The organism is Thiomicrorhabdus aquaedulcis, assembly GCF_004001325.1.
In the GTDB taxonomy this organism is placed as follows: Bacteria; Pseudomonadota; Gammaproteobacteria; order Thiomicrospirales; family Thiomicrospiraceae; genus Thiomicrorhabdus; species Thiomicrorhabdus aquaedulcis.
The window spans coordinates 403,700-461,370 of the sequence record NZ_AP018722.1; the positions used below are offsets into that span (position 1 = coordinate 403,700).

The following is a 57,671-nucleotide window of genomic DNA, read 5'->3' on the forward strand; positions in this document are numbered from 1 at the left end:
TTAAAAATTTGCCACTGCAAAGGTTAAAAATTGACATGTCTTTTGTTAAAGGCGTTATCGACCATCATCAAGACGCGAGCGTGTGTCACGCCATTATTGCCATGGCAAAAGCACTCAAGCTTAATACGGTGGTAGAAGGCGTGGAGACACTTGAGCAGGCCAACTTTTTTAAACAAGCGGGTGCAAACACGGCACAAGGTTATTGGTTTGCCAAGCCTATGCACATTCAAGCGCTAAAAAATTGGTTACAAGCGCGTAATCAGTAGTAAGCGTTTGCGCGTTTGTTGTATTGCTCTTAACAAGGCGGGTGGTTAAATATAGTGCTTTTAAAATTGTCGTAAACCTTTATAATACGGCATTCTTACTATGCGCTTGTAGCTCAGCTGGATAGAGCGTCCCCCTCCGGAGGGGAAGGCCGGGGGTTCAAATCCTCTCAAGCGCACCATCTTTGTACCTTCTTTGTTTTTCTTATTTTAATCGTTTTTTATTCGTCCATTCACTCGCGCTCATGCAAAGGTCTCATCATTGCGGTGCTGTCCGTTTTTATGTTTGATGACGATTCTTAGAGTTTGAACCACTTGTTATCGTTTGTTGTGGTTTATTGTGGCTTGCTGTGACTTGTTTGGACTGGGCTAGAATTAACCACAGTTTGTGAATAAAGGCCTTTTTACAAAGGCCTTATTCGTTATAGGCTACGCTGTTTAAAAAGGACAACCCATGGCTTGGGCGTTTTGCTTAACGGTGTCGCGTTCTGCTTGATCTTGTGCGGCGTTAAAGCCGTCACGCTCGTACCAGCCGTGGGTGTGTTGCAGAATAAGTTCGGCCAGCGCATCGGCGTGATCAGGGCGGTCGTTTAGGCATTTAATGTAGCTAAATTTTTCGCCGCCCGATTCCATAAAATACTCGTGGTTTTCTTCGCCAATTTCTTCAATGGTTTCTAAACAGTCGGCCGAAAACCCAGGGCAAATAACCTGAATATCTTTAATGCCCAGGCCTGGTAAGGCTTTCATGGTGGCATCGGTGTAGGGTTTAATCCACTCTTCGCGGCCAAAAATAGACTGAAATGTCACTTTGTATTGTTCTTTGCTCAAGCCCAATTCTTGCGCTAATAAGCGCGAGGTAACGTGGCAATCGCAATGATATGGGTCGCCGTTGTCCAAATAACGCTGTGGCACGCCATGATACGACATCACCAATAATTGCGGTTGACCATGAATGGCTTGGTGCTCACGAATGCTGGCGGCCAAGGCTTTGATGTAGCTGGGTGCGCGGTGGTATTGGTTGATAAAACGCATTTCGGGAATCCAGCGCCATTTTTGCAACTCGGTCGTGACCGCATCAAAGGTCGATGCCGTGGTAGCACCAGCGTATTGCGGATACAGTGGCAGCACAATAATACGCTCACAGCCTTTGGCTTGCAGGGCTTGCAACGCGCTGGCAATGGATGGATTGCCATAACGCATGCCCAGTTCAAATTCTACCGGGCCTTTAAAGTGAGGGCGTACGCGCTGGGCAATTGCCTCAACTTGGCGCTTGGCAATGTTTAATAATGGCGCACCTTCGCCTTCACTGTCCCATACAGAGGCATAGGCCTCAGCTGATTTAGCGGGGCGGGTGTTTAAAATAATCCCGTTTAAAATTAATTTCCATAACCAGCGTGCTGGCGGCGGCTCAACCACGCGCGTGTCGGATAAAAACTCTTTTAAATAGCGTTTTAACGCCGCTTTGGTGGGGGCGTCTGGCGTGCCTAAGTTGGTGATAAGCACGCCGGTTGCACTGGCCGAACCATGTTGGTAGTTGGTGTAAGATTGATAGAGCAAAACGACTCTCCCGAGTTTGAGTGTTAATGAGGCTTAAAAGGTAAACCGAAGATAAACCGAATATAAACCAAACGTTTGATTGGGTTGTGTGCAAGCCGCACGAAAATTTAAAAATTTATTTTACAGACTCTATCGGTTTAAAACAGAGTTTTTAACTGGGTTTTTGGTTAAAATGACGTCTCTTAAATTTACACTAAAGGAACCACGTCATGGGAAGCTCGTCGCATAAAATTCAAGTTGGCATTGTGGGTGGCACCGGATACACCGGGGTTGAGTTATTGCGTTTATTGGCCAATCATCCTTATGCCGAGGTGATGGCCATTACCTCGCGCAGCGAAGTGGGATTAAAGGTCGCTGATCTGTTTCCTAATTTACGTGGTTTTTACGATTTGGCATTCTCCGAGCCAAGTTTAGCGGTGTTAACCCAATGTGACGTGGTGTTTTTTGCCACACCACACGGAGTGGCCATGAGCATGACGCCCGATTTATTAGCCGCCGGCGTACGCGTAATTGACTTGGCTGCCGACTTTAGAATTGACGATTTAAACGTTTGGGAAACCTGGTACGGCATGGCGCATACCTGCCCCGAAGTGATGAGCGAGGTGGTGTATGGCTTGCCCGAGATAAATCGTGACAAAATCGAAACGGCACGAGTTGTAGCCAACCCGGGTTGTTATCCTACCGCCGTGCAGTTGGGCTTTATGCCATTGTTAAAAGCCGGTTTAATTGACATTGACCATCTGGTGGCCGATGCTAAGTCGGGCATCAGCGGAGCAGGGCGCGGAGCCAAAGTGGACTCGTTAGCGGCCGAAACCAGCGAAGGTTTTAAAGCCTATGGCATTAACGGTCATCGTCATCTGCCCGAAATTAGACAAGGTTTAAACTTAATGGTGGATGCCAATGTTAACATCACTTTTGTGCCGCACTTAATTCCGACCATTCGCGGCATCGAGGCGACTTTGTACGGCAAGTTAACGCGCAATGTTTCACAGCAAGATTTACAAACTTTGTTTGAAGACGCTTACGCGCAAGAGCCGTTTGTGGATGTGATGCCAGCCAATAGTTTTCCCGATACGCGGATGGTAAAAGGCTCTAATATGTGCCGCATGGCGGTGTATCGTCCACAGGGTGGCGATGTGGTGGTGGTAACCTCGGTTATTGATAACCTGGTAAAAGGTGCGTCAGGTCAAGCCATTCAAAACATGAACATTATGTTTGGGTTAGATGAAACCGCTGGGTTGCACGTGGTGGCGTTGTTGCCGTAACGTGCAAAGGTCTCATCATTGCAATAAGGTTTTTTGATATACTACCAGGCCTGGTCAATGTCTATTAGTTGTGTAAGGGGCTATTAAGCCTCTTGCATCAAATGACCAATAACCACCGAGTTTTTCCCCTTAGTTAATACAAAGGATGCAGAAAATGTCAGATATTCCAACGCCGTTAACCTTTACCAATGCCGCGGCCTCTAAGGTCAGTGGGTTAATTGAAGACGAACAAAACCCCAATTTAAAATTGCGTGTGTACATTACCGGTGGCGGTTGCTCGGGCTTTTCATACGGCTTTACGTTTGATGAAACTCAAAACGACGACGATACCATTGTGCAAAAAGAGGGGGTGACGTTATTGGTCGATTCCATGAGTTTTCAATATTTAGTCGGTGCCAAAATTGACTATTTAGAAGATTTGCAAGGGGCTCGTTTTGTGATTGAAAACCCCAACGCCTCCACTACCTGTGGTTGCGGCTCGTCGTTTAGCGTTTAAGTTTAGTGAGTTTGTCTATGCAGTATATTCCAGGGTTAGCCGGCGTTCCGGCCACAGAATCGCAAATTTCGTTTATTGACGGCGAAAAAGGTCTGTTGACCTATCGTGGCTACGATATTCAGGCATTAGCCGAGCATTCGTCGTTTGAAGAAACTACGCTATTATTGCTGTTTGGACACTTGCCCACCGCTGAAGAGTTGGCCAATTTTGATCATAAATTGCGTCAAAATCGTCGGGTAAAATACAATATTCGTGAAATTATGAAAAACCTGCCGCCCACAACGCACCCTATGCACATGCTGCAAGTGGTGGTGGCCAGTTTAGCCAGTTTTTACCCTAGTACCGAATACATGAAAGGCGCGACCGAAAACCAAGATTACATTAACGATGTAACGGTTAAAATCATCGCCCACATGGGTACTTTGGTGGCCATGTGGGAACACATTCGCAACGGTTACGACCCTATTGAACCGCGTAAAGATTTAACCTACGCCGAAAACTTTTTATACATGGTGAACGGTCAAGAACCCGACAAAGATTGGGCTCGGTTGTTAGACGCCATTTTAATTTTGCACGCCGAACACACCATTAACGCCTCAACCTTTACCACGATGGTAACGGGTTCAACATTGGCTAATCCGTGTTCGGTTATTTCGTCGGCAATCGCTTCGTTGTCGGGACCATTGCACGGTGGCGCTAATCAAAAAGTCATTGAAATGCTGGATAAAATAGGCACGCCTGAAAACGTTCGACCTTACATTGAAGAGCGTTTGGCTAAAAAGTTAGTGATTTGGGGTATGGGACATCGCGAATACAAAACCAAAGACCCGCGCGCAACCATTTTGCAAAAGTTGTCTAGCGAGTTGCTCAAAGATCGTTCGGCCAAACTAAGCGTGGCGTTTGAAACAGCGCTCGAAGTAGAGCGTGTTTGTGAAGAGTTATTGGGGCACAAAGGTGTTTATCCCAATGTCGATTTTTATTCGGGTATTTTGTACAAAGAGATGGGGTTTGACCCTGGATTGTTTACGCCTATTTTTGCCGTAGCGCGTTCAGCCGGCTGGATGGCTCACTGGCGCGAGCAGTTGCAAAACAATAAGATTTTTAGACCCACGCAAATTTACACGGGTTGTGAGCAGGCGCAATATGTGCCAGTAGAGCAACGTGGTAGCGACCACGAACGTGAGAAAATGCCACAAGTTTAGAGCTGTTTTTATAATATGAGTTTGCAAAGCCTCGCACCAATCTTTTGATGCGGGGCTTTTTTGTTTTTAAGGTATTTGCTTAGGCCATCCACACTCCGCCCAAAATTACATCGCGTGTGGCTCCGGTTACGGCTGATAACGCCACGGGTTTATGTTCGATTCGTTGTTTGGCTAGCCAAGCGCACATCATAGCTTCGATCGCGTGTGGGTTTATGTGGCAAGTCTGCGAGCTGCTTACGCTAAAAAAGGGCAGATGGTGCTGCAATCGCTGCATTAAATGACCATTAAACGCACCGCCACCGCACACCCAAACCAGGCAAGGGTTTAATTTGGATAAAGTCGCCGCTGGCGCGAGAGTATGCTGCTCATAGGTTTTTAAAATACTTTGGGCGATGCTTTGTGCGGTAAGTTCACACAATGTACATAAAACAGTGTGTGCATTTAGGTCTTCTAAAGCGTGTTGTTTTAGTGTTTGATTTAACCAGGCCTGGTTAAATACGTCTCGTCCTGTGCTTTTGGGGGCGGGTTGGCTAAAGTAAGAATGGTTAAGCAGCGCGCTTAACAGCGTGGCGTTTATCGTGCCTTGTGCGGCCAATTGTCCATTGCTGTCATAGGGTTGGTTAAAATGATGTTGGCATATTTCATCCATTAACGCGTTGCCAGGGCCAGTGTCAAACCCCAGCACTAAGCCGTTAGCCGGTAAAAAACTGATGTTGGCAATGCCGCCAATATTAACCACAAAATAATCGTCTTGGATTGAGCCAGACGCCTCTTTTTGCAGGCCTTTAGCCGCAAACAGCGGTTGGTGAAACGCCGGCGCAAACGGTGCGCCTTGACCCCCTACCGCCATGTCGTCCATTCTAAAATCGGCTACGGTGGTAATGCCTAAGGTTTTGGCAATGAGTGCGGGGTGGCCAATTTGCAAACTCATGGGCATGTCTGGAGCGTGAAAAATGGTTTGCCCATGACTGCCTAAAGCGCAAATTTGCTGAGCTTTAAAGCCGCTGTGAGTTAATAATGCGTGGGCACTGGCAATAAAGGCCTGAGCTACTGCAACCGATAGCTGGCTTAACTGAGCAAGCGCAATGTTGGGATGGTTGTTTAAATCAATTAAAGTTTGCTTAAGGTCACTTGGCAGTGGTTGACTGTGAAAGTCGATGAGTTCAATGGTGTTGCCTTCAAATTTAACCAGTGCTGCGTCAACCGCGTCGGCACTGGTACCCGACATAAGTCCAATGTAGTATTGGGCTTTATGTGCGGTGTTGCATGGGGTTAAAGACGCAGAGTGACGAGGCATTTATTCGAAATTTTGTACAAGATGGGTTTTGGCATCGGTGCGGTCTAATTGCGACAACAAAAACTTTGCTTGCTTGGTAAAGCTGGCGTGATATTTTTTGTCTAAAGGAACGTCACCAGGAAATTTCATGTTAAGTGGGTCAACGTGCACATCGTTAATTCTAAATTCGTAATGCAAATGCGGCCCTGTGGCCAGGCCTGTTTGGCCTAAATATCCCAAAATATCGCCCTGTTTAATGGTGGAGCCTTGTTTAAAATTACCAAATTTAGACAGGTGACCGTACAGGGTTAAATATTTACCCGCGTGCTGAATTTTAACGTGATTGCCATAGCCTTTGCCCCAGCCAGCAAACACCACTTTACCATTGCCGGTGGCGCGAATAGGCGTACCAATGGGGCCGCCGTAATCGACACCGCGATGCGCACGCCACTCTTTAAGCACTGGATGAAAGCGTTTTGGATTAAATTTTGAGGTGATGCGAACGTAGTCAACAGGGCTGCGTAAAAACGCCTTTTTAAGGTTTTTACCCTCTTCATTGTAATAGCCAATCAGTTGGTTTTTGGCGTCACGCTGAATAAAGGCGTTGTGGCGGGTTTGGCGGTTGTTGGTGGTGATTTGTGCCGCCAAAATATCGCCATCGCCAATGTATTGGTTTTTAAGGTAGCGTGTTTCGTAAATGACTTTAAACGTGTCGCCTTCACGCAACTCGCGCGAAAAGTCGATGTCCCAACCAAATAAATCCGACAAGCTCATAATGCTTTTGGCGCTTAAACCGGCGTTTTGCGCGTCTACGTAAAACGAATTATTAATGGTGCCGTAAGCGGTTTGAGTGCGAATTTCAACGTTGGATTTTTTCTCATCAATGCTGTAACCGGTGTCGGTTTTAATTAATTCATAGCTCAGTAGCTGAGTTTTGGGGTAAAGAATTTTTTGTAAGGTGTCGTTTTGATCAACCCACACCACTAGCTCATCCCCTACATTTAAGTTGGTAAGCAGATGACCGTCTTTTAAGGTGCTAATGTTATGAGTGGTGTTGGCCGAAATTTTTAGGCTATTAAGAGCGGTTCCCAAGGATTCATTTTTGCCAATTTTAATGTGATGTTTAACCCAACCTGCTGGTCGGTTGGAGGGCGCTGGTTTGGTTTGCTTCTGGATTGGTGCGTCGTTGTTAACGTTGGGCAAAGGCAACTCTTGACGTTCTGGCAAGTTGGCCACAGAAACAGTGGGCAGGGTTGCGGCAATAAGCAGAGCGCTAACCACCATTGTTAACCCAGCAAATTTTACGAATTTAATCATTTTGGTTGGGGCTATTGAGCTTTTCATAATAAAACCAGGGTTTCTAAATTTGGTGCATTATACAGAAAATACGCGCACTGTTGAGTGACAACGTCCAATTAATGCGCGCCAAAGTCGTTTGGCTTGTTGCGCTAATGCTCTATTTTATAGGGTACTTTAGTGTGTTATTCATAGGTTTGCGCTTAAGCTTCAATAAGTATTCGCACCCCAAAATCGGTCGATTCGGCGCTTACAATTGTTCGTTTGTTTACCCGGCACCAAGCGGTAATGTCGCTAAGTGCGCCTGAGTCAGTGCATTCAATACAAACCACTTCACCAGGCCTGGTTAAACGAATTTGTTGTTGTAGTTTAATGACCGGCATCGGACATTTTAAGCCCCTCGCATTGACTAAATGTTGAAACATCTTTAAGACTCCTAATTAACACACTCACAAAATACGCTATAATTGCTGCCATTTTATTTTAGAGGATAAGCACGTGTCGGCAACAGCAGCAACGGATATTCGCACCTTTCAGGGCATGATTCAATCCCTACAAGCCTTTTGGGCGGCGCAAGGGTGTGTGGTGATGCAACCTTACGACAATGAAATGGGGGCGGGCACGTTTCACCCGTCCACCTTCTTGCGCTCAATTGGCCCTGAGCCATGGCGTGCCGCGTACGTGCAGCCTTGCCGCCGACCCACCGACGGTCGTTACGGCGAAAACCCCAACCGTTTACAGCATTATTATCAATTTCAAGTCATGCTTAAACCGTCGCCCGACAACATTCAAGAACTGTATTTACAGTCGTTAGAAATGTTGGGCATTGACCCACTCGAACACGACATTCGTTTTGTAGAAGACAACTGGGAATCGCCGACGTTGGGCGCGTGGGGCTTGGGTTGGGAGGTCTGGCTTAACGGCATGGAAGTCACCCAATTTACCTATTTTCAGCAGGTGGGCGGCCTAGAATGTCGTCCCATTACGGGCGAGATTACCTACGGTTTAGAGCGCATTGCCATGTATTTGCAAGGGGTCAACAGCGTATACGATTTAACCTGGGTAAACGGGCCAGACGGTAAAGTCACCTACGGCGATGTGTTTCACCAAAACGAAGTGGAGATGTCCACCTACAACTTTGAAAAAGCCGATACCGCCATTTTGTTTAGAACCTTTGATGAATGCGAACAGATTTTTGCCCAGTTGGTTGAAGCCAAATTGCCGTTGCCCGCTTACGAGCAAGTGCTTAAGGCCTCGCACGCTTTTAATATGTTAGACGCACGTCATGCCATCAGTGTGACCGAACGTGCACGCTTTATTGGACGCGTGCGCACCATGGCCAGACAAATTGCTCAATCGTATTATGAAGGCCGCGAAGCCTTAGGCTTTCCGCTGGTAAAAAGCGCACAGGAGGCTCAATAATGACCGCACAAACCGATGTTTTTTTAGTTGAAATTGGTACCGAAGAACTGCCCCCCAAAGCCCTTAAAACCCTGGCGCAAGCCTTTAGTGACGGCATTGTAGCCGGCCTGCGTGATGCGCAACTATCGTTTGGCGCGGTTAAATGGTATGGCGCACCACGTCGTTTGGCGGTGCAAATTGAAGGGTTACAAACTCAGCAAGCCAATACGGTAGTAGAACGTAAAGGCCCGGCCAAAAAAGCGGCATTTGATGCCAGTGGCCAACCCAGCAAAGCGCTGGAAGGTTTTGCGCGTGGCTTGGGTATTGGTGTGAATGAGTTAATTGAAATTGATACCGATAAAGGCATTTGGATGGCCTACAACGTGCAACAAATCGGCCAGTCGGCTGTGGCGTTGTTGCCCGATATTGTTAACCAGTCGTTGGCCAAATTGCCCATTCCAAAGCGCATGCGCTGGGGCAGTTCGGACGTTGAATTTGTGCGTCCAGTGCATTGGGTCTTGATGTTATTGGGCAATCATATTATTCCGGCCACCGTATTGGGCCATGCCGCCAGCAACACCACGCGGGGGCATCGTTTTCATGCGCCCAGCGCGTTGGTAATCGCGCACCCGCACGACTACGCCAGCACCTTGCGTACGCAAGGTTTTGTCGAGGCCGATTTTGAATTACGCGCCGCTAAAATTCGCCAACAAGTTGAGCAAGTCGCCCAGCAAGCTGGTGGTGAAGCGGTGATTGAAGACGCTTTGTTGGACGAAGTTACCGCGTTAAACGAATGGCCAGTGGCGTTGGTGGGCGATTTTGACGAGCAGTTTTTAAGCGTGCCAGCCGAAGCGTTAATCTCGGCGATGGCGGGACATCAAAAATATTTTCACATGCTGGACACAAACGGCAAACTGATGGCCAAGTTTATTACCGTGAGTAATATTCAAAGCACCAACCCGCACGCGGTGCGTTCGGGCAATGAACGGGTGATTCGTCCACGTTTAGCGGATGCTAAATTCTTTTGGGATCAAGATCGTAAACACCCGCTCGACGACTTGTTGCCACGGTTAAAAACCGTGGTGTTTCAGCAAAAGTTGGGTACTTTGTACGACAAAGTAGAGCGTTTGGCCTGCTTAGCGGTCAAAATTGGTCGGCCTTTAGGGGTAGACGCCGCCTTATGTGAACGCGCGGCGCGGTTGTCAAAGTGCGATTTAATGAGTGAAATGGTGGGTGAATTTCCAGAGCTGCAAGGGGTGATGGGACGCTATTACGCCACCGCACAAAACGAACACCCCAGCGTGGCCGAGGCGATTGATGCGCAATATCAACCGCGTTTTGCCGGCGACGCACTGCCGCAATCGGCGGTGGCGCAAGCCTTGGCTATTGCCGATAAAATAGACACCATTACCGGTATTTATGGCGTAGGCCAGTTGCCCACGGGCGACAAAGACCCGTTTGCATTGCGTCGTGCGGCCTTGGGTTGTTTGCGCATTATGATTGAAAACAACCTCGATTTAGATTTACGCCTGTTGATTCAATACGGTCTTGAATCGCACCCTCAGGTTGAAAGCAGCGATATTTTAATTAATGATATTTACGATTTTATGGTGGGGCGTTTACGCGCCTATTACGCCGATCAAGGCATCAGTGCCGAGCAGTTTGAAGCGGTACGCGTGTGTCGACCCGCGCACCCCATTGATTTTGCCAAACGCATTGAGGCCATTAAAGCGTTTAGTCAAATGGACGGCGCGGCCAGTTTAAGTGCGGCCAATAAGCGCATTAGCAATCTGCTTAAAAAGGTCGAAGGCACTGTGCCGCACACCATTGACGAACACTTGTTTAGCGAACCGGCCGAAACCGCACTGTGGCATGCGCTTGACGCGTTGCGCGAAACCGTTAGCAATCAAATTGCTGGACGCGATTATCAAGCGGCGATGGCGTCTTTATCGACGATTCGCGGTGAAGTCGATGCGTTTTTTGACGACGTCATGGTCATGAGCGACGACTTAGCGGTACGCAACAACCGTTTGGCGTTGCTCAATCAAATTTACCAACTGTTTTTACAAGTCGCCGACATCTCTCGCTTGTAATCGGGCGCTTGTAATGGGCGGCCGTTGGGTTGAAGTTGAGTTAAAGTTGGTTAAGTCTGGCTAAAGTTAGTAACACACATTCCCGTTTAGCGGGAATTTGTGTTTTAAAACCATTAAACTTTATTCAATCATGCAAAGCTATCAAGGTGTTCAGCGTGCAAAAAATCATTGTGTTAGACCGCGACGGCGTCATTAACTACGATGCCGACGAGTTTATTAAAAGTGCCGATGAATGGCGGCCTTTGCCCGGCAGTTTAGAGGCAATTGCGCGCTTAAAGTCGCATGGCTGGTGGGTCGCGGTGGCCACCAATCAATCGGGTATAAAGCGTGGCTATTATTCACGTCACACCTTAAGCGCCATGCATCAAAAAATGCAAGCAGGCCTGGTAAGTTTGGGCGTTAAAGGGGGTCAGGGTGTGGATTGGGTGAGTTATTCACCCTATTTAACCCACGACCATTCGCCCTCGCGCAAACCAGGCCTGGGCATGTTGCAGGCCATTGAACAACGTTTTGGTTTGAGTTTGGCGGGTGCGCCCATGGTGGGCGACACTTTGGCCGATGTGCAAGCGGCCTTGGGCAAAGCCATGCAGCCTGTTTTGGTTAAAACCGGCAAAGGTCAGCGCACCTTGCAAACCCAGCACCCACTTTTACAGCAAGTAACGGTGTTTGATGACTTATACACGGCGGTAGAGGATATTTTAAAATGAAAATAATTTGGTTTATGCGTTCGGTGTTATTTGCCTTAGGGCAGGGCGTTAGTTTGGTGTTGTTTTCGGTGTTAGGCCAGCTTACCCGGCCGTTTTCGTTTGCGACGCGGTATCAATTTATGCACTATTGGGCCAAGTTTTGCCTGTTTTGGTTGCGCATAACATGCGGGGTGCGCTACGAGGTGCATGGGGCAGAACACATTCAAACTGAGCAAGCTGGCTTAATCCTTGCTAGACATGAATCGGCTTGGGAAACCTTGGCGTTTCAGGCGATTTTTCCGCGTCACGCTTACGTGCTTAAAAAGAGCTGCTTAAGATTCCTTTTTTTGGCTGGGGTATGGCATTGCTTAATCCCATTGCCATTGACCGTGGAGCGGGTCGTCAAGCGTTAAACCAGCTTATTAATGAAGGCAAACAACGTCTTAATGCAGGCGATTGGGTAGTGGTGTTTCCCGAAGGCACGCGCATGCCGCCAGGTGAGCTGGGTAAGGTGAATATTGGTGGCGCTATGTTGGCCAGCAAAGCCCACGCGCCGGTGTATTTGGTGGCGCACAATGCCGGACGCTTTTGGCCTAAAAATCGGTTTATAAAACGCCCTGGCACCATTACGGTGGTGATCAGTCCGCCGCTGGACGTAAGCACTATGTCGGTTGCAAACATTAATCAACACGTTGAACAGTGGTTAGAAGAACATCTTAACCTGAGTGCAAACCGCACCAAGACAGGAGGTTTTTAACCGGGTTTAACGTATAAACCCAACAAAATAACCCAACAGAAGAGTGCTATGAGCAAACTTGCCACCGTGTTAGGGGTGATGATTGGTCTGATTATTTTAATCTTGAGCATGATTGACTACCAGCAAGGCCAATTTATTTACGCCTTTTTTAACTGGCAAGGCCTGGCTTTGGTGTTGGGCGGTACACTGGCGGCTATTTTTATAAACTACCCCATGCGCCAAGTGGGGTGTGTGTTTAGCGGTTTTATTAAGGTGTTTGCCAGCGAACCGGCACGCAGTGATGACGTCATTGAAGAAATTGTGCACTTAAGCCACATTAGCAAACAAAAAGGCCTGTTGGCCATCGAACATCAAATTGATTCTATCCAAGACCGTTTTTTACGGTTTTCGCTCACCGAAATGCTCATTTACAACGACGCCGAAATGCTCAAGCAGAGTTTAGAAAATCGCCTAATAAACATGCGCTTACGTCATTTGGGTTGCCAAGAAGTGTATGGCAATATGGCCAGTTACGCCCCTGCATTTGGCATGATGGGTACGGTCATGGGGCTTATTATTATGATGACCACGCAGGTGGGTGGCGGTGACGCTTCGCCCTACGGTACGGCGCAAAGTAACGACATGCTGGGCAGTTTATTAAACGGCATGGGGTTAGCGTTGGTGACCACGTTTTATGGCGTGTTGTTTTCAAATCTGGTTTTTTTGCCCATTGCCGGCAAACTCAAAGTGTTGTCTGACGCCGAAGTGTTGCGTAACGAGATTATTATTCACGGGGTGATGGGGCTTAAAAAGACCGAATCACCGTTGCTGATTAAAGAGCAATTATTGGCCTTTGTAAACGAAAAAACCAAGCTCCGATTGGAATCGCTAAGATAGTTAATCTTGGATAGTTTAATTTTGAATAGTTTAAAAGAGGAGTTTGTTATGTCACTGCTCTTACTGGCGCGGCTAACGCAAAAAAAGACCGCGGTAAACTCACCAGGCCTGGTCAATAATCCAACCGACAACGCCGCCGAGCTGCAACGCATTAAACGTGAACGTCTGTGGCTGTTTACCTACATTGCGCTGTTTACCTCGTTGCTGGCGTTTTTTATTTTGATTATTTCCCTGATTGAGCTTGAAGGCTCTACCCCCAAACGCAACTACCAAAAATTGGTCAATATTTTGCATCAAGAATCGCTCCGCTATCAACAACAAGAGGGTCTGGGTTGGTTAAACATCGAAAACACCTTAACCAGCGGAATTCGTTATACCTTGCCCGCCAATCTCATTGTCAATACGCTGTTATTTGACTCGGCCAGCGCCCAAATTAATCCCAGGTATACTCCCTACATTCGCAGTTTAAGCGACTTGTTGAGCGCCATGCAATTAGAGCAGTTTTCAACGCAGCATCAAAAACTCATTAAAGGCATTGAAGCGGCTGGCTACCAATTTAAAATTTTTATTCGCATCGAAGGGCACACCGACTCCAATCCCTTAGCGCCCACGGCACGCTTTAAAATAACGTCGAGCTAAGCACCTTTAGAGCCTACGCCATGATGGATTTACTGGCTACTTACACCGGGTTGCCCAAAACCTACTTTGCCATTGCCGGCTACGGCAGTTTTAGGCCCATTATGGCCGACCCCACCGACGGCTTAAACCGTCGGGTAGAAGTGTATTTATTGCCGCAATTGGTGTTAAAAGACCCCATGCCCGCTCCCGGTCAAGTGTTGCGTGAACCGGACACCGCACAGAGTTTTTTGCCATGAGGGTTGCACGATGAAGGTTTTGCCATGAGTTTAACAATGGAACGCGCAAAATCGTCGTGGTTGCTGTCGTTTGGCGATGTGGTGACCTTGCTGATTACCTTTTTTATTATGATGATTGCGCTTAATAAAGGCGAAATCTCAAAGTTACAGCGCTGGGTAGACGACCAAGTCACCGCATCGTATGAGCACGTGCAAGCCCAAATGGCGCAAACGCCATTGCAAATGGTGCAGGTGTACCGCAATGCGCGGGGGATTGTGCTGGTGATTAATCAGCCCGATGCCTTTATTTCCGGCGGGTTTGAACCATCGGCCGCCCTGCAAAGTGAACTCATGGCACTGGGGCAAGTATTGCCCACCATTCCGCTGTTTGCGCTTAACAGCCAAGCGCAAAGCCGCGAGGTGATTGAGCACGCAAAAAGCGATGGTTTGGTGATGCGTATTGAGGTCAATGTCGAAGGTCACACCGACAACGACGCGATTGATCCACGTTCGAGCCTTAGAAATAACTGGTTTTTAAGCACCCTGCGGGCGCAAAGCGTTATGCAAACGCTGCACAGCGCCAGCGGCTTGCCGTCGCAACTGTTTTCGGTGGCCGGGTATGGCGAACATCAACCCATCGACAGCAATCAAACCGTGCAAGGCAAAGCCAATAATAGACGAGTAGAAGTGTTAATTACCGCCAGTTTTCAAAAACAAGATGCGCCTTAGAGCGTTGCTTGGTGTTTAGGGGGGGCTGTCTAAGGTAAGCGCCAATCAATCGGTGTTTGCCCATGCGCCAGTAAAGCAGCGTTAACAGCCGAAAAAGGTTTGCTCCCAAAAAAACCACGATACGCCGACAGGGGCGAAGGGTGAGGGCTCATAATCATCGTGTGTTTGGCTTCGTCAATTAACGCCGCCTTTTTTTGTGCGTAGGCACCCCACAACACAAACACGCAATGTGGGCTGTGCTGGTTTACCGCGCTCATCACCGCATCGGTAAACGCTTCCCAACCTTGATTTTGATGCGAGTTGGTTCGTCCCGCCTCAACGGTTAAGACGGCATTAATCAATAATACCCCTTGTTGCGCCCAAGGTTGCAAACAGCCGTTATGACGATTATCAACGCCTAAATCACCCAACAATTCTTTATTAATATTAACCAGCGACTTTGGCAAAGGTTTAACCCTTGGCTGTACCGAAAAACACAAACCGTGCGCGTGGCCGGGCGTGGGGTAAGGGTCTTGCCCCAAAATAACCACCTTGACTTGGTTAAGCGGTGTGGTGTTTAGGGCATTAAACCAGTGTTCAGCGGGGGGCAGAATGGTCTTGCCTGATTGCTGTTGAGCGTGTAAAAACGCCACTAATTGTGTCCAATAAGCTTGGTTAAATTCGGCTGACAGTGCGTTTAACCAACTGGCCTCTAACGGCGGTGTTTTACGCCATAACTTAGGTTGCAGAGTTGGCGCTGCTTGTGTTGGCTGGACATTGTTTTCAAACTCTAAAGTTTGTTGTGGGTGTAAGGTCATTTTGGGTAATTCGGTTCTAAAAACATCGTTGGAGTGCACTTTAATGGTTTATGGTGGCTTTTACCAGGCCTGGTCAAGGCGCGCATTCGAGCGTTCAATGTGCTATGATTTTGCGTCATTACAATCGCCACATTTTATCACTAGGAGTCTTCACGGTGAGTGAAAACTACAATGCCCAAGAAATAGAAGTGTTAACGGGATTAGACCCCGTTCGTAAGCGCCCTGGTATGTACACCGACACCACGCGCCCTAATCATTTGGCGCAAGAAGTCATCGACAACAGCGTAGACGAAGCCATAGCCGGTCACGCCAACGAAATTACCGTTACCCATTACGCCGATGGATCGATGAGTGTGCTGGACAATGGCCGCGGTATGCCGGTAGACATTCACCCCGAAGAAGGCGTGTCGGGGGTTGAGGTAATTATGACGCGCCTGCACGCCGGTGGTAAGTTTTCTAATAAAGCCTATCAGTTTTCGGGTGGGCTGCACGGCGTGGGTATTTCGGTGGTTAATGCCCTGTCCAAACGGGTTGAAGTGCAAATTAAACGCCAAGGGCAAGTGCATTGCATCGCGTTTGCAAATGGCGAGGTGGTTGAGCCCTTAACCATAACCGGTAAAGTAGGCAAAAAAAATACCGGCACGTTTGTGCGCTTTTGGCCTGACGCGGCATTTTTTGATACTCCCAAATACGCGCTGGGCAAACTTAAGCATTTATTACGCGCCAAAGCAGTGTTAAGCCCAGGTTTAAGCGTCACGTTTATTGACGAGGTTAGTCAAGAAACCACGCAATGGTTTTACGAAAACGGCTTGCAAGACTATTTAAACGATGCCCTTAACGGGTTAGAACGTGTTCCTGCAGACGGCTTTATGGGTGAAAGTCATGCACCCAATGAAGGCGTGGCCTGGGCGATTACTTGGTTGGTTGAACCCAGTGAAACCTTAATGGAAAGTTACGTTAATTTAATACCTACGCCACAAGGCGGCACGCACGTCAATGGCTTGCGCGCCGGGGCGACCGACGCGATTAGAGAGTTTTGCGAGTTTAGAAATTTGATTCCGCGCGGGGTAAAAATCACCCCCGAAGACGCCTGGCAAAACGTCGCTTTTGTGCTGTCGGCCAAAGTGCGCGAGCCGCAATTTGTGGGGCAAACCAAAGAGCGTTTGTCGTCGCGTGAATGTGTGCCGTTTATTTCGGGCGTGGTTAAAGACGCGCTGAGTTTGTGGTTAAACCAACACACCGACGTGGCCGAAAAAATTGCCGATTTGGTGATTCAAAACGCCACCAATCGTTCGCGTAAATCTAAAAAAGTCACGCGTAAAAAAATCACCTCGGGTCCAGCGTTGCCCGGTAAATTAGCCGACTGCACCGAAAACGATTTAACCCGCACCGAGCTGTTTTTGGTTGAGGGCGATTCGGCGGGTGGGTCGGCCAAACAAGCGCGCGATAAAAATTTTCAGGCCATTATGCCGTTGCGCGGCAAAATTTTAAACACCTGGGAGGTCGAATCCATTGACGTTTTGGCCTCGCAAGAAATTCACGATATTAGCGTGGCGATTGGGGTTGATCCGGGGTCGGACGATTTAAGCGGTTTGCGCTACGGTAAAATTTGTATTTTGGCCGACGCCGATTCGGACGGTTTGCACATTGCCACGTTAATTTGCGCGCTGTTTGTAAAACACTTTTCTAAATTGGTCGAGATGGGGCACATTTGTGTGGCCATGCCGCCGTTGTATCGAATTGACGTGGGCAAACGGGTGTTTTACGCGCTGGACGAAGCTGAACGCCAAGGCATTTTGGACCGCATTATGGCCGAAAAAATGCCCGGTAAAGTTGGGGTAACGCGGTTTAAAGGTTTGGGTGAAATGAATCCAAGTCAACTGCGTGAAACCACCATGTTACCCGAAACCCGCCGTTTGGTGCGCTTGCAACTGGGCTTGCACGAAAATGAAATTATGGACATGCTCTTGGCCAAAAAACGCGCCCCAGACCGAAAAATTTGGCTTGAAGACAAGGGAGATTTAGCCGATGTTTAAGTTTAAAAAAATGGCGAGCGTCTGGGCAGTCACACTCTGTACAACTGCGCCGGCTCTTTGGGCGGCGCAAACCCAAAGTATGCAAGATTACCATTTAAGCGTTTACCACGGGGCGCAAGAACAAGTAAGTGACATAGAGTTGTTTACCAAAATGCCCAATAAAGAGGTGTTTTTTGGCGTGAGCTGCAGCGAAATGTCGCCATTTGTAATGGTGCAAATGGTGTTGCTAAACGATGCGGTGCTGTTAGAGTCGCCACGGCTATTAAGCGTAAGCTATAAAATTGACGGGGTGGTGCAAGCCATTGCCTTGCAAGGCATTGTGACGGTGGTGGATACGGCCGAAGAGTACTCTAACAAAGTGCGTTTTGAGTTAGCAACCGGCAACGCCAAGCTAAAACTGGCCAATTTGCAACAGATGCAAGCGCACTACAACCAATTGCTCGATGCATTGCAGAACGGCCAGCAAATCGATATTCGCCTTGAACATAAATCAATTGGCGTGCGCGATTATGTGTTTTCGTTAAACGGCTTAAAACCACTGTTAGCGCCGTATACAGAGGTGTGTAAGTAAGCGAAATACACCCATTAAGCCAGTCGCCGTGCAAAAAAAAAGCCCTATCACTTGATGGGGCTTTTTTTTGGGTTGACCAGGCCTGGTTACTTTGTTTTATACGACATGCCGTGCCACAATTTCCGTCATGCCGTGCTACGACACGGCATCTGCGCGTATTGTTTGCAGTAAATTTAAACCTACCAGGCCTAATAGGTTTAAAACTGTTTAAAACTGTTTAAAACGCGTTAAAACTCACTCCATTCATTGGCGTTGGCATTATTTTTTACGGATGGTTGTACGCTGATTGCACTCTTTGTTTGAGCACGTGGCATGCTAACCGCTGGCTTTACGCTTACTGGGGGTGTTGCATGTGCGGTTTTGGCTTTGGCAGGCACAGATTTTGCCGGCATTGATTTATGAGCCGATTGTGCCGATGCCGATGCTTTAGACGGTGTTGCCGCACTTTGAGCGTGTGCGCCCAATTTAAAATGCGCTACTAAATTAGATTGCTCTTGGGTTAGCGTGTTCATGTTTGCAGTAGTGGCCGATAATTGTTCAACCAACGCCGCATTTTGCTGTGTCATTTCATCAAGTTGGTTAACCGCAATGTTAATTTGCGAAATACCTTTTGACTGTTCGGTGGTGCTGGTAGACACATCTTCCATTAAGGTTTCTACTTGTTTTATTTTTTCGACCATGCCTTCAAACACCGTATTGGTTTTTTGTACCAAGTCGGTTCCTTGATTGATTTGGTTGGTGGTGGCTGAGATTAAGATTGAAATGTCTTTTGCTGCGTCGGCCGATTTTTGAGCTAAACTGCGAACTTCTGATGCTACGACCGCAAAACCACGGCCATGCTCACCCGCGCGTGCGGCTTCTACCGCGGCGTTAAGCGCCAGTAGGTTGGTTTGAAAGGCGATGCTGTTAATAACGCTGGTGATTTCACCAATTTTTTGACTCGACTGACTAATGTCTGTCATGGCGTTTAAAGTTTGATTCATCACCGCAATACCTTCTTCGGCTTCAACCGCGGCGGTGTGCGCCAAACGGTTGGCTTTGTCGGTGTGCTCGTTTGAGTGTTGTACCGTCGCGGTTATTTCTTCCATGCTGGCGGCGGTTTCTTCTAGTGAAGCCGCTTGTTGTTGAGTACGTTGGGCTAAGTCATCGGTTGCAAAAGCAATTTCGCTCGACATGGTGTTAACTGTTTGTGCGCTGTGTTTAATGTGTCCCAATGTTTCTTCTATGTTGCTCATGGCAGTATTAGCCGACGATTGCATGGCCAGTAATTGGCCTTGGTATTGACCTTCTAGTCGTTGAGTCAAATCACCTTGGCTCATGAGCAACAACATTTGACTGAGTTTATGATTGGTCTGTTCTGTGTTGCTTAACAACTGGTTGATGGAGTTGGATAATGTTTCTTCAAAGCCGTGCAATTGCTCAGTGTTAATGCGCCCAGTCAGCACGCCTAACGAGGCTTGCGCCACAATGTCCTCAATATTGGCTTCAACGGCCAACTGCGCGGTCATGTCTTTCCACTCTATAACCGTACCAATGCGCGTACCGTCGTTGGCCATAATGGGGTCAATAATTAAATCTAAGGTAGCTTGGCCAAATTGCATGCGGGTTTTATGGGTGCTGCTTAAGTTGTCTAAAAATCAAACGCTTGATTAGGCAGGTTAAATAATTCTATGTTTTGGCGTACGATCGACTCGGGATTAAAGCTGGGTACCGCACTTTGTAGCTGGGGAGTTATGCGAGTAAATAAGGTTTGTAATGAGTGGTTAACAAAAATAATACTGCGAAATCGGTCAATCACCATAACGCTCGACGAAGCGGCATCGAGTGCACTTTGGATGCGTTTAGCGTTGTTAAGTGCAGCCGTTACATCGTCTAAGTCGGCGCCTAGTTTAATTTGCATGCATTTTAAACGACCCATAATTTTGGCGGTTAAGGTGTTGCCTACGGCGTTAATATTGTTGTTAAACTTGCCTTCCGAAATGTTGGTTATATGGCTCGACAGCAATGATAAATGTTGGTTATGTTTATAAAGACTTACTAAAATAAGTGTCACCAATCCCACGTCAATGGCGTCTATCACCAAGGAGGGGATTATGTTGAACACGCTGGGAAATAGTGAGGGAAGCACTGCACTGGCCAATATTAATAGGGCGCTGATAGAGATGATTATGTTTAAGTCAACGTTGTTAAAAAGATTGAATCGATTGGTTGCTTGGGCAATTTCACCATTTTTAAGGCTTAATTTGCCTTGGCTAATGGCCACATAGACTTTTTCGGCTTGGGCAATTTGTTGCGCGGTGGCCGCGACGCGAGTCGACATGAAACCAGCCATGGCGCCATTTTCAAAAATGGGTGTGGCGTTGGCGACTACCCAGTAATGGTCACCATTTTTGCGGCGGTTTTTAACCACTTGCGACCACGGTTTGCCGCTTTCTAAGGTTTGCCAAAAATCTTTAAACACCGCTTCGGGTACGTCGGGATGGCGCAAAATATTATGTGGTTGGCCTACCAGTTCGCGCCATTCGTAGCCACTGGCTTCAATAAACGATTCGTTGGCGGCCACAATACTGCCGCGCAAATCGGTGCGCGACACAATGGTCGAACCTGGCGGAATAATATAAGCTTTTTGAGTGACGTGTCCGTTATCGCGCATAGTAAATTCCTTTAATTAAAACTGGGCTTAATCACACGCAAACATGTCTTTAAGAGCTTTTTAGTGTACTTTGAGGGTGTTTGTGAACTTTAAGCTGTATTAATAACCGCATAATTTGTACAGTATTTTTGTATAGTTTTTTATTTTAAATCATCTTAACAGCCAATTTTAATACGTCAAGTTGCCTGGCTTACTTAAATGTAAAAGAGTCTAACAGGTTGAAATTGCATTAATTTTGCACTGTTTTTGTATACGATTTGTATATTTAATGTCTGTTAATGTTTTAAGGTGCGCTAAAAACGCATTTAAAAAATAGCGTGTTTATTGGCCAGCCAACCGTTTTTTTGTGATGTTAAAAAATCGTAAATGCCCCTGCATTAGGCTAAAACATGCTTTAAACAACAGATTGCGTTAAGCAAAGTCAACATTAAGCATGGGCGGTGTTGTGAGCGGAGGCTTGCAAAGATATCCAGTCATTACGTATTGGATATTAGCAGAAGCGGAAATGGTTTTTTCTGACGCTTTCTGACGTTTAAGAAAATTTAATTAAGTGAGACCTCTGCGGGCGTGAATTATTGGCTTTAATCCGACAGGCTATACGGGCCAGCAGAGGCCTCTAAAAAGCGTTGTTTTAGGTAGGCCAAGAAACGGGGATGTTAAGTTTTATTAACGTGCCGTCTTTTTGGGGTTCTATTTTAAGAGAGCCGTCAGCACCGTCAATTAAATCTTTAGCTACCGTTAAGCCCAGACCCAGGCCTTGTAAGTGCATCACATTTTGACCCCGTTCAAAGGGTTTTGGTGACAACAATGCGGGATCAAATCCGATGCCCCAATCACGCACTTCAATGACGGCGGTATTTTGAAAACACTCTAAAGTAATATGGCATTCGCACGCCGAATACTTTAGTGCATTTTGCACAATAAGTTGTACCGCCATAATCAAAGGCTCAATAGGGCCTTTAATCGTGGCGTTGGTGTAATTGGGGTTTGCGAAAGTGGTTGTTTGATGGGTGATGGAACTGGTGCTGGCTATGTCGGTAGTGCGATTGTGCCAATTTACACGCTGTGCATCACCTTGCTCATTAAACTGTGATTGCACCATACGCCAAAAATCAACCACCAAAAACGTGGTTTGATTTTGATGCGTTGCACAGTGTTCTTTAGAAAGACACACGTCCACGATTTGCCGCATGCGTTGGATGGCTTTACTTTGTTTTTGCAGTTGCGATTGCTGCTGGGTATGACTGGCAGGCAAGTCTTCCTGCATGTTGCGTACTGTTACATCCATTATGGCCAGTGGATTCATTAACTCATGCGACAAAAGATTCATGAATGTAGTGCGTTTTTTAACTTCTTCTTGCAACTGTCGTGCCTGAATTTCAAAACACCGACGCAGTTGTTTTTCTTGAAACGTTTGTACCATCAATCCCATCAAAAACAACAGAACGGGTAAAATTAACGCAAAAATTACGCTGTTTTCTGTCCAAAAATTAACCGGAAGTAGGCCGTGTAACATGCTTAACCGTGTCATTAACGCCATTATCGTGAGCACAAAGGCCACGATATACACGTTAGCCATTGGTTCACGTTTTCTTATCCACACAGCGGTTATGACCAAACTTAGCATAATCATTGAACCCAAAAAATGCGAAATGGGTATTGACCAGCGGTATTGCTCTAAAGAAACGGCGATGACCGACCATATTGCGGCCAAAATGGCCAGTGTAATTTGGGTGTAGTACACGTATTTAATATGCTGGCGTATTTTTAATAATGCATTACTGACCAACACAAAAAACACCATTGTCCAGCCTTGTGCTAGGGTTATAAAGGCATCGCTTAAATGCATTGGCCACAACACATTGGACCAGCCATGCACAATGGTCATGACCACCGTGATGGTGGTGGTAAATCCTGCGTAATACAAGAACGACCATTCTTTAAAAATTACAGCATTGATTAACGCCATGCACAAGGCTATAAATATGAGTGCGGCTATTAAAGAAGATGCCAGCAATATGGTGAGCTCATGGCGCTCAAACTCGTCTTTAGCAATTAAATCCATTGAGGCGTTTAAGGTATTTTGTGAGGTTAAACGCACGTAAACGGTGCGAGCTTTTTGAGGGTTAAGTGGGATGGCAATGGTGGGCAAACGTTGACTAACGGATTGAGAGTGATGCGCAGATTGATCGCCACCTTGCCAATGGGTTAGCTGTCCATCATCTTCTTGCCAATACGCATCAATGGTGTCGTGATACGGTGCATTAAAGCGTAATAACCAGGCCTGGTCAGGACTTACACAGGCTTGCGGCGGTTGCAATTGTAGCTTAATCCAAATAGCGGCTTGGCTCATTCCAAACGAAAAATCACCGTTTGCTGGTTTAAAAACCTGCCTGGTTGCCTCACTAAAAGAAGTGTGTTTATTCGCATCAATCCAAACCTCCATATTGTGAGCCAAGTTTATTTTTTGCAGGCAATGGGCTTGACTTGCTAAAGCCGACGGTACTAACATCCATAAAAAATTCCACACTATAAACTGGATGACAACATTTTTGATTTTTAGCATGGGCTAACCTTAAATATGAATATTTTATTTCTTGAAGATGAGCCCGATTTAGCTGAGCAAATTCAGTATTTTCTGCAAAAACGGGGTTATTGCATTACCTGGGTGCAAACCCTTGCACAAACCCACGAATATCTTAAAAACCAGACGTTTGGGGTATTGTTATTAGATCGCCTTGTATCCGATGGCGACAGTGTACAACACCTAAAAGTTTACGTGCTTTACACGCAGGTTCCATTATAGTGCTTAGCGCCTTGGGGCAAACCCCTAACCGAATTGAAGGCTATGAAGCTGGGGTAAATCACTATTTTGCCAAACCCGTAAACTTGGATGAACTGGTGGTGGTTTTAAAAAACCATTTACAACAGCATTTACAACAACAAAATCCTGTCAATATGCCAGTTTATGGCGCTCAATCAGAAGGTTGGCGACTTGATTTTAAACAACTCTATTGCCCAAACCAACGCTCTATTATGCTGTCGAGCCGAGAAAAACGTATTTTAGGCATTTTGATGAGCCAGCCAGGAAAAATCGTCAACAAAAAAGAGTTATTAGAAGCACTAGAAATTGAAGATGACACGTATGACTACCGACGCATGGATTCGATGCTTTATCGCTTACGTAAAAAAGCCGGGCAGGTGTGCCCTGACAAGTTTCCGTTAGAAACGGTGCATTCTCTTGGGTATTCTTGGGTGGATTGAAGCGCTAAAATCCTTGCAACGCAGCGCACCCATTATGCGGGTGTGTTGGCTAAAACCGTTTGCCCATTTCGCTTAAACGCGTTTTGTAGTCTATAAAGTCTTCAATACTTTTTTGCACTTGAACGCTGGGGCTGTCAAACTCAATGGTAAGGTACACGCCTTGTTCGGTATTGTGGCGATGCGTGACCACGCCCAATAAATTGAGCGTAGTAAAGTATTGAAATGCAGGAATTTCAAATTCGAGTTCTAACTCGGTGCCTATTTGCGCACTTCGTGGACTGTTAACCCCTACGGCGTGTTTAGACAAACTAACCAGAGTTGCCATGGCGGTGCCATTTTTACCGATGAGTTTAATTTGGCGCTGAGTTTTAACGTGAGTAATTTTAGCCATATTAAGTCTTTGTGTGAGACCTTTAAAGGTCTCTGTGTACGAGATTAACCATTTTTGGCCTTAGAGCCATTCGTGCAAAGGCGACATTATGCGCCAAGCCGATGGTGATAGCCCATAAAACCCCTAATGATTAGGGCTTGATGCGCGGTCATTTCATTAAACACAATGCCCATTAAATATAGGTTTTGAGTTTTGGTGGTGTGAACCACTTCGCCCTGTAAGCATAATGGGTGTTCTTGTTCGTAGTCGGGCAGCGAAAATGAAACGCTAAGCGATTGACCGGCTGGCAAAGCACTGGGGCACAACACACCCATACCGCAAGACGAAAGATCGAGCATTTTGGCGCTGAGCGGTTGCGCTGCAGCTTGCATTTGCACAGGACGATTGATGGATACGCGGTTTTCGCATCGTTGATTGACTGTCGTATTAAACGTGTTGGTCATGGTGAGCTCATTATGCGACGTTAAATAAAAGGTCTCATACAGACCTCAAAATAAAATAATAAAACAAAAGTTAAAACAAAAATTAAAACAAAAGTTAAAAATGCTACGACGAACAGCTTAATGCCAAACCTTTTTGGCCTTTTTGTGACGGTGGTGCGCTGTAAGCTTTAAGGGCGTCGCACACGCTAAACGGCTCGCGCAGTGCATGCACCCATTGCGTCAGTGGGGCATAATCTTTACGTTGCGCGGCCTCAATGATTTCTTGGGCAATGTAATTGCGTAACACCAGTTGCGGGGTGTTGGTGTTTATAAGCGCCACTCGTTGTGTTTCAAATTGAGTAGGGTTTAGCGCAGTGTGTAACAAATTATTCTGCGCAGCTTCTTGGTTTGCATGCTCTAACGCCAGGCGCGCTTGGTAACGCGTTGCCCATTGTTGCCAGGCCTGGCTGTCGCCGACAAACTCGGTAAATGGGTTTGATTGGCAGTGCCTTTGTTCTACGTTAAAGTACACTAATTTATTAAAAAATACATGAAAATCTAACGACGATTGTTCTAATAAGATTAACGTGTCGGCTACAAAATGTTTGTCTTGGGGCAATGAGTTGGCCAGGCCAAGTTTGGCGCATAGCCCACTTAAATAGGCTTGATTATAAGTGTTAATGTACAGTTCGGCGGCGTGCTGGGCATCGGCTTCGCTAATAACATGCGCAAACGCGCTAATAAGCACTTGGCAGTTCCACAGCCCCATACTGGGTTGCTGGCTGTAAGCGTAGCGTCCTTGGGTATCTGAGTGATTGCACACATAATGCAGTTGGCAGTCGTCTAAAAATGCGTAGGGGCCAAAGTCAAAGGTTTCACCCGCCACAGACATGTTGTCGGTGTTCATAACACCATGGCAAAACCCCACCTTTTGCCATAAGGCAATCATTTGGGCGGTGCGACTAACAATGGTGTTAAGCAACTGCGCATAGCGTTCAGGCTCGGGTAAGGTGGCTAGGTCTGGGTAAACGGTTTGAATGACGTAATTGGCCAACGCTTTAAATGACACTACGTCGTTTTGTTGCGCCAGCCATTCAAAATGCCCAAAACGTATATGGGTTTTTGCCACGCGCAAATACGTGGCGCGCGGCTCTAATCCATCACGGCGCACGTTTTCAAGGCCGTGGCACAGTGCCAAGCAACGCGTGGTAGGCACGCCCAAAGCGTGCAAGGCTTCGCCAATTAAATATTCTCTAACCGCCGAACGTAACACGGCGCGACCGTCACCCTGTCTTGAAAACGGTGTTTGTCCAGAACCTTTTAAATGCACGTCCCAGGCCTGGTCATGTGCATCGTTTACTTGCCCCAACAACACGCCACGCCCGTCACCTAATTGTGGGTTGTAATACCCAAATTGATGGCCGGTGTATTTTTGTGCAATGGGTGTCCAGCCATCAGGAAACGCCACGCCGCAGGTGATGTCAAGCCATTGTTGCGCGCTAAAGTTTAGCCCCAGTTGGTGCGCTAAGGGTTGATTGCAGTGCACTAAATCGGCCTCAAGCATAGGCTGGGGTTTTACCGCGCGGTAAAAGTGATTGGGCAGGTTTAAATAGGCGTTATAAAATTGAGTCATGGGCAGTTTGGGTGGCTTAAGATTCTTAAAAATAGTTCGTCAGTTTACTGCAAAACTCAGTAAAGGGTTAAAAATAACGTCTTCCAATCAACCCATTGATGAGCGCGCTTTGGCTTATAAAGTTACTTAAAAGCAGGGGCGAGTGTGGTAAATTAGTGACCTTATTTTTTACGCTGGTGAACGGCGCAAAGGGCACAAAAATGACAACACAAAACACATTATCAACGCAGGTTTTTACCCATCACAAGGTGGTCGAGGTGTTAGTCGAAAATCTAAAATGCGGCGGTTGTGCCAGTCATATTGTAAAAAAGCTGAGTGCATTGCCCAACGTAAGTGACGTGAGTGTTGAACCCACCGCCCATGCCGTGCAGTTTAGCTTAAGCGGCGATTCGGACGAGGGTATGGCGCTGACATTGCAACACGTGTTGCAACAGTTGACCGCGCTGGGCTATCCCCCCGAAGGCACGTTGGACGGAATGTTGGCGGTGGGGGCTAAAGCCAAATCGTATGTGTCGTGCGCGTTGGGCAAAATAAGTCCGGGTGATAAACCAACGTGATACATCAACGTGATAAAGCAACGCAATAAAGCAACGCAATAAAGCAATCGCGTCCAAAACGCTCAAAAATCGTACATTAAGGAACCCAGCATGAGCCAGCAAACGATTAATTACGAAGGCATCGAACAGCGCAGTGTGGCCGAATTTGCCGAAAAAGCGTATTTAGATTACGCCATGTACGTTATTTTGGATCGCGCCTTGCCGCACATTGGTGACGGTTTAAAACCGGTGCAACGCCGCATTATTTACGCCATGTCCGAGCTGGGGCTTAAATCGACCTCTAAACACAAAAAGTCGGCGCGTACTGTCGGCGATGTGCTGGGTAAATTTCACCCGCACGGTGACAGCGCGTGTTACGAGGCGATGGTGTTGATGGCGCAAGATTTTTCGTTTCGCTATCCGTTGGTGGACGGCCAAGGCAACTGGGGGTCCATGGACGATCCTAAATCGTTTGCGGCGATGCGTTACACCGAAGCACGCTTGTCTAAATTTAGCCAATTATTACTCGAAGAAGCCGACTTGGGCACGGTGGATTGGACGCCCAACTTTGACGGCTCGTTAGACGAGCCTTTGGTGTTGCCCGCACGCGTGCCACACGTATTGCTTAACGGCACGTCGGGGATTGCGGTGGGTATGGCCACCGACATTCCGCCACACAATTTACGCGAAGTGGTTAACGGTTGTGTGGCGCTATTGGACAACCCAAAACTGAGCCTAAGCGAGTTGGTTGAGATTATTCCCGCACCCGATTACCCCAACACCGCGCACATTATTACCCCCAAAGCCGATTTGCTTAAATTGTACGAAACCGGTCACGGCTCGATTCGACAGCGCGCCCATTTTACCGTTGAAGACGGCGTAAACGTGGTGATTAATGCCTTGCCGTATCAGGTGTCTGGGTCTAAATTACTTGAGCAAATTGCCGGCCAAATGCGCGCCAAAAAATTGCCGATGGTGGTCGATTTACGCGATGAATCCGATCACGAAAACGCCGTGCGCTTGGTGATTGAGCTGCGCTCGCGCCGGGTGGACGTTGAAACCGCCATGTTGCATCTGTTTGCCACCACCGATTTAGAAAAAAGCTATCGCGCCAACTTTAACGTCATTGGTTTAAACGGTCGGCCGCAGGTTAAAAATTTGCACACCATGCTAAGCGAATGGTTGGTGTACCGAGTTGAAACCGTGCGCCGTCGCTTGCAATATCGGTTAGACAAAGTGCTGGCGCGGTTGCATATTTTGGACGGGATGTTGATTGCGTTTTTAAACATTGACGAAGTCATTGCCATTATTAGAGAAGAAGACAAACCCAAACCCGCGCTTATGGCGCGTTTTGGGTTAAGCGATATTCAAGCCGAGGCGGTGTTGGAATTAAAGTTGCGCCACCTTGCGCGTTTAGAAGAGATGAAAATTCGCACCGAACAGGCCGAATTAGAAGCCGAGCGTAAACGCTTAGAGCTTACCTTGGGCAGCGAAACCCGTCTAAAAACCTTGGTTAAAAAAGAGCTGCTGCAAGACGCGCAAGACTATGGCGACGAGCGCAAATCGCCGTTAATAGAAGGGCGTGCCGCGCAGGCCATGAGCGAGCAAGATTTATTGCCCTCCGAAGCGGTGACCGTGGTGTTGTCGGCCAATGGCTGGGTGCGCGCGGCTCGTGGGTTAGACATGGACGGCAAAACCATGAGCTACAAAGCCGGCGACGATTTTTGTGCCCAGGCCTGCGGCCAAAGTAGACAGATGACAGTATTTTTAGACTCTACCGGACGCGCGTACGCCTTGCCCGCGCACAGCTTGCCGTCGGCACGCAGTCATGGTGAGCCGCTAACCGGACGTTTAAGCCCGCCGCCGGGCGCACAATTTACCCAGGTATTAATGGGGCAGCCCAGTGATCTTGTGTTAATGGCAAGCAGCGCTGGATATGGTTTTGTGACGCCGTTAGAAAGTTTGTTTTCTAAAAATAAGGCCGGAAAAACAATTTTAAGTTTAACTGACGATGCGACCGTGTTAACGCCTGCCACAGTAAAAGAGGGCGATTGGATTGTGGTGGTCAGTGACGAGCCTAGAATGTTGGTGTTTAACGCAACCGAGTTGCCCATGTTAAGCAAAGGCAAGGGCAATAAACTCATGCTGTTGCCCAAAACAGCCAAATTAAATGCGGTGTTTGCCTTTGCGCCCGGTTCTAAATTGTTGTTGTGTGCCGACGGTTACGAAAAAATATTTAGCACCAGCGCCATTGAAGAAGCCATGGCCAGTCGCGCTAAAAAGGGTGTTGTGTTGCCAAGAACGCTTAAAAATGTCACGCATGTAAAGGTGTTGGACACCCAGCCGCTTAAGGATGTTAAAGAGTTAAAAGAGGACAAAGACAGTTCACCAGGCCTGGTTGATTAATGAATGTTTTGTGCGTTGTGCTAAAAGTGGCTGTTGTAGTTGGTATAACAGTTGCTTAACTACAGCAACAGCAGACCTGGGTGTGTATAAATGCTCATTCATTCCATTATGGGTCAATTTCTTGGCACGGTCTGTAAAACCTATAAACAAAAGTGATGCGCTATGTTTGCAAAACCGTTAGGAATTCTATTAATCACCGTCAGCTTTTTTGGTGGCTTTATGCTCATGGGCGGCAATTTAATGTCGTTATGGCATCCGTCCGAATTGGTGGTGATATTGGGCATTGCGTTAGGAACGTTTTTGGCCTCGACCCCCACCTATGTGTGGATGCGAACCCTTGATTTTTTAGGGCGTTATTTTGCTGGTGAGCGAGTCTCAAAAAAGTTGTATGCCGACACCTTGGGGTTGCTAGAAGAGTTGGCGCGCTTGTCGCGTTCGGCCGGTGTTTTGGCGCTTGAAAAACATTTGGTGAGTCCCGAAAGCAGCCCCATTTTTATGCACTACACTCGGGTGCTTAAACACAAAGATTTAAAAAAGTTTATTGTTGATAACTTCTCGTATTTACTGCTTAACCCGCCGCAAAGTCAAAACTTTGAGCACCATTTAGAAGACCAAATTCACGACATTTACAACTCAATGATGGAAGTGCCCCGCTCGGTGGGCAAGGTGGCGGATTGGTTGCCTGGCTTTGGGATTGTCGCCGCCGTGTTGGGGGTGATATTAACCATGGAGTTATTGGGGGGTGACATGGACGTGGCCAAGATTGGTACGGCCATTGGCGCGGCCCTGGTGGGCACGCTCACCGGTGTGTTTTTTGCCTTTGCGGTGTTAGCGCCTTTTGTGCACGCCATTGAGGTGATGATTCGGCAAGATCGTTCATTGTTTGAAATGTCGGCTGCTTTTATGGCCGCTTACGCCAATGGCGTGTCGCCCAACTTAGCAGTTGAGATTGGTCGTCAGCGTATTCCACCCGAGTTTGAAGTGCCGCGCGAGGAGTCGGTTTAACATGTCACGGCGCGGCGGCGGGCACGACGAAGGCGGTGCGCACGGCGGCTCATGGAAAATTGCGCTGGCCGATTTAATGACCGTCTTGATGGTGTTTTTTTTGGTGATGTGGCTCATGGCGGTGGTTGACCCCAAAGAGCGCGAAGCCTTTGTAAACAGTTTGGCCGGCAAACCGCCCATAGGAGCCGAAATTCAAGACGACAAATTATTGCCACCGCAAACCGAAATTGTTCAGCTTGATTTAAAACCGCCCGCGTCTGCTAAAGAGATTGAAGAGGCGTTTAAAGGCACTAATCCCAAAGACATTGATATTGAAGACGGCGTTGACTTTACCAAGATTACCTTGCGCTCGGACAGCTTTTTTGAAAGTGGCCGTGCCACCATCAGCGATAAAACCCGTGAACAATTAGAGACTTTGGGCGAAACCCTAAGCGGTCGTGGACAGGTCATGATTATTACCGGTTTTACCGACAATTTGCCCATTAGCAACTTTCAGTTTCCATCTAACTGGGAACTTTCGGCCGCGCGTGCGGCTATGGTGGCACGAGTGTTTGTCGATTTGGGAGTGGATAAAAACCTGATTGCCATTCAGGGCAAAGCCGACAACGAAGAGGTCGCACCCAATGAAACCGCCTACGGCCGGTCTTTAAACCGTCGGGTGGTGATTGAAATTGATAAACGCACGCCTTCAGCCAATGCTCAAAAAGCGACAATAAATCTTAACCCTTCTTTGACCAGGCCTGGTCAAACACAATAACTCTAGTTTTTACACACGACCTTTTACACGCTAAACAGCTTAAGAACACACGCCGCATGCGGGGTCGGGTTTTAGGTTTAGGGTGCGAATGTGCAGGGTGTAGGCGTCTATTATCATAAGTTTGCCGTGCAACGTCGGCAAGTTGAGCAGGGCTTTAACCGCTTCGATGGCTTGCATACTGCCCACCATGCCCACAACGGGCGACAATACACCGCTTTGTGAACAGCTCAGTTCGCCATTACTTGCCTCACTGTACAAACACTGGTAGCAAGGGCCGTTTGCTTGTCTAAAATCGTAGGTGCTTAATTGACCTTCCCACCGAATCGCCGCACCCGACACCAAAGGTACTTTGGCGGCAAAGCACGCGCGGTTAAGCGCAAAACGGGCGGCAAAATTGTCGGTGCAATCCAGCACCACATCGGCCTGTTTTACCAAATCGAGCACCTGCGCTTCGGTTAAGGTTTGGGCGACGGTGTCTATGGTGATATGGTGATTAAGTTGAGTTAAATTGGCTTTGGCCGAATCGACTTTGGCCTGACCAATATTGGCTTCACGGTGCACAATTTGGCGTTGTAAATTGGAGTCGTCTACCACGTCAAAATCGACCAGGGTTAAATGACCTACGCCGGCGGCGGCTAAATACAGCGCCACGGGCGAGCCTAAGCCGCCTAAGCCAAAAATGACCGCGTGCGATTGCGCTAGGGTAAGTTGGCCGGCGTAGTCGATTTGGGGCAGTAAAATTTGCCGACTGTAACGCGACAGTTCGGCGTCGTTGAGTTCGGTTTTTGTGTGATCGGTCATGTAAAACACTCCAAATGTAAAGCGGTCTTTGACCAGGCCTGGTCAAAGACCGCAGTGAATTTAACTGGGTTTTAACGCTGCGGTAATGCGCGGTTGTTGACCCAAGTCGTGGTAAAGCGTCACCGCCGCATAACCGCGTGCGTGCAGTAACGCCGCCACCGCATCGGCTTGGTTGTATCCGTGTTCTATTAGCAGATGGCCTTGCGGTTTTAAATGCGACCAGGCCTGGTTAATAATAATTTTAATGTCGTCTAAACCGTCTTGCCCTGCCACCAAGGCTCTTAATGGCTCAAAGCGCACGTCGCCTTGGGTTAAATGCGCATCATCCGCTTCAATGTAAGGCGGGTTAGAAACGATGCAATCAAATTGCCGCAAGGCCAACTCTGGTAACGCAGCGCTACTAAACGCACTCAACCAATTGCTGTGTAAAAATTGTACCGGCAGTTGGTGTGTGGCGGCGTTGTGTTGCGCCACGGCCAGTGCAGCATGACTCATGTCAACCGCAAACACCCGGGCGTTTGGGTAGAGGGTTTGCAATGCCAGCGCCAACGCGCCCGTGCCACAACCTAGGTCTAAAAATGTCAGGTCGGCGGTGTTAATGTGCTTGGGTGGCATACGCTCAAGCACGGCTTCTATTAAGGTTTCGCTGTCGGGACGCGGAATTAACGTGTCGGCGGTGACCTTAAGGGTTAACCCCCAAAATTCGCGCTCACCCGTTAAATGGGCAATGGGGTGACCCAGCACACGTTGCGAGAAGAGTTGGTTAAAATACTCAATTTGTTGTGGCAACAGCGGTTGGTCTGACCAGGTGATTAAGTGGGTGCGCGACACCTGCAAAACGTGTGCCAGCAGCAGGTGCGCGTCGAGTTTAGGTGAGTCGGTTTGGCCGGCCAAAATCAGGGTTGAGCAGGCATGGTCAAGCAGGCTTTGTAGGGTGGTGACCGTGTTTGCAGGGTGTGCGTTCATGCGTTGTTTGACCGTTTTTACTCTGGTTAGTTTTGTTGGCTTGGTTGACTTTATTAGCTTGGTTAGTTTTCGGATTGCGCCAAGGTGGCCAATTGCTCGGCTTGGTACTCTTGGTTGAGCGGGTTAATCACTTGGTCGAGTCCGCCGTTCATAATCTCGTCAATTTTGTACAACGTTAAGTTAATACGGTGGTCGGTAATGCGGCCTTGCGGGTAGTTGTAGGTGCGAATGCGTTCAGAGCGGTCGCCACTGCCCACCAAACTTTTACGCTCTTTGGCGATTTCGTTTTGATGCGCTTGTTGTTTGGCGTCGTTAATGCGCGCGGCCAACAACATCATGGCGCGTGCGCGGTTTTTGTGTTGCGAGCGTTCGTCTTGGCACTCCACCACCGTGCCGGTGGGCAAGTGGGTAATGCGAATGGCCGAATCGGTTTTGTTAACGTGCTGACCACCCGCACCCGAAGCGCGAAAGGTATCGACTTTTAAATCCGCCGGGTTTAGGTCAATTTTTTCAACGTCCGGTGGTTCGGCCATAATCACCACGGTGGCCGCCGAGGTATGAACGCGCCCTTGGGTTTCGGTGGCGGGTACGCGTTGCACGCGGTGTGCACCCGATTCAAACTTTAAGCGCGAATACGCGCCTTCGCCAATAATGCGGGCAATAATTTCTTTGTAGCCACCGTGTTCGCCGTCGCTGGTGTTGATGACCTCAACCTGCCAGCGCATTTTTTCGGCAAAGCGGCTGTACATTTTAAACAGGTCGCCTGCAAAAATCGCCGCTTCGTCGCCACCGGTGCCGGCGCGCACTTCTAAAAAGATGTTGGCTTGGTCGTTGGGGTCGGTGGGCAGCAGCATGGTTTGCAACTCGGTTTCGAGTTTGGTTAACTGTTTTTCAATGCTGGGGAGTTCTTCTTGCGCCATCTCTTTTAAATCGCGGTCGCCCGAGGCAATCATCTCTTTGGCTTCGGTTAAATCGGCTTCGGCCGCCACAAAGGCGTTAAAGCTGGCGACCACCGGCGACAATTGCGCGTGTTCTTTTGACAGTGCGGTAAACTTTTTTTGGTCGTGCGTGGCGTCGGGTTGCGAAATTAACGCGCCCACTTCGTCAAGGCGTTCGACCAGATGTTCTAGTTTGGAGCGAATGGAGTTTTTCACTGGGTTCTCAATTTAATAAAATTTTTTATGAACAATTTGCGGTGTTTAAGTGGGGATAAAAACATTGACCAGGCCTGGTCAAGTTGTTTTAGCGTTTGTTTTTGAGTTTTGTTCGCTAATGCGTTGGGTATATTAAAAGTTTTTGAGCCGATTCGATGAGCGGCGTGTTGCCTTCTAGCCCGGCTTTGTGCAGGGTGGCGGTGGGTGTGTGAATCAGCTTATTGGTAAGCTGGTTGGCCAGGCGTTTAATAATGTCTTCGGGGTTGCCACCTAGCTCTAAGTGATGCAATGCTTGTTTAAGCAAGTCGTCTTTGATGTCACACGATTGTTGTCTAAAGTGCTGAATAAGAGGGTTAACGTGTGAGATGGCGTGCAATTGCCCCATGAAATTAGCCGCTTGCACTTCAATGATTTCTTCGGCGGCCAAGGCGGCGGTTTGGCGTGATTGTTTGTTGGTCTGAATAATCGCTTGCAAATCGTCCACGGTGTATAAATAGACGTTTTCAAGCTCGCCCACACTCGCTTCGATGTCGCGTGGCACAGCAATATCAACCATAAAAATAGGGCGGTTTTTGCGTTTTTTTAACGCAGGCACAACGTGCGATTTTTTTAAAATGGCTTGTGGGCTGCCCGTTGAGCCAATCACAATGTCGGCTTCGTGGAGGTGGTGCTCAATTTCGTGCAGTTCGATGGCATAGCCGCCAACGGTTTCGGCCAGTTTGTGAGCGCGCTCTAAGGTGCGGTTGGCAATAATAATTTTGCCAATGTGACTCTCTTTTAAATGACGTGCCACCAGCTCAATGGTTTCGCCGGCGCCCAGTAACAGCGCCGTTTGTTGCGATAAATCGCCAAAAAATTGCTTAGACAGCGTAACCGCCGAAAACGCCACCGACACCGGGCTTGAGCCAATGGCGGTATCGGTTCGTACTTGCTTTACCGTTTTAAAAATGTGTTGAAATAGATTTTCGAGCGTTTGATGAATGCTGTCGGCTTTGTGCGCGGCGTTGTAGGCTTCTTTTATTTGACCAAATATTTGCGGTTCACCCAACACCAGCGAATTAAGCCCGCTGGCAACGCGCATAATGTGTTTTACCGCCGCTAAATCTTGATGAATATACAAGTAGGGGGTGACACTGTTGGGGCTTAGGTAAAAAATTGATGCAGCCAGGCCACCATGTCGTCGGGTTGGTGGTCGTTTTTTAATCGGCAGTAAATTTCTGTTCGGTTGCAAGTGGATAAAATGATACACTCTGAAATCAAAGACTTTTCTTTAAGCTCAAGCGCCGCACGCAGCGCGGTTTCGGGCGAAAACGAGATGGTTTCGCGGACGTCAATCGGCGCTGTTTCATGGTTAACCCCTAGGGTATATAGTTTCATAGTGCGATAACAGCAACCTAATGTTAACAAACTGTGTGTAATAACAGCGTTAAAAACCAACGTAAACAGAGTGTAATCTGCAGCCAAAGAGGCATAATTCTGCTAAATTATCACACTAATTGCAAGTTTTATCCCAATACGCCTCTTGAGGTAGTAAGGTTAAGGGGTTGGCTAGGGGTGTTGGCGAGAAAAAATATCACACAATTCGCCTATAATCTCTCGGTACAGTTAGGCAAACGCAAGGGTTAATACAAAAGAGGCATTGTTGAGACCTTTGCACGAGTCAAGGTACGGTAAAAAATATCTCGTTTTTTCATCGCACCTCACACTCCACTCGCAAAGGTTTTAATTGTTTATGAGTAATTGTTTATGAGTAATTGTTTATGAGTAATTGTTTATGAGTGATTGTTTATGAGTTTTACCAGGCCTGGTCAAAGGGTTTTAATATCTTCCATCGCACTACACGTTTAAAGGATAAGCTGTGTTGTTATTAGGGTACAAACAAGGCTACACACCGAAGTATACAAAAAGTCTTAAGTCGGTCAGTATTCCGCGCAAAATTTCGGTTAAGCCGCTCGCACGATTTAAAGGCGTTGGTGCTTTAGCGTTGACGTTTACATTGGCCACATCGCTTACCGCAATTACCAGCCTTACAGGGTGCTCTAACCTTGCATCGCAAGAAAAATCGGCCATAGAGGTGACTCCGGCGAAGATGCCTGAGCCGGTTTTTTCTAAACCCTTACAACCCACAGCGCCTGCGGCTCAAATGAGCGCGCAAACCATGTTTAAGGTGATGGCAGCCGAGATGTTAGTGCAAAAAGGTGCGCTGAGTCAGGCGTACCAAATTATGTTTGAGCTGGCTCAAGAAAATCAAGACGCTCAACTAGCGCAGCGGGCTTTTCAGTTGTCGCTGCAAACTTTTAACGCTCAAAGTATCGAACAATCTACCCAGCTTTGGCGTGAGTTAGCACCGCAAGAAGCACTGGTGTGGCGGGCGTCTTTTTTAATTGCCTTGCGGTATGAAAACCTGCCGTTGGCCATTGAACAATGGCAACGTTACCATTCGTTGTCGACAGATGGGTTAGCGCAAGATTTAATTGGTTCGGCCCAACGAGTCGCCGCATCGACACCCGCCAAAACCGGGTTAGCATTTTTTGCGAACTTGGCGACTGAATACCCGAGTGAGTGGTCGGCCTATTACGCATTGGGAACAGTAGCAAGTGCTTACAACGAGGTGGCTCACGCCATTGGATCGTTAGAAAAAGCACGTGAATTAATATCTTTATCGTTGGCTCAGCAACCCAAAGAATTTACGGTGGTTGATGACAAAGAGGCTAACGATAAAACAGCCGAGGCCAATGACGTTGAGCCAAAAGAACTAACGGGCGCTGAAGCAACCGAGTTTAATCAAAGTAGCCAAGTTAAAGAGCTTAAAGAAGCCAATGATTCGGTAAATCAATTGCTTGCCAAACTGTATTTGCAACTGCCTTCTGCACAAACCGGTTTAGATGCGTTAGCCACCGCGGTTCACGACAATCCACACGATTGGTTATTGCAAGAACGCTATGCACGGTTAGAAGTTAAGGCAGAGCGCTTTGAATCGGCCGAGAAGCGTTATCAAAGCATATTAGAAACCAATCCCGATGCGGTCACTTCACGCTTATCTTTGGCACTGCTTTACATGGAACGTAAAGCGTATAAAGAAGCCGAGCTGCATTTACAAATAGTGTCACAAACCGACAGTTATCAAATGGTTGGTGCTTATTATTTGGGGGTGTTGTACCAAGCGCAAAAACAGTTTGATGCCGCGTTAGCTGCATTTAAACAAGTAGATACCTCAAATTATTACGTGGACGCGCAGTTGCACATTGCTGAGATTTATTTTGCACAGCAAGGCGTTGAAAAAGCCTTAACCGTTCTTGAGCAAATTGTTGCAGATGCGCCGCAGGATCAAATAAAAGTGTTGCGTGCAAAAGCAATTTTTCATACTTATGTAAAAAAATATCGCGAGGCCATCGATTTTTACCAAGCGGTGTTAGCAATAGAACCCAATCATGTCGACGTATTGTTGGCGCAAGCTGTGTTGTTTTATAACGATAAAAAGTTTAATGAGTACGAGGCTAATTTATCTCAAGTCATTGCACTGCGCCCTAATAATGTCGAGGCCTTAAACGCTTTAGGATACTTTTACGCCGAACAAAACATCAAACTTGATGAGGCTGAAGGCTTGTTAAGTCAGGCGCTAAAGTTAGCCCCTGACAATTATTACGTGCTAGACAGCATGGGTTGGTTGTACTACCAGCAAAAAATTACACCCATGCGGTTTTGTTTTTACAAAAAGCCCTAGAAGTGCAAGTGGATGAGGAAGTCTTGATGCATTTGATTAAGGCTCTGTGGCGTGATAATCAGCCCGCTAACGCCAAAGCAGTATGGGAAAAACATCATAAACAGTTTTTAAATAATCTTCAGCTTCAAGGTCTTATAGAGCAATTACAGCGTGCGCCTTAGCGCGTTTCATTTTGTTGAAGGGCGTAAAATTCAAATAATTTAAATAAAGTGCCAATTTTTACTTGAACTTAAAATAAATAAATGGATAATACGCTCCTGTCTTCAACGACACAGATATTATATTGGGCTGTAGCCAAGCGGTAAGGCATCTGGTTTTGATCCAGTGTACCGAAGGTTCGAATCCTTCCAGCCCAGCCAATATCCTTCCGAATTCCCCACATCATTTTTATCCTCGAACAGGAGCGCCTTAAATGGCTAGCAAAATGTCATGATATTTGCGGGAAACGCAAACGTCAGTCTTGCAGAAAAGATATCCCAGTATTTAGATATACCACTTGGAAAAGCCGACGTTGGTCGTTTTAGTGATGGCGAAATCATGGTAGAGATTAAAGAATCTGTTCGTGGTCAAGATGTCTATGTTTTACAACCTACCTGTACACCAGAACCCGCGGTTAATTTAATGGAAATGCTGGTGATGATTGATGCACTTAAACGTGCCTCGGCCGCCCGAATTACTGCAGTAGTGCCATATTATGGTTTTGCTCGTCAAGACAGACGCCCGCACTCTGCGCGCGTGCCTATTACCGCACGCTTAACCGCCGACATGATTACTGTGGCCGGTGCGCATCGTGTGATTACGGTAGATTTGCACTCTGATCAAATTCAAGGCTTTTTTGACATTCCTGTTGACAATATTTACGGTTCGCCTTTATTGGTCGAAGACATGCAGCGTAATTGTGATTTAGCCAATGTAACGATTGTTTCTCCCGACATGGGTGGCGTGGTACGAGCGCGTGCGGTGGCTAAGGCCGTCGATGCCGATATGGCTATTATTGACAAACGTCGTCCTAAAGCCAACGTGGCGCAAGTCATGAACATCATTGGCGATATAGAAGGGCGCGATTGCATCATCATCGACGACATGGTTGATACTGCGGGTACGTTATGCAAAGCCGCTTCGGCGTTGATGGAGCGTGGTGCAAAAAGCGTTTCGGCCTATGTTGTACACGCGGTATTATCAGGCCCAGCGGTTGAAAACATTAGAAACTCGGTATTAAAAGAGTTGGTGGTGACAGACAGTATTCCGGCTACGGTAGAGTCGATTGCATGTGAGAAAATTCGTCGAGTTTCCATTGCCAATATTTTAGGTGAAACTATTCGCCGAGTGCATCAAGAAGAGTCGGTAACTGCGTTAATGCAACATTAATAACAAGCTGTTAACGCAATACTAACGCCCCTTGTGGGCGTTTTTTGTTTTTACGCCATGATAAAGAGTTACATAAGCAAATTTAAGTTAATCACGAAGTGCTTGATTGCTTTATGAAAAGCACCAAAAAAGCTGGTAAAGCACTTTGTTTTGAGTATAATCCCCGCTTTACTCGTGTTTGGTCGCAAAACATGAGATTTATTGATTGATAATTTTATAAAGCCCTTCATATTGAGAGGCACAGCGTGCTAAGAATACGTCTAAAATTATCCTTATTTGGAGAAATAAAATGAGCCAAGCTTGGACAGCTGAAATCCGTACAGCAGCAGAAGAAGGGAAAGGTGCGAGCCGCCGCCTTCGTAATACAGGTAAAGTACCTGCCATTATTTACGGTGCAAACAAAGACGCGGTATCGGTTACTTTAGACGGTAACTTTATTAAACACGCGCTAGAAAAAGCCGAAGTTTTTAACACTGTGTTAACTGTAAGCGTTACCGGTGGTGCAGAAGAAATGTGCGTTGTTAAAGACATTCAACGTCATCCAGCAACTGGAATGGTTGCACACATTGACTTACAGCGCGCTGGTGCAGACAACAAATTAGTGAAGAAAGTTCCACTTAAATTTGTTGGTAAAGCAGTTGCTCCTGGGGTTAAAAAAGGTGGCTTGATGTCATTCCTTCAATCTACTGTTGAAGTAACGTGTTTGGCTAAAAACCTACCGTCAGCCATTGAAATTGACGTTTCAAGCCTAGAAGAAGGCGCAAGCATGCGTTTGTCTGACTTGGTTCTGCCTGAAGGCGTAAGCATTACAGCCCTTTCGCATGGCAATGCAGACTACGACCAATCGGTTGTTAGTGTTAGCAAGCCAAAACGTAAGTAAGATGAATGTACTATTGACCAGGCCTGGTCAATAGTCATTTATATTAAGAGCCGGCGTATGTCATCTGTTCAAATCATTGTTGGTCTGGGAAACCCAGGCGAAAAATATGAACAGACTCGACATAACGCCGGTTTTTGGTTTGTGGACGAAGTAGCGCGCCAATACGGTGTTGTATTTCGTCCAGAACCCAAATTTTCAGGTTTGGCTGCGCGTGTTCAATCTAATGGATTAGACGTGTGGCTGCTAAAACCCGCCACTTTTATGAATCGCAGCGGCCAAGCTATTAATGCTCTCGCACACTTTTACAAAGTACCGGTACAAGATATTTTAGTCGTACACGATGAATTGGATTTAGCCCCGGGCGTAGCCAAACTTAAAGTGGGCGGTGGGCACGGTGGACACAATGGTTTACGCGATACTATCGCCACTATGGGTGGAGATTTTTTGCGTTTGCGCTTAGGCATCGGACATCCCGGACATCGTGATCAAGTGGTGGACTATGTGCTAAAAGCGCCGGCTAAATCCGAGCGCGAACTTATTGACGAAGCCATTTATCGCGCCACCAAAATAGTGCCCGAACTGCTGCGCGGCGAACTGCCTAAGGCAATGAATCAATTACACACGGCCGTTTAAATAAAATTTTATAACGGTTTACAGCGGTTACACAAGTAACCGCATTGCTTAGCTTTGTTGCTTGAGCCCATATTAGTAAACTTTTTACGACGTTCTTAAGGAGAAATTCAATGGCCATTAAATGCGGTATTGTAGGCTTACCCAACGTTGGCAAGTCCACTTTATTTAATGCATTAACCAATGCAGGAATTGAATCGGCCAACTATCCGTTTTGCACCATAGAACCCAACGTGGGCGTGGTGGCCGTGCCCGATCCTCGTGAAACGGCATTGGCTGAGATTGTTAAGCCCGAGCGCATTTTATCGGCTACTGTCGATTTTATGGACATAGCAGGCCTAGTAGAAGGCGCGTCAAAAGGCGAAGGGTTAGGCAATAAATTTTTAGCCAATATTCGTGAAACCGACGCCATTGTCCAAGTTGTACGCTGTTTTGAAAACGACGACATTGTGCACGTGGCCGGCAAAGTGGATCCACTTTCAGACATCGAAATCATCAACATGGAACTCTCGTTGGCCGACATGGAATCGCTTGAAAAAGCCATTCAGAAAGTTCAGCGTATTGCCAAAAGCGGTGATAAAGAAGCCTCCGCACGTTTAGCCGTACTTGAAAAGACCCTTGCGGCCGTTGAGAAAGGTATTTTAGTGCGCTTGGTCGATTTAACCGATGACGAACGTAAAGAATTAAGCGATTTACATTTGTTGACTATCAAGCCCATGATGTACATTGCCAATGTCAATGAAGATGGTTTTAAAAACAATCCCATGCTTGATGCCGTTACGCAATTGGCCGAAGAGCAGGGCGCTGTTGTAGTCGCCATTTGTGCGGCCATTGAAGCCGAAATTGCTGAACTTGAGCCAGAAGATAAAGCCGAATTTTTGCAAGAAATGGGACAAGAAGAGCCTGGTTTAAACCGTGTTATTCGTGCGGCATACGATTTATTAGGACTGCAAACCTATTTTACTGCTGGCGTAAAAGAAGTGCGCGCCTGGACGGTTAAAAAAGGCGCAACGGCACCGCAAGCCGCCGGTGTTATTCACACCGATTTTGAACGTGGTTTTATTCGAGCCGAAGTAACGGCTTACCCAGACTATATTCAATTTAAAGGCGATACCGGTGCCAAGGCCGCCGGTAAACAACGTCTAGAAGGCAAAGAGTACATTGTGCAAGATGGCGATGTGATGCACTTTAGATTTAACGTTTAACCGTTAACGCTAAAACGTTCAATAAAAGATATTAACCAGGCCTGGTTAAATAAATAAGCTTATTGGCCTTGACATAAAATATAAAATATTTATAATACGCGCACAAATAAGGCTACATAGCTCAGCTGGTTAGAGCACATCACTCATAATGATGGGGTCCCAAGTTCGAATCTCGGTGTAGCCACCATATTCATAAATTAAGCGTCCAATGGGCGCTTTTTTTATGCCTGTCACAACGTAAAATCAACAACTTAGAGATATTGTCGTCTTTTGTTGTCTTATCCGTCTTTTGCTAGCTATGATTTTGAATAACAAAATCAATAACAAAATGTCAGATTGTCTTGTTTGTTATATTATTTTGTAGAGCTGAAATGTTTTATTCAAAGGAAATGCAGATATGGCTGGGTCGATCGGAGATATTACAAGAAGAACACCGCAGATATCCACAGATAAATTTCTTAAGAGTTTAAAGTCCGCGGATAAGAGTTACAGGATTACCGACGCCGGCTGTAAAGGATTAATGATTGGCGTGACGGCCGCGGGTGGACGGAATTGGATTTATCGTTACACTTTTAATAATAAACCCATCAATATGGCGTTAAAGGCAAGTTATCCAGCACTTTCATTGGCTGATGCCTGAGATCGCAGCAGATTGTTGCAAGGATTAAAAGCACGTGGCATCAATCCTATTGAGCAACGTCGTAAAACTGAGCAACAGGCAAAGGATAAAACCGTAAAACCCGAGGTGGTGACCCTTGAGCAGGCCAGCTCAGTTTGAAAAAATTTAGAAATACCAGATTTTTTAACCCAAATCCCCATCTATTCTGATTAGCATTTTGTGTGTTTTTAGAGGCTATTCAACACCTCTTTTTTTATGTTTTCACGGTTTGTCATAATTAACCTACCGTTTTTAGTTGGTTTTTTGGTAGTCTTGCAAACTTAATGGGCTGTTATTGTTTGAAATTCAGCAGGCCTGTTGAGTTGTAATTAGCTTAATCATTTAAATTCAGGAAAGCCTATGCCAAAGAATTTTATTTTAGCGCGCAATGCTACGTTACGTCAGCTGCAAGTGTTTGAGTGCATTGGTCGTAAACAGAGTTTTACTAAAGCCGCTGAGGAGTTGCATCTGACGCAACCGACTGTTTCCATGCAGGTGAAAAAGTTGTCTGAAGTGCTGGATGTAAAGCTGTTTGAGCAAGTGGGAAGGCAAGTTTACCTGACCGAGTCGGGCAGTTATTTGTATGAATCCGCGAAAAAAATACTCGCTGAACTCAGTAATACCGAAGAGCAAATTAACCGTGTAAAGGGCTTGGCGGGCGGGAGCGTCAAGTTCTCCGTCATTTCTACTTCGCAGTATTTTGTGCCTAGAATTATCCAAGGGTTTATGGCGAGTTACCCGAATGTGTCGGTGTATATGCAGGTGGGGAACCGTGAAAACTTGGTGCAGCGAATTATTGAGAACAAAGATGACTTTTACATTTTAGGTCAGCCACCTGAAGGGTTGAATGTGGAGAGTTTTCAATTGGCTGAGAACCCATTGGCCTTTGTGGTTAATTCTAAACACCCTCTAGCTAAAAAGAAGAAATTGACGCTAGAAGATGTCAAATACGAACCGTTTTTAATGCGCGAAAAAGGCTCGGGTATTCGCACGCATATTGAGAATGTGTTTGCTGAAGAGGACTTTGTCCCCAATGTCAAAATGGTGATGGGGGGCAATGAATCGATACGGTTAGGCCTTTTACAAAATTTGGGTATCTCTGTGGCGTCCTTGCCAACCCTAGTTGAAGACATCGAAAACGGAAATTTATCGATTTTGGACGTAAAAGGTTTTCCAATTATGCGACATTGGTACTTAGTTTACCCAAAAGGCAAAACCTTTTCGATTGCCACAGAGAAGCTTGTAGAGCTATTAAAAACCGAAGTTAAAGAGCTTTATAAATGGGTTTAATCACTTTACATAGATGATTTACTATGCGAAACATCATTTTTCTTGATTTGTTTAATTTTCTAACTCCCCATAAGATGGCCTCACGAAATTTGGAGTGAGTCAAAAACACGTTTTTTGGCTCATTGAAAAAAACAGGGAATCTTAGACATCTTGTTTAACCCTTCCTAACTTGAGGTATAGAAAATGGATCAATCGAATCGTTATGCTGACTTAATGCTAAAAGAAGAAAACCTAATTGCTGATGATAACCACCTTTTAGTGGCATATCGTCTAAAACCAGCTCCTGGTTATGGTTTTCTAGAAGTAGCGGCTCACATTGCAGCAGAATCTTCTACGGGTACTAACGTAGAGGTGTCTACTACCGATGACTTTACTCGCGGTGTTGATGCGCTTGTTTATGAAATCGATGAAGTGGCTTTTGGTGAAAAAGGTGGTCTGATGAAGGTCGCTTATCCGGTCGCTTTATTTGATCCTAACCTAACGGACGGCATTTATAACATTTCTCACATGTGGTCTCTAATCCTAGGTAACAACCAAGGTATGGGTGATCATGAAGGTTTGCGTATGTTGGATTTTTACGTTCCTGAGAAAATGGTTAAGCGTTTTGACGGTCCAGCGACAGATATTTCTGATCTTTGGAAAGTATTGGGTCGTCCAGAAGTTGACGGTGGTTACATTGCGGGTACGATTATTAAGCCTAAGTTAGGTCTTCGTCCTGAGCCATTTGCTAAAGCTTGTTATGATTTTTGGCTTGGTGGTGACTTCATCAAAAACGATGAACCACAAGCTAACCAAGACTTCTGCCCAATGAAAACCGTTATTCCTTTAGTTGCTGAAACGATGGAACGTGCACAACAAGCAACAGGTCAAGCTAAATTATTCTCTGCTAACATAACCGCTGACTTCCACGGCGAAATGATTCACCGAGGTGAGTTCATCCTGAATGAGTTTGCTAAATACGGTAACGAAAAACACGTTGCGTTCTTAGTTGACGGTTTTGTAACCGGTCCAGCAGGTGTTACTACAGCACGTCGTGCTTTCCCTGATACTTACCTTCACTTTCACCGTGCAGGTCATGGTGCTTTAACGTCTTATAAGTCACCAATGGGTATGGATCCATTATGCTACATGAAGTTAGCTCGTTTGATGGGTGCTTCAGGTATCCATACTGGTACGATGGGTTACGGAAAAATGGAAGGTCACTCTGGTGAGACTGTTCTTGCTTACATGCTTGAGCGTGATGAGTGTCAAGGGACATACTTCTATCAGAAATGGTACGGTATGAAGCCTACTACGCCAATTATTTCTGGTGGTATGAACGCGCTACGTTTACCTGGTTTCTTTGAGAACTTAGGTCACGGTAACGTTATCAACACTTGTGGTGGTGGTTCATTTGGTCACATCGACAGCCCAGCGGCTGGTGGTATTTCTCTAGGTCAAGCCTATGACTGTTGGAAAACAGGTGCAGATCCTATTGAATACGCTAAAGAGCACCCAGAATTTGCTCGCGCATTTGAATCTTTCCCTAGTGATGCAGATAAATACTACCCAGGTTGGAGAGAGAAACTAGGCGCTCATAAGTAATCGAGTTTTGATTATTCTATGAACGATTAGTAAAAGAACCTCTACCTATGACTTATGGGTAGGGGTTTTTTTATAACAAAATAATACCATTTAAATACTAGGTTATTTATGACTTTGTTTTATGCCTAAAATGCAGTCATAAATCACTTTTCAGATCATTTTTCAAATCATTTTTCAAAAATAGAATTTTTAATCATTAATGTCACGGGGAACACAGGCATGGATATTTCACAATACAAAATTGAAAACGAACCATTTTACGATGCACAATCAAATGAAGTTGAGCTATACAAAGCCGCCTATGGTGGACGTCTACCCGTGATGGTCAAAGGACCAACTGGGTGCGGTAAATCTCGTTTTGTTGAGCATATGGCTTGGAAATTGAATAAACCGATCATCACTGTTTCTTGTAACGAGGACATTACAGCCGCCGATTTGGTTGGACGTTATTTGTTAGATGCCAACGGTACACGTTGGGTAGATGGCCCTTTAACTATGGCCGCTCGCTATGGTGCAATTTGCTACCTGGATGAAATTGTTGAAGCACGTCAAGACACCATGGTGGTGATCCATGCGTTAACCGACCATCGTCGTGAATTATCATTAGATAAAAAGGGTGAGTTAATCAAAGCGCATCCCGATTTCCAACTAGTGATTTCTTATAACCCAGGTTATCAGTCTCTAATGAAAGACTTAAAACAGTCTACTAAGCAGCGTTTTTGTGCATTAAATTTTAATTATGCGGATGCCGAAACCGAAGCACACATTCTTCAAAAAGAGGGAAGTATTGATGCCGAAACCGCCAAGAAATTAGTTCAAATTGGTGAATCGGCACGTAAATTAAAAGGGCACGGCTTAGATGAAGGTATCTCAACTCGTCTAATGGTGTACGCGGCAATTTTAATCAATAATGGTATTTCACCGATAGAAGCTTGCAAAATGGCAATGGTTTGTCCCATTACCGATGATGCCGACATTCGCGAAACGTTGGATAACGCAATCGAAATGATCTTTGGTTAATTAATCGTTTATTCATATTAACCACGAAGGCACGAAGGCACGAAGATAATCGAGTTTATTGATGTTAGATCCAAAAATATAAACTCGCTATTTTAGCCTTCTCTTTCGTTATTCTAAATAAACACTTCGTGTCTTCGTGTCTTCGTGGTTTACCCATAAGGCACTTCATGACAGAGAGAAATGAATGATGAATGAAGAATTGTTAGCCGAATACCAACATAAATTTAAGTGTAAATTTCCAAAAGCGTTAGAACTGTTTCCAAAGCTTCTTGAGCATGCTGTAAATTCCTTGCCACCGCACAAGGTTGAGGCGTATTTAGAGGGTGCTAACTTTTTGTGCATGATTGGACAAGGCGTTGAACCGGTATTGGTTTACATGGAAGTGATGCCAGAAATCACCGCACACTTTGGTCCTGGCACCAACAAGATGATTGCCGATTACAGTTATCAACTGGCTCGTAGTCCCAATAAAAAAGCGTTAATTCCTTTTTTATCAACCTTGGGAAGCGTGTGCCGTCGTATTGATCGCATTGAAGAGCTTGAGTTATACCTACAAATCATTGATGAGTATGTCGACAAAACCCAAACCGTTATTCACGGCCATCACTCTTTGTATGAAAGCCCAGGAATGATTGCGCTGTTAGAGTCAATGCCTCAACTTATCTCAAAATTATGCTTAAACGGTATTCGCAACTTTATTGATTACGGTGCACGAAACTATCTGAATGCCCCGGATGAACAGATTGCGTATTTTCAACTTAAGTCACAAGATGCGAAAAGTATCATTACTCGTGAGCGCGCAGGCACTAATTTTAAAGATGTTGAACGGCATATAGACATGCTAAAAAGCTGTATGTGGGATTGCGATTTACCCTTCAAAACCTTTGCTACTGCTTTTGATCAATTACGCAAACCTGTGCCTTATCTTGATGAACAACTCCTTGCAGTACCTGATGTTTACGATGAGGAAAATGGGGTCTCAGGACTGGATCGTTACCGTGCGACGGTTGCGCATATGCTCGCGCACAAAACGTGGTCGGGTAAATTAATGGCCGATAACTACGCACCGCAAATGCAGTTATTTATCTCTGTGTTTGAAGATTGTCGTGTTGAATACTTAGCCATGCAGCGTTATCCCGGTCTAAGAAAATTGTTTATGGCTTTACACCCATACCCAAAAAAAGGCGCGTGCGATGACTCTAAACAGTCCTGTGTTCGCTACCGTGCTACACGTATGTCACGTGCCTTATTAGATGAGAATTTTGACACTGAAAACCCTCTTTTAGAGGAGTTTCGTGAACGTTTTAACAAGATTATGCTTGAGAAAGGGAAGAATTCGACCACTCAAGACATGTCTGAGTTAGGGATTGATTTCTATGTGAAATCGCGTAAACAGTCGTCTGATAGTTTGCCTGGCGTGTTTTTTGACGATACCGAAGTCTCTTATCGCGATGATAATCGCTGCATGTGGTTCTATTATGAAGAATACGATGAACCTGATGAAATAATGCCTAATGAGTATGAAAACGAAGAGCGAATTATCGAAAACGAAGGGGATCTTCCGCCAAGGCACTATGATGAGTGGGACTACGTTTCAGAAAGTTATCGTCCGGATTGGACAACCGTCTATGAACGTCTTCATCCTTCTGGAGATGCGGGTAAGATTGATCGCTTAATGGAAAAACATGGCGATTTAGCTAAGCGTTTGAAAAAAATGATTGAGATGCTTAAACCACAAAATAAAAAGCGTATTCGCTTTCAAGAAGAGGGTGAAGAGCTGGATTTAGATGTAGCTTTGCGCTCAATGATTGACTTTAAAAGCGGACAAGCGCCAGATCCTCGTATCAACTATAGCCATACAACGGACAGTCGTAGTATTGCGGTTATGCTGTTGGTCGATACTTCACAGTCATTAAATGAACGCAATCAAGAAACCGGACAAACTTTACTCGAGCTTTCTGAAGAAGCCCTGGCTATAACGGCTTGGACGATTGAACAGCTCGGTGATAAGTTTGCCATTGCAGGTTTTTGTTCTGACACACGTCATGAAGTGCGTTACCAACATATCAAAGGTTATTCAGAAGGTTATACCGATGAGGTCAAAGCCCGCATTGCGGGAATGGAAGCCTCTTATTCAACTCGAATGGGAGCGGCTATGCGTCATGCGGCTCACTATCTGGAAGCCCAAAAAGCTGAGAAAAAACTTTTGTTGGTTTTAACCGATGGTGAGCCTGCGGATGTGGATGCTAAAGACCCTAAAATGCTCATTCAAGATACTCATAAAGCGGTTGAAGAGTTGCAAGGTAAAGGCATATACACATATTGCATTACGGTTGATCCAAAGGCCGATGAATATGTTGCCGATATTTTGGTAATCAATATACCGTGATTGACCATGTAGAAAAATTACCTGAGTTGCTTCCGCAAGTCTTTATGAAATTAACCCATTAACAATGACTGTTTATGCTCAGGTCTTTAAGTAAGGAATATCTTATGGAACCCATCATCACCGTTCGTTCGGTATTTGATTTTCGTGGTGAAACTTTTTGCTATGAGTCAGATATTGCATTGCCACCAAGTATTGATGACATAGATTTATTCTTGGAGCAACTTCCTAATAGAGTCGCAAAACAGAATCAATTAGATGTGATTTCTTATAAATTTGAGATATTGCAATCGACTGATATGGAAGTCATTCGCTTTCAATCGCGCATTGAGTCGAATGAAGTGAATCTGCCGATGTATATTGAAGAATTTCTTGAAATCTATCAAGAGATCGGTTCAGAGTCTTATCTTCTAACCATTGCAGAAAACTATCAACTGAATGTCGATGAAAACCCGCAGATAGCTCAAGCGCTTAAAGAAGCTTATCAATTAGGAAATACTTATAAACCAAAGAAAAGAAAGCCTACTAATAATGGTTGGTGCTAAGTTCATTGCCTTAACACACTGTAATCCCGCCATTTTTAACCGATGTTAAAAGTGAATTCTACCTGTTACGTCAGTTATGTCGATTTTTAAGTTGCTGGCGATATAACTACGTCTATTTACAAAAATAATTGGGTTTAAACAGGCTGCAGGTTTATGATAGAGAGTTGTTTGCGAATGATTGGGTGTTTCGCATTATCAGGTTAAGACTTTACTAATAAAAGGAATTAGGATGCTTGATGATAACTCTGAAAAAGTAGCGGCTCAGCGGTCAAAAAAGAGAGCAAAACACCTTATTGGGTTGTTATTGGTGCTTCGGCAGGGGGGTTAGAGGCATTAAAAGAGTTTTTAAGCGCATTTAAAAAGCCTTACGATGCCATTGTTATTATTGCCCAGCATTTAGACCCTAAACACCCCACTATATTACGTGACTTATTAGCCCGAATTACCGATATGCCCGTGGTGTTGGTCGAGCAGGATATGCGCCCAGAATTGGGGGTTATTTATGTAGTGTCCCCTGGACACAATGCGTTAATTCAAAACAAAAAAATTGTATTGCAACCCGCGGCGGCGATTGGGCCAAAACCCTCTATAAACTTGCTGCTTAGTACGCTTGCTGAAGACGTTGGTGAACACGCCATTGCGGTGATTTTGTCGGGTACGGGTTCGGATGGTGCGCTGGGTATTATGGCCATAAAGTCAGCCAATGGCGTGGTAATCGCTCAGGACGAAAAAACCGCCAAATACAGTGGCATGCCGCGTTCGGCTATTGACAGTGGTTTTGTGGATATGGTATTGCCACCCGCCGCCATTGCAGATGAAATTCAGGCCTTTATTGAATCAGCAGGTCAAACATTTAAGCAACTGTCTTCACCCAAAATAAAATCGTCACTCGAAAAAATCTTTCAACGCATTTTTGATCAAACAGGCTACGACTTCAGCGGTTATAAACTTAAAACCATTCAGCGTCGTATTGCACGGCGTATGGCGGTGCATAAATTGGTCACCATTGATGATTATGTAACGTTGTTAACGTCCTCGAGTGTAGAGGTTGAAAGTTTATTTAAAGATTTATTAATTTCGGTGACGGCCTTTTTTAGAGATAAAGAAGCGTTTGAGGATCTAAACGGCGTTATTGAAAATTTGGTTGCACAAACCCCCGAACAAAAGCAGTTGCGTATTTGGGTGCCAGGTTGCGCCAATGGAGAAGAGCCCTATTCGATTGCTATTTTGGTGCAGTTGGCCAAGTTAAAATTGCGTAAAGATGTCAATTATCAGGTTTTTGCAACCGATATTGACGAATTTGCCCTGTCCCAAGCGCGTCGTGGATTATACAGCGCAGAACAGCTTAAAGAATTGCCCGCTGAGATTATTCAGCACTATTTTGTGCTCAAAGACGACAAGTATTTAATTAACAAAAACATTCGCGATCATGTGGTGTTTGCCAAACAAAACTTAATTATGGATCCGCCGTTTTCTAAAATTGATTTGATAAGTTGCCGTAACCTTTTAATTTATTTTACGTTGGAATTGCAAAAACAAGTTTTTCAAACCTTTCATTTTGCACTTAAACCCAGCGGGTGTTTATTTTTGGGTAAGTCAGAGTCAGCCACTACGGCTGTGCCAGAGCTGTTTGAAAGTTTGATTAAACGCAGTCAGATTTTTGCGCGTAAATCAACGGGATTGTCGCAACGCTTGGATCATATTAGCAGTGCCGTATCGCTTTCTAATATTCGTCAAACTCAAACCATGCCGCAATTCAGTCAAGAACATAAGCAGTCGCTAGACCAGCTAGACCGACTGTTGTTGGATCAAATGATTCCCACCGCCATTGTGTTAGACGGCAGTGGTCATATCATGCACATTCGTGGCAATGCAAATCAGTATTTGTCGTTTCCGCAAGGGCGCATAGACACCAATGTTTTGTCTTTAATTCGCGATGACTTAAAAGTAGACGTGCGTGCTTTGTTGCAAAAAAGCAAACGTGACGGCAAAGCCAATACCCAAGCCTTGTTTTATAACAATCAGCTGGCCGATAAAGCCCTGTTTTTAGCCATGCAGCGTTTTGAGCAAGCGCCTAAAAATCAAGAGCTGTTTGTGTTGTCGTTTACCGAGGTCGATTTAAGCGAGGCTTTTATAAGCGGCACCAGTTCTTTAAACGACAAAAGCATCAATGCTAACGACAATTTGCGAAAAGAAATTGCCATCTTTAAAGAGCGTTTGCAAACATCAATTGAAGAACTTGAAACCACCAACGAAGAGTTGCAATCCACTAATGAAGAGATGCAATCAGCCAACGAAGAGTTGCAGTCGGCCAATGAAGAGCTGCAAACGGCTAACGAAGAGTTGCAATCAACCAATCAAGAGCTTTCTACGGTTAATGAAGAATTAGAAGTTAAATCGTTTGAGCTTGAGCAGGTTAATAACGACCTTGAAAACATGCTGGTCAGCATGAATGAAAAAATTATTTTAGTCGACTCTCGTTTACGCTTAGTGCGTTTTACCGCCAGAGCAGGGCAAATGTTTGGCTTGGATGCTCAGCATTTTGGACAACCTATTACCACAGTAGGTCTAAAAATTGACGTGCCTAATTTTAGAAATTTACTCATAAGCGTGTTGCAATCAGAGCAAGAGCAATGCATCAAAGTTAGACAAAACGCCGTAATGTACCAACTGCGAATAGCGTCTTATAAATCGAATATGACAGGACTGGTTGGGTTAATGCTGTTTTTTGAGCACAGCAAGCATGTCTCAACGCTTAATCCCGAAATTAATTGTCATTTAACGCTAAAAATTATTGGCGATGATTTGCCTTATACGTTGGTGGTGATAGACGAGGTTGGCGTGATTACGTATGTTAATCAGCGGATTACAGAACTTTTAGGGTACGATCCACTCGACTTATTGTATAAAAATGTAAGTGTACTAATGCCTACGCCGTATAAAGAGCATCACGACCAATATTTGCAATCTTACATGACCGGCCAGGTCGAAGGTGTAATGGGTCAGTGGCGCGATGTCAGTGCCTCTACCGCAACCGGTGAACGAGTGCTGTTAAAGTTAAAAATAGAGCAAACATGGATTAACGCCGAAAGACACTTTATGGGAACCATGTTAAGTTTTGAACAATATCAAGCCATGCAAACCATGCGCTCTAAGCACAATCAGTGAGCAGGCTATAAAAACGATGAGCGATGCCAAAGAACTTATGCAAGAAGAGCTAGTTGAAACGTTGCAGATTTTACAACAAGATTTGTGCGCGTTTAAAAATGAAAACGAGCAACTTAATGCCGAAGTGATAACACTGCATGAGCAGTTAGATCTTTTGCAGCAACAAATGATTGAAGCCGAATCAGAATATTTGACCAACGAGCAAAATGGCTCAAAAGAAATTCATCAGTTGCATCAGTACCGAACACTGTTTTGTCAGCTGCCTTATGCATTTATTTTGATTGACGGACATGGCCAAATACAACAAGTAAATCAAAAAGCCAGTGAGCTTTTAAATTTATCCGAAGTGCAATTACTCACCACTAATTTTCGCAAACTCTTAAGCGTAGAAAGCAGTTTTATGTTGCTTAACGCCATGCGCCAGCAAAAAATTCAAAACTCCCCTGAAATGCAAAGTCATTTTTCACATTTTGTGACCTTATTGACCGGCCAAATGATGACCTTAAACGTGCATTATGTGTGTGACGAGGCGTTGGGAGGTTCCTCTTTTTGCCATCAATACATCCTATCGCTCCAACCCATTGCCTTAAATACGTTAAGCGAACAATCGCTTCGCATAGCACACATTATTATTGACCAGTTGCGTGAGGGGGTGATGATTACCGATGCCAAAAATCGTATTATTAAGGTCAATCAAGCCTTTTGCGAAATCACTGGTTACACTCAAAATGAGGTGATAGGAGGTTGTCCTAGTATTTTGCAGTCGGGTCGCCACACCCCAGGTTTTTACAAAGAAATGTGGGTTAAATTGCAAAACAATGGCTGGTGGGCCGGTGAGATTTGGAACAAGCGTAAAAGCGGTGAGGTCTATCCCGAATGGTTGCAAATTAGTCGTATTAAAGACGAGGCCAACGGTCAGGTTTTTTATGCGGCCACGTTTGCAGACATTACCGAGCGCAAAGAGCACCAACATCAATTAGACCGTTTGGCTTTTTACGACGCTCTAACAGGCCTGCCCAATCGCACTTTGCTTAATCAGTTTTTAGAAGTACAACTTAGCCGAGCTTGCCCTAATGGCAATAATTGTTTGGCGGTTTTTTTTATTGATTTGGACAAGTTTAAAGAGGTTAACGATCATTTTGGGCATGCAGAAGGCGATATTATTTTGCGTGAGGCCACGCAGCGTATTACCAGCCGAATTAGAGAAAACGATTTAGCCTCGCGAATTGGTGGCGATGAGTTTGTACTAGTGTTGTCGCGTTTGCAATCAGAAAACAACGCCGATGAAATTGCCAAAGATATTATCGAATTGTTAGCGACACCTTATCAAACCAGTAAAGCTGTTCATCGTTTAAGTGCCACTATTGGCATCGCTTTTTTTCCTACACATGGGGTAACAGGCAGCGATTTAATGCGCCGCGCCGATGCCGCTATGTACCGTGCTAAAGCACTTGGTCGCAATCGTTTTCAGGTGTTTGAGGTGCAAGACGAAACGCATTTAGTGTCCACCAATCAGGCTATGCATCAGTTATGGAAAGCCATTGAAGAGCCGCATAAATATATTGAAATGCACTATCAGCCAATTTTTTGCGCCGTAACACAAGTGTTGCTTGAATATGAGGCTTTGGTTCGTTTAAAAGATGATAAAGGGGCGTTAATTTATCCCGACCAATTTATTGAGGTGGCCGAACAAAATGGCTTAATTACCAAGCTAGGATTGGTCATTTTTGAATCGGTGTGTCGCGATGTGAGTACGCTGCCAGTGGTCGATCGACTTAATATTGACGTGAATTTATCTGTTTTGCAATTTCAAGATGTGCAACTTTTAGAGCAGTTGTTGGCGATTGCTCAAAAATATCAACTGTCTTTAAGTCAGTTTAATTTTGAGGTAACCGAAACGGCCACCATGCAAAATTTAAACAGTATGGTGAATGTGTTAGAAGCCTTGCAAAGCAATGGCTGTAATATTTTGCTAGACGATTTTGGAACAGGATTTGCCTCTTTGTCTATGCTCAAAAACTTGCCCATTAATGTGGTAAAAATTGACCGTAGCTTTATCAGTGAGCTAGAAACGTCCGACGAAGCGCGCAGTTTGGTTAAGGCCATGATTGCCATGGCAAAAGCACTTTCTTTAAAAATAACCACAGAAGGCGTTGAAACCCAAGCGCAACTCGACTGGTTGGTAACGCAAAAAGTAGATTACATTCAGGGGTATTTACTGGGCAAACCGCAAAAATCATTTTATAAAGTGCATTAAAATGACTATAAAACGGCTAGACGCAGACAGCGAACAGTATTTAAGTTTGGTCGTAGACGCTCAAAATTGCATTATTAACGTTTCAAACAGTTGGGAGCCTTTGGCCGTTCAAGGAGGCGCGGGCGACAGTCTGCAAGCAAATAAGATTTTAGGCTTGCCTTTAAAAGACTTTATTCAAAGCGATATAACGTGGATGGCGGTTGAAACGGCGCTTAAATTATGCCGTTTAAAAAGACAACCTTTAAGCAAGCCTTATCGTTGTGACAGCCCAACGCACCAGCGCTTTATGCAAATGGATTTAATTCCACTGCAACCCTTTTCAACAGGTCTGGTAAAAATGCAACACGGTTTATTAAAAGAAGAGCCCTTTAAAAAACCGCTTTACATTCAAGATATGACCGCCAGTCAAGGCAAAACAAGTCTTCCTCATTTAATTTTACGGTGCAGTTTTTGTAATTCTCTTAAAAATCCTAAGCTGGGTTTTTGGCAAACGCCCGAGATATTTGAGCACAATCAAACCATCGAGCAACCCTTGCAAGTGGTGCACACGGTTTGCCCAAGTTGCAAAGAGGCGCGCTGGGGCTAATTGACCGGAGTAACGGATGATGCATAAACGTTATGAATGCATATTGGTACAACCACATCACCTTTAATGCATGCGCCTTATTCTTTTAGATGGGTTAACGGGTTGGTTTAATACCTGTGCTTCAATGGCTTGCCAATAATTAAAAAACCGTTTTAAGCGTGTATCTTGGCTAAGCCAATGCAATTTTGAAAATGGTCGCACTTCTGTTTTTTGCCAACGGGTCTTAATTGACGCTGCCCAATTTTTTAGAATAGGGTCTTGGGGCTGCTGTATAACCAATAGTAAAGCCGGATTTTGCTCTACCAAGGCGCTTAACACCTTAATAGTATCACCCTGATACACTGTGGCATTGAGCTCGCACAGGGTTTCGTATATGTACACCCAGCGTTTAAAAGACCAGCCTTGTTGTTTAACATAAGCGTCATCCCAAACGTAGACTAAACTGTCATTCGCGTTAAAATCGTTTGGGCAATACAAGGCTTCATCGTGCAGTAAAAACACTCGGTTAGTGCTCATTACCAACCCTCGTTTATAGTATGAGCAAACAGGGTTTGTTGCAGTTGCTCGTAGGTGTAATCAAAAATAGCGTTACTTGGATGGTTAAAGCTTTGTAGAGCAGGGCTGTATTTTTTAACATTATCTAAATTAAAAAAGTACGGTTTGGCGCTAAACGTAGACGCCACCCATTGCCAAGAATAATTGTTAGAAGCTACGTCGCCGTCTAATAAATGGTGTAAAAACCATTGCGCGCCAGCTTGCCATTTTACCCGTCGCCAATGCACTGTATAAGCCGCTAAATAAAGCCTGGCGTGATTGTGTAAATAACCCGTGGTTATAAGCTGCTTAATTAATGCGTCAATAAATTCCACCCCGGTTGCGCCGTGTTCAATGTCTTTGGGCAGGGCATTGGCGTACTCTTCTGCTGTAAAACCAGTTTTGTAGGGCTCAATGTCTTGCCATAATAAATGCGGCTGACGGTGATGCACTTGGTGAAAATATTCACGCCAGCACACTTGTTGCAAAAAACGTTTGCTCTCATCACTTGAGCCCTGTTGTTGAGCCATGTCAACCAGCTCAATGGGTTGCACAACACCGTGGCGAATTGCAGCAGACAACTGGGTAACCGCACCCTCTAAGTGGTTACGCGTGCGCGCGTAGTCCTTAATATTTAACTGCGCCAACTGATTAAGCGCGCGTGTGCGACCGCCAACAAGCGCGCTAACCGCCGTTGGCTCAGTTAGCCCGAACAGCTGACTTATAAAGCTTGTGCGCTCTGCTCTAGACGTAAATTGCGTGGGCAGCGTTACCAGTGTCATAAAACTTACCTTTGATTGTGCAAATAGTGTCCAATGATTATACAATAATGCGTTGACAATACAATTTTGCAAGGACGCACACAGCATGAAAAGGCTTAAATTGGGTTTAATCACATTGGGCGGGACACTTCACTTTGCTTGCGCATAATGAGTTGACGGACCTCTTGCAATGGCCGCAAGACCCCAAACTGACCGATTGGGTGTTTGTAGACGTCGAAACCACCGGTGGTAAACATCAAAAAGATTTTATTACCGAAATCGCGGTATTGCATATTTATAAGGGTGAGTGGGTCAGCACCTGGCACTCGCTTATAAAGCCGCCGATAAGCATTGCGCCGTGGATTACGAACATAACCGGTATTAGCAACGCCATGGTGGCCAACGCGCCCAGTTTTGAAGAGGTGGCTCACGATTTGGCCGCGCTGTTAAACGGCAAAATTTTAGTAGCGCACAATGCGCGCTTTGATTACGGCTTTATTAAAAGCGAGTTTAAGCGCCAAGGCATAGACTACCGAGCCAATACGTTATGCACGGTAAAGTTATCGCGTGCACTTTTTAAGCAGCACGCCCGGCACAGTTTAGACCATATTATTAAACGCTTTGACCTAGACTGCCCTAATCGGCATAGGGCGTTAGACGACGCCAAGGTGTTGTGGGCGTTTTTTCAATTATTACCCCGATATCACACCCTGAAAAATATTTGGCTGCAAGTGAGTGACCAGCTTAAGCAACCCAGTTTGCCGCCGAATCTTGCCCCCAATAGTTTAGACGGTTGTAAAGACGTGCCAGGCGTGTATCGGTTTTACAATCAACATGGCAGCGTAATTTATATAGGCAAATCGGTGCAACTTCGCTCGCGCATACTCAGCCACTTTAACAGCGACCATCGCCACTCAAAAGAGCTGCAAATT

At 45.7% G+C, this 57,671-nt stretch carries 56 protein-coding genes and 3 tRNA genes (2 of these 59 running past the window's edge); 41 read left to right on the forward strand and 18 right to left on the reverse strand.

Going from position 1 to position 57,671, the window contains the following annotated elements:
- Both EP181_RS01765 and EP181_RS01770 read left to right on the forward strand, forming a co-directional pair.
- Positions 1–266, forward strand: the 3' portion of a protein-coding gene (locus EP181_RS01765; protein ID WP_172959661.1) for an EAL domain-containing protein. Its footprint begins 2,380 nt before the window's first position; 266 of the gene's 2,646 nt are visible here — the last part of the coding sequence; its start codon lies beyond the left edge, outside the window; the stop codon is at positions 264–266.
- 102 nt (positions 267–368) lie between these two features.
- Positions 369–445 (forward strand) — tRNA-Arg (locus tag EP181_RS01770).
- A gap of 256 nt (positions 446–701) precedes the next feature.
- On the opposite strand, the gene hemH is transcribed toward EP181_RS01770, so the two are convergent.
- Positions 702–1,820 carry a ferrochelatase gene (gene hemH, locus EP181_RS01775; RefSeq protein ID WP_127470133.1) on the reverse strand — a complete coding sequence of 373 codons (1,119 nt, stop codon included), beginning with the start codon at positions 1,818–1,820 and terminating at the stop codon, positions 702–704.
- A gap of 209 nt (positions 1,821–2,029) precedes the next feature.
- On the opposite strand from hemH, the gene argC reads away from it, so the two are divergent.
- The 3 genes from argC (at position 2,030) to EP181_RS01790 (ending at position 4,783) form a co-directional block, all read left to right on the forward strand.
- Positions 2,030–3,085, forward strand: a complete 1,056-nt coding sequence (gene argC / locus EP181_RS01780; RefSeq protein ID WP_127470134.1) for an N-acetyl-gamma-glutamyl-phosphate reductase — start codon at positions 2,030–2,032, stop codon at positions 3,083–3,085.
- A gap of 154 nt (positions 3,086–3,239) precedes the next feature.
- Positions 3,240–3,581: an iron-sulfur cluster insertion protein ErpA gene (gene erpA, locus EP181_RS01785; RefSeq protein ID WP_127470135.1), complete on the forward strand. Its 342-nt coding sequence runs from the start codon at positions 3,240–3,242 to the stop codon at positions 3,579–3,581.
- A 17-nt stretch (positions 3,582–3,598) separates the two neighbouring features.
- Positions 3,599–4,783: a citrate synthase gene (locus tag EP181_RS01790; protein ID WP_127470136.1), complete on the forward strand. Its 1,185-nt coding sequence runs from the start codon at positions 3,599–3,601 to the stop codon at positions 4,781–4,783.
- A gap of 79 nt (positions 4,784–4,862) precedes the next feature.
- On the opposite strand, the gene EP181_RS01795 is transcribed toward EP181_RS01790, so the two are convergent.
- The 3 genes from EP181_RS01795 to EP181_RS01805 form a co-directional block, all read right to left on the reverse strand.
- Positions 4,863–6,080, reverse strand: coding sequence for an anhydro-N-acetylmuramic acid kinase (locus EP181_RS01795; protein WP_127470137.1), 1,218 nt, complete (start codon positions 6,078–6,080; stop codon positions 4,863–4,865).
- Complete coding sequence (locus EP181_RS01800) at positions 6,081–7,403, reverse strand: M23 family metallopeptidase (protein WP_232023473.1); 1,323 nt, start codon at positions 7,401–7,403, stop codon at positions 6,081–6,083.
- A 155-nt stretch (positions 7,404–7,558) separates the two neighbouring features.
- Positions 7,559–7,780: a sulfurtransferase TusA family protein gene (locus EP181_RS01805; RefSeq protein ID WP_127470138.1), complete on the reverse strand. Its 222-nt coding sequence runs from the start codon at positions 7,778–7,780 to the stop codon at positions 7,559–7,561.
- 115 nt (positions 7,781–7,895) lie between these two features.
- Between EP181_RS01805 and glyQ the strand changes: the two genes are divergently transcribed.
- The 9 genes from glyQ (at position 7,896) to EP181_RS01840 (ending at position 14,751) form a co-directional block, all read left to right on the forward strand.
- On the forward strand, positions 7,896–8,777 hold the full coding sequence (gene glyQ, locus EP181_RS01810; RefSeq protein WP_127471731.1) for a glycine--tRNA ligase subunit alpha: 882 nt from the start codon (positions 7,896–7,898) through the stop codon (positions 8,775–8,777).
- Positions 8,777–10,849, forward strand: coding sequence for a glycine--tRNA ligase subunit beta (gene glyS / locus EP181_RS01815; RefSeq protein WP_127470139.1), 2,073 nt, complete (start codon positions 8,777–8,779; stop codon positions 10,847–10,849). The genes glyQ and glyS overlap by 1 nt, the downstream gene beginning before the upstream one ends.
- A 155-nt stretch (positions 10,850–11,004) precedes the next feature.
- Entirely contained in the window at positions 11,005–11,556 is a 552-nt protein-coding gene (gene gmhB / locus EP181_RS01820) for a D-glycero-beta-D-manno-heptose 1,7-bisphosphate 7-phosphatase (RefSeq protein WP_127470140.1), read from the forward strand.
- Positions 11,553–11,948: a lysophospholipid acyltransferase family protein gene (locus EP181_RS12165; protein ID WP_232023474.1), complete on the forward strand. Its 396-nt coding sequence runs from the start codon at positions 11,553–11,555 to the stop codon at positions 11,946–11,948. Before gmhB ends, EP181_RS12165 begins: the two co-directional genes overlap by 4 nt.
- Positions 11,894–12,292, forward strand: coding sequence for a lysophospholipid acyltransferase family protein (locus EP181_RS12170; protein WP_232023475.1), 399 nt, complete (start codon positions 11,894–11,896; stop codon positions 12,290–12,292). Before EP181_RS12165 ends, EP181_RS12170 begins: the two co-directional genes overlap by 55 nt.
- A gap of 48 nt (positions 12,293–12,340) precedes the next feature.
- Entirely contained in the window at positions 12,341–13,168 is an 828-nt protein-coding gene (locus tag EP181_RS01830) for a motility protein A (RefSeq protein WP_127470141.1), read from the forward strand.
- Positions 13,169–13,216: 48 nt separating this feature from the next.
- On the forward strand, positions 13,217–13,807 hold the full coding sequence (locus EP181_RS01835; protein WP_194073980.1) for a cell envelope biogenesis protein OmpA: 591 nt from the start codon (positions 13,217–13,219) through the stop codon (positions 13,805–13,807).
- Between the two features lie 20 nt (positions 13,808–13,827).
- Positions 13,828–14,043: a hypothetical protein gene (locus EP181_RS11970; RefSeq protein WP_194073981.1), complete on the forward strand. Its 216-nt coding sequence runs from the start codon at positions 13,828–13,830 to the stop codon at positions 14,041–14,043.
- Positions 14,044–14,067: 24 nt separating this feature from the next.
- Positions 14,068–14,751, forward strand: a complete 684-nt coding sequence (locus tag EP181_RS01840; protein ID WP_127470142.1) for an OmpA/MotB family protein — start codon at positions 14,068–14,070, stop codon at positions 14,749–14,751.
- Between the two features lie 29 nt (positions 14,752–14,780).
- On the opposite strand, the gene ung is transcribed toward EP181_RS01840, so the two are convergent.
- Positions 14,781–15,587, reverse strand: a complete 807-nt coding sequence (gene ung, locus EP181_RS01845; protein WP_232023476.1) for a uracil-DNA glycosylase — start codon at positions 15,585–15,587, stop codon at positions 14,781–14,783.
- A 116-nt stretch (positions 15,588–15,703) separates the two neighbouring features.
- On the opposite strand from ung, the gene parE reads away from it, so the two are divergent.
- Entirely contained in the window at positions 15,704–17,584 is a 1,881-nt protein-coding gene (gene parE, locus EP181_RS01850; RefSeq protein ID WP_127470143.1) for a DNA topoisomerase IV subunit B, read from the forward strand.
- The gene (locus EP181_RS01855; protein ID WP_127470144.1) at positions 17,577–18,155 is read left to right on the forward strand and encodes a hypothetical protein; all 579 of its coding nucleotides are present in this window, start codon (positions 17,577–17,579) and stop codon (positions 18,153–18,155) included. The genes parE and EP181_RS01855 overlap by 8 nt, the downstream gene beginning before the upstream one ends.
- A gap of 227 nt (positions 18,156–18,382) precedes the next feature.
- Here EP181_RS01855 and EP181_RS01860 read toward each other — a convergent pair whose 3' ends face one another.
- The 3 genes from EP181_RS01860 to EP181_RS01870 form a co-directional block, all read right to left on the reverse strand.
- On the reverse strand, positions 18,383–19,756 hold the full coding sequence (locus EP181_RS01860; RefSeq protein WP_127470145.1) for a methyl-accepting chemotaxis protein: 1,374 nt from the start codon (positions 19,754–19,756) through the stop codon (positions 18,383–18,385).
- A 29-nt stretch (positions 19,757–19,785) separates the two neighbouring features.
- Positions 19,786–20,808, reverse strand: coding sequence for a PAS domain-containing protein (locus EP181_RS01865; protein WP_127470146.1), 1,023 nt, complete (start codon positions 20,806–20,808; stop codon positions 19,786–19,788).
- 631 nt (positions 20,809–21,439) lie between these two features.
- On the reverse strand, positions 21,440–23,374 hold the full coding sequence (locus tag EP181_RS01870) for a sensor histidine kinase (protein ID WP_127470147.1): 1,935 nt from the start codon (positions 23,372–23,374) through the stop codon (positions 21,440–21,442).
- A 15-nt stretch (positions 23,375–23,389) separates the two neighbouring features.
- Between EP181_RS01870 and EP181_RS01875 the strand changes: the two genes are divergently transcribed.
- The gene (locus tag EP181_RS01875; protein ID WP_127470148.1) at positions 23,390–23,614 is read left to right on the forward strand and encodes a response regulator transcription factor; all 225 of its coding nucleotides are present in this window, start codon (positions 23,390–23,392) and stop codon (positions 23,612–23,614) included.
- On the forward strand, positions 23,614–24,072 hold the full coding sequence (locus tag EP181_RS01880) for a response regulator transcription factor (protein WP_127470149.1): 459 nt from the start codon (positions 23,614–23,616) through the stop codon (positions 24,070–24,072). Before EP181_RS01875 ends, EP181_RS01880 begins: the two co-directional genes overlap by 1 nt.
- 49 nt (positions 24,073–24,121) lie before the next feature.
- On the opposite strand, the gene EP181_RS01885 is transcribed toward EP181_RS01880, so the two are convergent.
- From EP181_RS01885 to EP181_RS01895, 3 genes are all read right to left on the reverse strand, one after another.
- A complete protein-coding gene (locus EP181_RS01885; RefSeq protein WP_127470150.1) occupies positions 24,122–24,463 on the reverse strand; it encodes a PilZ domain-containing protein in 342 nt (113 codons plus the stop codon).
- 86 nt (positions 24,464–24,549) lie between these two features.
- Positions 24,550–24,906, reverse strand: a complete 357-nt coding sequence (locus tag EP181_RS01890; RefSeq protein WP_127470151.1) for a PilZ domain-containing protein — start codon at positions 24,904–24,906, stop codon at positions 24,550–24,552.
- 103 nt (positions 24,907–25,009) lie between these two features.
- A complete protein-coding gene (locus EP181_RS01895; RefSeq protein ID WP_127470152.1) occupies positions 25,010–26,518 on the reverse strand; it encodes a protein adenylyltransferase SelO in 1,509 nt (502 codons plus the stop codon).
- Positions 26,519–26,718: 200 nt separating this feature from the next.
- Between EP181_RS01895 and EP181_RS01900 the strand changes: the two genes are divergently transcribed.
- The 4 genes from EP181_RS01900 (at position 26,719) to EP181_RS01915 (ending at position 31,222) form a co-directional block, all read left to right on the forward strand.
- Positions 26,719–27,075, forward strand: a complete 357-nt coding sequence (locus EP181_RS01900) for a heavy-metal-associated domain-containing protein (protein ID WP_172959662.1) — start codon at positions 26,719–26,721, stop codon at positions 27,073–27,075.
- A 90-nt stretch (positions 27,076–27,165) separates the two neighbouring features.
- Positions 27,166–29,460 carry a DNA topoisomerase IV subunit A gene (gene parC, locus EP181_RS01905; protein ID WP_127470154.1) on the forward strand — a complete coding sequence of 765 codons (2,295 nt, stop codon included), beginning with the start codon at positions 27,166–27,168 and terminating at the stop codon, positions 29,458–29,460.
- Positions 29,461–29,622: 162 nt separating this feature from the next.
- Positions 29,623–30,465, forward strand: a complete 843-nt coding sequence (locus EP181_RS01910) for a motility-associated protein (protein ID WP_127470155.1) — start codon at positions 29,623–29,625, stop codon at positions 30,463–30,465.
- 1 nt (position 30,466) lies between these two features.
- Positions 30,467–31,222 carry an OmpA/MotB family protein gene (locus tag EP181_RS01915; RefSeq protein ID WP_127470156.1) on the forward strand — a complete coding sequence of 252 codons (756 nt, stop codon included), beginning with the start codon at positions 30,467–30,469 and terminating at the stop codon, positions 31,220–31,222.
- Positions 31,223–31,261: 39 nt separating this feature from the next.
- Here EP181_RS01915 and EP181_RS01920 read toward each other — a convergent pair whose 3' ends face one another.
- The 5 genes from EP181_RS01920 to EP181_RS12775 form a co-directional block, all read right to left on the reverse strand.
- Positions 31,262–32,023, reverse strand: a complete 762-nt coding sequence (locus EP181_RS01920; RefSeq protein WP_127470157.1) for a HesA/MoeB/ThiF family protein — start codon at positions 32,021–32,023, stop codon at positions 31,262–31,264.
- 60 nt (positions 32,024–32,083) lie between these two features.
- Positions 32,084–32,989 carry a peptide chain release factor N(5)-glutamine methyltransferase gene (prmC, locus tag EP181_RS01925; RefSeq protein ID WP_127470158.1) on the reverse strand — a complete coding sequence of 302 codons (906 nt, stop codon included), beginning with the start codon at positions 32,987–32,989 and terminating at the stop codon, positions 32,084–32,086.
- Positions 32,990–33,051: 62 nt separating this feature from the next.
- Positions 33,052–34,143, reverse strand: coding sequence for a peptide chain release factor 1 (gene prfA, locus EP181_RS01930; protein WP_127470159.1), 1,092 nt, complete (start codon positions 34,141–34,143; stop codon positions 33,052–33,054).
- Positions 34,144–34,258: 115 nt separating this feature from the next.
- Complete coding sequence (hemA, locus tag EP181_RS01935) at positions 34,259–35,263, reverse strand: glutamyl-tRNA reductase (RefSeq protein ID WP_338064737.1); 1,005 nt, start codon at positions 35,261–35,263, stop codon at positions 34,259–34,261.
- Positions 35,264–35,286: 23 nt separating this feature from the next.
- Positions 35,287–35,520, reverse strand: a complete 234-nt coding sequence (locus EP181_RS12775; RefSeq protein WP_338064738.1) for a hypothetical protein — start codon at positions 35,518–35,520, stop codon at positions 35,287–35,289.
- A 481-nt stretch (positions 35,521–36,001) separates the two neighbouring features.
- Here EP181_RS12775 and EP181_RS01940 point away from each other — a divergent pair, with 481 nt between their 5' ends.
- The 18 genes from EP181_RS01940 to EP181_RS02015 all read left to right on the forward strand — a co-directional run bounded on the left by EP181_RS01940 (position 36,002) and on the right by EP181_RS02015 (position 55,444).
- Entirely contained in the window at positions 36,002–37,867 is a 1,866-nt protein-coding gene (locus EP181_RS01940) for a tetratricopeptide repeat protein (RefSeq protein WP_127470160.1), read from the forward strand.
- 8 nt (positions 37,868–37,875) lie between these two features.
- Positions 37,876–38,028 (forward strand): hypothetical protein, encoded by a 153-nt coding sequence (locus tag EP181_RS11860; RefSeq protein WP_172959663.1) that lies wholly within the window; start codon positions 37,876–37,878, stop codon positions 38,026–38,028.
- Positions 38,029–38,151: 123 nt separating this feature from the next.
- Positions 38,152–38,226: transfer RNA gene (locus EP181_RS01945), tRNA-Gln, on the forward strand.
- A 70-nt stretch (positions 38,227–38,296) separates the two neighbouring features.
- Positions 38,297–39,235: a ribose-phosphate pyrophosphokinase gene (locus EP181_RS01950; protein WP_127470161.1), complete on the forward strand. Its 939-nt coding sequence runs from the start codon at positions 38,297–38,299 to the stop codon at positions 39,233–39,235.
- A gap of 289 nt (positions 39,236–39,524) precedes the next feature.
- Positions 39,525–40,115, forward strand: a complete 591-nt coding sequence (locus tag EP181_RS01955) for a 50S ribosomal protein L25/general stress protein Ctc (protein WP_127470162.1) — start codon at positions 39,525–39,527, stop codon at positions 40,113–40,115.
- A gap of 57 nt (positions 40,116–40,172) precedes the next feature.
- Complete coding sequence (gene pth, locus EP181_RS01960) at positions 40,173–40,748, forward strand: aminoacyl-tRNA hydrolase (RefSeq protein ID WP_127470163.1); 576 nt, start codon at positions 40,173–40,175, stop codon at positions 40,746–40,748.
- A gap of 110 nt (positions 40,749–40,858) precedes the next feature.
- A complete protein-coding gene (ychF, locus tag EP181_RS01965; protein WP_127470164.1) occupies positions 40,859–41,950 on the forward strand; it encodes a redox-regulated ATPase YchF in 1,092 nt (363 codons plus the stop codon).
- Positions 41,951–42,060: 110 nt separating this feature from the next.
- A tRNA-Met gene (locus tag EP181_RS01970) sits at positions 42,061–42,137 on the forward strand.
- 210 nt (positions 42,138–42,347) lie between these two features.
- Positions 42,348–42,590 (forward strand): Arm DNA-binding domain-containing protein, encoded by a 243-nt coding sequence (locus EP181_RS01975; protein WP_127470165.1) that lies wholly within the window; start codon positions 42,348–42,350, stop codon positions 42,588–42,590.
- Between the two features lie 15 nt (positions 42,591–42,605).
- On the forward strand, positions 42,606–42,728 hold the full coding sequence (locus EP181_RS12595; RefSeq protein WP_269471144.1) for a hypothetical protein: 123 nt from the start codon (positions 42,606–42,608) through the stop codon (positions 42,726–42,728).
- Positions 42,729–42,968: 240 nt separating this feature from the next.
- A complete protein-coding gene (locus EP181_RS01980) occupies positions 42,969–43,898 on the forward strand; it encodes a LysR family transcriptional regulator (protein WP_127470166.1) in 930 nt (309 codons plus the stop codon).
- 183 nt (positions 43,899–44,081) lie between these two features.
- Positions 44,082–45,482 (forward strand): ribulose-bisphosphate carboxylase, encoded by a 1,401-nt coding sequence (locus EP181_RS01985; RefSeq protein WP_127470167.1) that lies wholly within the window; start codon positions 44,082–44,084, stop codon positions 45,480–45,482.
- Positions 45,483–45,701: 219 nt separating this feature from the next.
- The gene (locus EP181_RS01990) at positions 45,702–46,502 is read left to right on the forward strand and encodes a CbbQ/NirQ/NorQ/GpvN family protein (protein WP_127470168.1); all 801 of its coding nucleotides are present in this window, start codon (positions 45,702–45,704) and stop codon (positions 46,500–46,502) included.
- Between the two features lie 184 nt (positions 46,503–46,686).
- On the forward strand, positions 46,687–48,891 hold the full coding sequence (locus tag EP181_RS01995; RefSeq protein WP_232023477.1) for a nitric oxide reductase activation protein NorD: 2,205 nt from the start codon (positions 46,687–46,689) through the stop codon (positions 48,889–48,891).
- A 104-nt stretch (positions 48,892–48,995) separates the two neighbouring features.
- Complete coding sequence (locus EP181_RS02000; protein WP_127470169.1) at positions 48,996–49,433, forward strand: hypothetical protein; 438 nt, start codon at positions 48,996–48,998, stop codon at positions 49,431–49,433.
- Between the two features lie 303 nt (positions 49,434–49,736).
- Positions 49,737–52,601, forward strand: a complete 2,865-nt coding sequence (locus EP181_RS02005) for a CheR family methyltransferase (RefSeq protein ID WP_232023554.1) — start codon at positions 49,737–49,739, stop codon at positions 52,599–52,601.
- 16 nt (positions 52,602–52,617) lie between these two features.
- Complete coding sequence (locus EP181_RS02010) at positions 52,618–54,858, forward strand: sensor domain-containing protein (RefSeq protein WP_127470171.1); 2,241 nt, start codon at positions 52,618–52,620, stop codon at positions 54,856–54,858.
- 1 nt (position 54,859) lies between these two features.
- Complete coding sequence (locus EP181_RS02015) at positions 54,860–55,444, forward strand: hypothetical protein (protein WP_127470172.1); 585 nt, start codon at positions 54,860–54,862, stop codon at positions 55,442–55,444.
- Positions 55,445–55,507: 63 nt separating this feature from the next.
- Here the strand turns inward: EP181_RS02015 and EP181_RS02020 are convergent, their stop codons facing one another.
- Both EP181_RS02020 and EP181_RS02025 read right to left on the reverse strand, forming a co-directional pair.
- On the reverse strand, positions 55,508–55,960 hold the full coding sequence (locus EP181_RS02020; RefSeq protein WP_127470173.1) for a hypothetical protein: 453 nt from the start codon (positions 55,958–55,960) through the stop codon (positions 55,508–55,510).
- Positions 55,960–56,760, reverse strand: a complete 801-nt coding sequence (locus EP181_RS02025; RefSeq protein WP_172959664.1) for an FAD-binding domain-containing protein — start codon at positions 56,758–56,760, stop codon at positions 55,960–55,962. The genes EP181_RS02020 and EP181_RS02025 overlap by 1 nt, the downstream gene beginning before the upstream one ends.
- A 164-nt stretch (positions 56,761–56,924) precedes the next feature.
- Between EP181_RS02025 and EP181_RS02030 the strand changes: the two genes are divergently transcribed.
- A protein-coding gene (locus EP181_RS02030) for an exonuclease domain-containing protein (protein ID WP_232023478.1) crosses the window boundary here: on the forward strand, positions 56,925–57,671 show its 5' portion. The gene runs 729 nt beyond the window's last position; 747 of the gene's 1,476 nt are visible here — the first part of the coding sequence; its start codon is at positions 56,925–56,927; its stop codon lies off the right edge, out of view.

What these genes read in the sequence shown, in the direction of transcription:
- EP181_RS01950 (WP_127470161.1), top strand. Translation starts at nt 38,297, where the DNA reads ATGATATTTGCGGGAAACGCAAACGTCAGTCTTGCAGAAAAGATATCC.
- EP181_RS01790 (WP_127470136.1), top strand. Translation starts at nt 3,599, where the DNA reads ATGCAGTATATTCCAGGGTTAGCCGGCGTTCCGGCCACAGAATCGCAA.
- EP181_RS01910 (WP_127470155.1), top strand. Translation starts at nt 29,623, where the DNA reads ATGTTTGCAAAACCGTTAGGAATTCTATTAATCACCGTCAGCTTTTTT.
- EP181_RS11970 (WP_194073981.1), top strand. Translation starts at nt 13,828, where the DNA reads ATGATGGATTTACTGGCTACTTACACCGGGTTGCCCAAAACCTACTTT.
- glyS (WP_127470139.1), top strand. Translation starts at nt 8,777, where the DNA reads ATGACCGCACAAACCGATGTTTTTTTAGTTGAAATTGGTACCGAAGAA.
- EP181_RS01855 (WP_127470144.1), top strand. Translation starts at nt 17,577, where the DNA reads ATGTTTAAGTTTAAAAAAATGGCGAGCGTCTGGGCAGTCACACTCTGT.
- EP181_RS12170 (WP_232023475.1), top strand. Translation starts at nt 11,894, where the DNA reads ATGGCATTGCTTAATCCCATTGCCATTGACCGTGGAGCGGGTCGTCAA.
- EP181_RS01975 (WP_127470165.1), top strand. Translation starts at nt 42,348, where the DNA reads ATGGCTGGGTCGATCGGAGATATTACAAGAAGAACACCGCAGATATCC.
- EP181_RS02010 (WP_127470171.1), top strand. Translation starts at nt 52,618, where the DNA reads ATGAGCGATGCCAAAGAACTTATGCAAGAAGAGCTAGTTGAAACGTTG.
- EP181_RS01885 (WP_127470150.1), bottom strand. Translation starts at nt 24,463, where the DNA reads ATGGCTAAAATTACTCACGTTAAAACTCAGCGCCAAATTAAACTCATC.
- argC (WP_127470134.1), top strand. Translation starts at nt 2,030, where the DNA reads ATGGGAAGCTCGTCGCATAAAATTCAAGTTGGCATTGTGGGTGGCACC.
- EP181_RS12165 (WP_232023474.1), top strand. Translation starts at nt 11,553, where the DNA reads ATGAAAATAATTTGGTTTATGCGTTCGGTGTTATTTGCCTTAGGGCAG.
- EP181_RS02015 (WP_127470172.1), top strand. Translation starts at nt 54,860, where the DNA reads ATGACTATAAAACGGCTAGACGCAGACAGCGAACAGTATTTAAGTTTG.
- parC (WP_127470154.1), top strand. Translation starts at nt 27,166, where the DNA reads ATGAGCCAGCAAACGATTAATTACGAAGGCATCGAACAGCGCAGTGTG.
- EP181_RS01985 (WP_127470167.1), top strand. Translation starts at nt 44,082, where the DNA reads ATGGATCAATCGAATCGTTATGCTGACTTAATGCTAAAAGAAGAAAAC.
- EP181_RS01805 (WP_127470138.1), bottom strand. Translation starts at nt 7,780, where the DNA reads ATGTTTCAACATTTAGTCAATGCGAGGGGCTTAAAATGTCCGATGCCG.
- EP181_RS01980 (WP_127470166.1), top strand. Translation starts at nt 42,969, where the DNA reads ATGCCAAAGAATTTTATTTTAGCGCGCAATGCTACGTTACGTCAGCTG.
- EP181_RS01990 (WP_127470168.1), top strand. Translation starts at nt 45,702, where the DNA reads ATGGATATTTCACAATACAAAATTGAAAACGAACCATTTTACGATGCA.
- EP181_RS01830 (WP_127470141.1), top strand. Translation starts at nt 12,341, where the DNA reads ATGAGCAAACTTGCCACCGTGTTAGGGGTGATGATTGGTCTGATTATT.
- prmC (WP_127470158.1), bottom strand. Translation starts at nt 32,989, where the DNA reads ATGAACGCACACCCTGCAAACACGGTCACCACCCTACAAAGCCTGCTT.
- EP181_RS02020 (WP_127470173.1), bottom strand. Translation starts at nt 55,960, where the DNA reads ATGAGCACTAACCGAGTGTTTTTACTGCACGATGAAGCCTTGTATTGC.
- EP181_RS01900 (WP_172959662.1), top strand. Translation starts at nt 26,719, where the DNA reads ATGACAACACAAAACACATTATCAACGCAGGTTTTTACCCATCACAAG.
- ychF (WP_127470164.1), top strand. Translation starts at nt 40,859, where the DNA reads ATGGCCATTAAATGCGGTATTGTAGGCTTACCCAACGTTGGCAAGTCC.
- glyQ (WP_127471731.1), top strand. Translation starts at nt 7,896, where the DNA reads ATGATTCAATCCCTACAAGCCTTTTGGGCGGCGCAAGGGTGTGTGGTG.
- EP181_RS01840 (WP_127470142.1), top strand. Translation starts at nt 14,068, where the DNA reads ATGAGTTTAACAATGGAACGCGCAAAATCGTCGTGGTTGCTGTCGTTT.
- EP181_RS01865 (WP_127470146.1), bottom strand. Translation starts at nt 20,808, where the DNA reads ATGCGCGATAACGGACACGTCACTCAAAAAGCTTATATTATTCCGCCA.
- pth (WP_127470163.1), top strand. Translation starts at nt 40,173, where the DNA reads ATGTCATCTGTTCAAATCATTGTTGGTCTGGGAAACCCAGGCGAAAAA.
- erpA (WP_127470135.1), top strand. Translation starts at nt 3,240, where the DNA reads ATGTCAGATATTCCAACGCCGTTAACCTTTACCAATGCCGCGGCCTCT.
- EP181_RS01875 (WP_127470148.1), top strand. Translation starts at nt 23,390, where the DNA reads ATGAATATTTTATTTCTTGAAGATGAGCCCGATTTAGCTGAGCAAATT.
- EP181_RS01890 (WP_127470151.1), bottom strand. Translation starts at nt 24,906, where the DNA reads ATGACCAACACGTTTAATACGACAGTCAATCAACGATGCGAAAACCGC.
- EP181_RS01795 (WP_127470137.1), bottom strand. Translation starts at nt 6,080, where the DNA reads ATGCCTCGTCACTCTGCGTCTTTAACCCCATGCAACACCGCACATAAA.
- EP181_RS01995 (WP_232023477.1), top strand. Translation starts at nt 46,687, where the DNA reads ATGATGAATGAAGAATTGTTAGCCGAATACCAACATAAATTTAAGTGT.
- EP181_RS01800 (WP_232023473.1), bottom strand. Translation starts at nt 7,403, where the DNA reads ATGAAAAGCTCAATAGCCCCAACCAAAATGATTAAATTCGTAAAATTT.
- EP181_RS02000 (WP_127470169.1), top strand. Translation starts at nt 48,996, where the DNA reads ATGGAACCCATCATCACCGTTCGTTCGGTATTTGATTTTCGTGGTGAA.
- EP181_RS01915 (WP_127470156.1), top strand. Translation starts at nt 30,467, where the DNA reads ATGTCACGGCGCGGCGGCGGGCACGACGAAGGCGGTGCGCACGGCGGC.
- EP181_RS01870 (WP_127470147.1), bottom strand. Translation starts at nt 23,374, where the DNA reads ATGCTAAAAATCAAAAATGTTGTCATCCAGTTTATAGTGTGGAATTTT.
- EP181_RS02025 (WP_172959664.1), bottom strand. Translation starts at nt 56,760, where the DNA reads ATGACACTGGTAACGCTGCCCACGCAATTTACGTCTAGAGCAGAGCGC.
- EP181_RS01835 (WP_194073980.1), top strand. Translation starts at nt 13,217, where the DNA reads ATGTCACTGCTCTTACTGGCGCGGCTAACGCAAAAAAAGACCGCGGTA.
- EP181_RS01895 (WP_127470152.1), bottom strand. Translation starts at nt 26,518, where the DNA reads ATGACTCAATTTTATAACGCCTATTTAAACCTGCCCAATCACTTTTAC.
- EP181_RS01920 (WP_127470157.1), bottom strand. Translation starts at nt 32,023, where the DNA reads ATGACCGATCACACAAAAACCGAACTCAACGACGCCGAACTGTCGCGT.
- EP181_RS01860 (WP_127470145.1), bottom strand. Translation starts at nt 19,756, where the DNA reads ATGCAATTTGGCCAAGCTACCTTAGATTTAATTATTGACCCCATTATG.
- EP181_RS12775 (WP_338064738.1), bottom strand. Translation starts at nt 35,520, where the DNA reads ATGAAACTATATACCCTAGGGGTTAACCATGAAACAGCGCCGATTGAC.
- EP181_RS01955 (WP_127470162.1), top strand. Translation starts at nt 39,525, where the DNA reads ATGAGCCAAGCTTGGACAGCTGAAATCCGTACAGCAGCAGAAGAAGGG.